Raw genomic sequence first — 56,520 nt, forward strand, 5'->3', positions numbered from 1 at the left:
CCCGCGTGGTGCTCGACCACGTCCAGGTCAGCACGTTCGGTCTCGACGCGACCGTCGAGGTACGCCTGCTCGCCGGGGACCAGAGCGCCGCCGGGTACGCCACCGGCCCGGCCGTCGACGGGTACGTGCTGCGGCTCTGCGCGGTGGCCGCCGCGGCGGCCATCGACGAGCTGCTGCGCAGTGCCGACCCCACCGCCGAGCGGGGACGCTGTTTCGTGGAGCACGCCGCGGTGGTGCCGTTCGGCAACTGCGAGGTGGCCACCGTCGTGGTGTTGCTGGTCTGCGACGGATGGGTCGAGCAGTTGGCCGGGTCGGCGCTGGTGGCCGGTGATCCCCGGCAGGCGGTGGTCCGCGCCAGCCTGGCCGCGGTCAACCGGCGGCTGGAGGCTCTGCTGGCCTGATCCGTTCGGGGCAGACTGGAGTGGTGAAGCCTGCCACCCTCTGGCCCGATCGGTTGTTGCCCGCCCCCTCCATGCCGCCGCCCTGGCCGGGACGGCAGGTACGGCTGGACGGCACGGTGACCTACGTCCGGGAGACACCGGCCACCGGCCCGGACGCGGAGCCGGCGCTGTACGTGCACGGCCTGGGCGGGTCCGCGCAGAACTGGACCGACCTGGCCGGCCTGCTCGCCGACCGCCTCGACGGCCAGGCGATCGACCTGCCGGGGTTCGGGCGCAGCGAGCCGGGTCTGCGCTACACCGTGCCCGCCTTCGCGGACCGGGTGATCCGCTGGATCGAGCACTCCGACCGGGGCCCGGTGCACCTGTTCGGCAACTCGCTGGGCGGGGCGATCTCGGTCCGGGTGGCCGCGCTGCGGCCGGATCTGGTGCGGACGCTGACCCTGGTGTCGCCGGCCCTGCCGTTCCTCGACTTCCGCCGCTCGTTGCAGGGCCGGATGCTGCCGCTGCTGGCGATCCCCCGCGCCGAGCGGCTGGCCGCCTGGCGGCTGGCCCAGTTCGCGCCGGAGGTGATGGCGCAGCAGACGATGGAGGCGTGCGTGGCCGATCTCAGCCGGATCTCCGAACAGCGCAGGCAGGAGGCGGTGGAGGAGATCCGGGTGCGGTACGAGGCGACCCACTACGCCGCCGCGTACGTGCGGACGTTCCGGGGGATCGTCTCCAGCTTCCTGCGGTCGTACCTGCCGGGGTCGGGGTCGTTGTGGGCGATGGCCCGGTCGGTGCGGGCCCGCACGCTGGTCGTGGGCGGTCGGCAGGACCGGCTGGTCGACGTACGTGTGGCACCGCAGACCGCGCGGATGATCCCGGACAGCCGGTTGCTGATGCTCGACGGTGTCGGTCACGTCGCACAGTTGGAGGTGCCGCGCGTGGTGGCGCGGGCCGTAGTCGGGCTTCTGACCGAGTCGACGGACTGCGCCCGGGAGCCCTGACCTGGCAGGATGACGCGAATGCGCAGTCCTGGTGGTCGTCGACGGTCGCGCCCCACCGGTCGGCACAGCCGGTCACCGGAGCCCGTCGCGGCCACCACGTCGATCCGCGCCGTGGTGCGCCGGTCGGCCGTGCTGGTGGTGGCGATCGGTGCCGGTGCGGCGCTGGTGAGCGGTATGAACCGGCCCTCGGCCGGCTCCGCCGAGGAGGTGGCGGCGGTGACCTCCCCGCCGGTGGTGCCGCCCTCGGTGTCGCCGTCGGCCGTTCCCTTGCCCGAGTCGGCACCGGTGTCGCCGTCGGCCGTTTCTTCGCCTGAGCCGGTGTTGCAGGAGTCCGGGCCGGTGCCGTCGGCCGGGCCGGGCCGCTTCGTCGACGACGACCGGACCGGGCCGGTGCTGGGTACCGCCGGTGCCGCCCGGCGGTACCGGGTGGCGGTGGAGTCCGGCGCGGGCGTGGACCCGGGCGAGTTCGGCCTGGCGGTCCGTGCGGCGCTGGCCGGTCCGGGGAGCTGGGTGGACAGCGGGCGGCTGCGGTTGCGGCAGGTGGCGCCCGCGTCCCGCTACGACTTCACCGTCTACCTGGCGACGGCCACCACGGCGGGACGGATGTGTGCCGCCGGTGGGGTCGACATCCGGGTCGGTGGCCGCCCGTACACCTCGTGCCGTGCCCCCGGGAAGGTGATCATCAACCTGGACCGGTGGCGGCAGTCGGTGCCGCACTACGTCGAGGCCGAGGTGCCGCTCTCGGTCTACCGCACGTACGTGCTCAACCACGAGGTCGGGCACGAGTTGGGTCATCGGCACGAGCGCTGTCCGGGGCGGGGTGAACCGGCCCCGGTGATGATGCAGCAGACGCTCTTCCTCAAGGGGTGCGTGGCCAATCCGTGGCCCTACCTGGACGGGAAGCGGTACGCCGGTCCGCCGCTGTAGAGGCGAACCAACCGTACGGTAATGCTCTGATATGCCCGATTAGGGTGCGACCATGATGTCATGCCGTCTTCGCCCCTGAACGGCCGCTCCGGCCTGCCGGACCGTCCGCCGGACCCCCGGCCGGAGGGTCCGCTGCCGGGGCACCAGCCGGCGGCACGTCGCCGTCGCCGTCGACTGGTCGTGACCCTCTCCGTGGCGCTGGCCCTGGCGGCCACCGTCGTGCTGCGGATCGCACCGGCCGAGGAGCGCTCCACCGGCGCGGCACCGGCCGGACGGGCGTACGAGGCGGCGACCTCACCGGGACCGGCGTACCCGACGGCGGGCGCGGGCAGTTTCGCGGCGGCCACCGGGGAGTCCCCGGTGCGCGGTCTGGACGGCCCGGTCGTGCACTACCGGGTGGCCGTCGAGCAGGGCACCGGCCAGGACCCGGACGCCTTCGCCGCCGAGGTCGACGCGGTGCTCGGCGATCCGCGGAGCTGGATCGGCTCGGGTGAGCTGCGGGTGCGCCGGATCGACGACCCGGAGTACACCGACTTCACCGTCTACCTGGCCACCCCGGACACCTCCGAGGCGATGTGCGCGGCCGGTGGGTTGAGCACCGAGGGCTACACCTCGTGCCGGCTGCCCGGCAAGGTGATCATCAACCTGGCACGTTGGTCCGAGGCGGTACCCGACTACGGGGCGCCGCTGGCGGTGTACCGGGCCTACGTGATCAACCACGAGGTGGGCCACGAGTTCGGGGAGGGGCACCAGACGTGCCCCGGCGCGGGCCGACCGGCACCCGTGATGCAGCAGCAGACGTACGGCCTGGACGGCTGTCTGGCGTACGCCTGGCCGTACCTGGAGGGTGTGCGGTACGTCGGCGACCCGGTGACCTGACCGCGGCCGTCACCCGAGGCGGGATATTCCCGCTCCCGCATGCCGGGCGACGTGTCGCTGCTCATGGTCGGCGGGCGGGCCGGCGAGCAACAATGGCTCGGTTGACCGCCACATCGATCCCCGGGGAGTCCACCGTGTCGTTGCCCCCGCTCGTCGAGCCTGCCGCCGAGCTGACCGTTGACGAGATCCGCCGCTACTCCCGTCACCTGATCATCCCCGACGTGGGAGTCACCGGGCAGAAGCGGCTGAAGAACGCCCGGGTGCTCTGTGTGGGCGCCGGTGGCCTGGGCTCGCCCGCGCTGATGTACCTGGCCGCCGCCGGTGTCGGCACGCTCGGCATCATCGACTTCGACACCGTCGACGAGTCGAACCTGCAACGGCAGATCATCCACGGGGTCTCCGACATCGGCCGGTCCAAGGCCGAGTCCGCCGCCGCGAGCATCCGCGAGATCAACCCGCTGGTCAACGTCGAGATCCACAACACCGCGCTGGACCGGGACAACGTCCGGGACATCTTCGCCCAGTACGACCTGATCGTGGACGGGACGGACAACTTCGCCACCCGGTACATGGTCAACGACGCGGCGGTGCTGCTCGGCAAGCCGTACGTCTGGGGGTCGATCTACCGGTTCGACGGCCAGGCGTCGGTGTTCTGGGCCGAGCACGGCCCCTGCTACCGCTGCCTCTACCCGGAGCCCCCGCCGCCCGGCATGGTCCCCTCCTGCGCCGAGGGTGGCGTGCTCGGCGTGCTCTGCGCCTCGATCGGCTCGATCCAGGTCAACGAGGCGATCAAGCTGCTCGCCGGCATCGGTGAGCCGCTGGTCGGCCGGCTGATGGTCTACGACGCCCTGGAGATGAGCTACCGCAAGATCAAGGTCCGCAAGGACCCGAACTGCGTGCTCTGCGGCGAGAACGCCACCCTGACCGACCTGATGGAGGACTACGAGGACTTCTGCGGCGCGGTCTCCGAGGAGGCGCAGGAGGCGACCGTCGACGCGACGATCACCGCCGCCGAGCTCAAGGAGTGGCAGGACGCCGGCAAGGACATCTTCCTGGTCGACGTGCGCGAGCCGGCGGAGTACGAGATCGTCCGCATCCCCGGCGCGACGCTGATCCCGAAGGGGGAGTTCCTCTCCGGCGAGGCGCTGTCCAAGCTCCCGCAGGACCGGCAGATCGTGCTGCACTGCAAGTCCGGGGTCCGCTCCGCCGAGGCGCTCGCCGCGGTGAAGGCGGCCGGCTTCCGGGACGCCGTGCACGTGCAGGGCGGCGTGCTCTCCTGGATCAAGCAGATCGATCCCTCGCTGCCCGCGTACTGATGTAAGGAGGGGTCCCCTGCTAACGCCTCAGGCATAGCAGGGGACCCCTGCTGACAACCCGGCCGGCGGCCCGTCACGCCACCCGCTGACGGCCGGTCCCACCTGCCCGTTGTACCGAGGCGGGATCATGTTTCCGCCGGTAGCGTGACCGCCGTGGTCGACATCGACGCCGCGATCGGGTTCGTGGTGGCACACGGGGACACGGTCGAACGTGCCCGCCTCTCCTGGCTGCGCACCGGCGCGCCGCCGCCACCGGAGACCCTGGACAGTGCCGAGGTCGGCCAGACCCCGGGCGGTGGTTGGCCCGCCTCCTGGGGGGACCCGGTCGCCTCGGTCGACGCGACCTGCTTCCGGCTGGCCGAACTGGACGACCTCGGTGCGCTGGGTCGTCCGGCCGCCCGTCGCGCCCTCGACTGGCTCGCCGCCGGTCAACAGCGCGACGGCTGCTGGGAGGAGGACCCGACGCTGGCCGAGACCGCCCCGGAGTGGGCCCGGCCGGGCAGCCCGGAGGCACGGCTCTACCTGACCGCCAACGCCGCCTTCTGGCTCACCGTCGCCGGCCTGGACGCGCGGGCCGCCGGGCCGCTGGACCACCGGGTCGGCGGCGCGTACGCCGGGGTGGTGCACGCCGCCGGGCAGGCGCTCGCCGCGCAGTTGCGCCCCGACGGCAGTTGGCCGTCCTTCCTGGCCGCCGGTTGGCTGAGCGCGGCGGTCCTGCACCGGCAGCAACTCTTCTACGAGTCGGCGCGGATCAAGGCGGTGCTCGCCGAGCGGATGCCGGAGGCGTCCCCGGCCGACGCCGCCTGGCTCGCCGCGACCCTGCGCCGGGTCGAGGTCGACGAACAGGAGTGGACCATGGTGGCGGCCCGTCGCCGGCTCACCGAGACGCAACGCAGCGACGGCGGCTGGAGCAGCGACGACGGGCACCAGTTCGACGTACACGCCACCCTGGCGGTGATCCGCGCCTTCCGCTGAACCGGCCGGGCGCTGGCCGTACTGGTGCCGCCGGCCGTGCCGGGCATGACCTCCGGCCGCCGTCAGCTCCGCAGGTGACCGTCCCCGGTGACCACGTACTTGGTGCTGGTCAGCTCCGGCAGACCCATCGGGCCACGGGCGTGCAGCTTCTGGGTGGAGATGCCGATCTCGGCGCCGAAGCCGAACTCGCCGCCGTCGGTGAACCGGGTCGACGCGTTGACCATCACGGCCGCCGAGTCCACCCGGGCCACGAACTCGCGGGCGGCCGACTGCGAGTCGGTGACGATCGCCTCGGTGTGGCCGCTGCCGTACCGGCGGATGTGTGCCACCGCCGCGTCGAGCGAGTCGACCACGGCCACCGCGATGTCGGCCGAGAGGTACTCGGTGGCGAAGTCCTCGTCGGTCGCGGCGATGACCGCGTCGGAGTACGCCGCCGTCCGGGCGTCGCCGTGCACCGTCACCCCGGCCTCGGCGAACGCCGCCAGCATCGGGGGCAGTACGGCGTCCGCCACGTCCCGGTGCACCAGCAGCGACTCAGCGGTGTTGCAGGTGGACAGTCGCTGCGTCTTCGCGTTCAGCGTGATCGACACGGCCTTGACGGGGTCGGCGGCGGCGTCCACGTAGACGTGGCAGTTGCCCACCCCGGTCTCGATCACCGGCACCGTCGACTCCTCGACCACGGTGCGGATCAGCGACGCGCCGCCGCGCGGGATCAGCACGTCCACCAGCCCCCGGGCCCGCATCAGCTCCTTGACCGAGTCGCGCGAGGCGGCGTCGAGCAACTGCACCGTGTCGGCGGGCAGCCCGGCACCGTCGATGGCGTCGCGCAACACCGCCACCAGCGCCGCGTTCGAGTGCGCGGCGGACGAGGAACCGCGCAGCAACGCCGCGTTGCCCGACTTCAGGCAGATGCCGGCGGCGTCCACGGTCACGTTCGGCCGGGCCTCGTAGATGATCCCGACCACGCCGAACGGCACCCGGATCTGCCGCAACTCCAACCCGTTGGGCAGGGTCGAGCCACGGACCACCTCACCCACCGGGTCGGGCAGCCCGGCCATCTGGCGCAGCGCGTCGGCGATGCCGGCCACCCGGGACTCGTCGAGGGCGAGCCGGTCCAGCACGGCCGCGCTCAGTCCGGCCTCCCGTCCGGCCGCCAGGTCCGCCTCGTTCGCGGTGAGGATCTCCGGCGTACGCGCCACCAGCGCGTCGGCCATCGCGTGCAGCGCCGCGTCCTTGGCCGTACGCGTCGCCACGGCCAGCGCCTCCGCCGCCGTACGCGCCCGTCGGGCCTGCTCGCTCACGCTCATACCCACGCTCCTTGGATGTAAGGAAGGGCCCCCTGCTAACGCCTCGTGTATAGGAGGGGTCCCCTGCTTTCGATAGCTCACAGCAGCACCAGGTCGTCGCGGTGGACGACCTCCCGTTCGTACGCCGGACCGAGCGCCGCGGCCAGGTCCGAGGTGGACCGGCCGAGCAGGCCGGGCAGTTCGACCGCGTCGTAGTTGACCAGTCCCCGGGCGACCGGTGCGCCGGAGGTGTCGACCAGGTCGACCGGGTCACCGGCGGTGAAGGCTCCGTCCACGGCGGTGATCCCGGCCGGCAGCAGCGACTTGCGGCGGCCCACCACCGCGGCGACCGCGCCCGGGTCGAGGTGCAGCCGTCCCCGGGGTGCGGTGGCGTGCGCCAGCCAGAACAGCCGCGCGGCCGGGCGGCTGACGCTGGGGTGGAAGAACGTGCCGACCGGCTCACCGGCCAGCGCCGCGACCGCCTGCGGTGCGGAGGTCAGCACCACCGGGATGCCGAATCCGGTGGCGATCCGGGCCGCCTCGACCTTGGTCACCATGCCACCGGTTCCGACACCGGCCCGCCCGGCACCGCCGATGTCGACTCCGGCGAGGTCCGACTCGTCGCGTACCTCGGCGATCCGGCGGGCGCCGGGACGCGCCGGGTTGCCGGTCCAGAGCGCGTCGACGTCGGAGAGGAGCACCAGCAGATCGGCGTCGACGAGCGCGGCCACCAGCGCGGCCAGCCGGTCGTTGTCGCCGAAACGGATCTCCTCGGTGGCGACCGTGTCGTTCTCGTTGACGATCGGCACCGCCCGCAGGTCCAACAGCTTGCGCAGGGTGCGGTACGCGTTGCGGTAGTGCGCCCGGCGGGTCACGTCGTCGACGGTGAGCAGCACCTGCCCGACGGTCCGGCCGTGCCGGGCGAAGGCGGCGGCGTACCGCCCGATCAGCAGGCCCTGGCCGACGCTCGCGGCGGCCTGCTGGGTGGCCAGGTCACGTGGTCGCCGGGAGAGCCCGAGCGGGGCCAGGCCGGCGGCGATCGCGCCGGAGGAGACCAGCACGACCTCACGTCCGTCGGCCGTCCGGGATCCGAGGGCGTCGACCAACGCGTCCACCCGCCCGTCGTCCAGACCGCCCGTGGCGGTGGTCAACGAGGAGGAACCGATCTTGACCACGACCCGCCGGGCCGCCCTCACCGTGTCACGCACCCGCCTATTCTGCGTGGTCGGCGCGGTGTGGCCCGGCGGCCTTCCCATAGTCTGGCCGCTTGTGACACCAGACGAGTACGTCGAGGCGGTGCTGGAGCTCGTCGACCGGATACCGCCGGGCCGGGTGATGTCGTACGGCGGGGTGGCCGACGCGCTCGCCGAGCGCTCCGGACGGGCCTCCGCCCGGCTGGTCGGATCGATCATGGCTCGGCACGGTGGGGCCGTCGGATGGCACCGCGTGGTCAACGCCACCGGCACGATGCCGCCCCGACTCGTCGCCGAGGCGCGGGCGCGGTGGCGCAGCGAGGGTACGCCGCTGCGCGCGGGCCGGGTCGACATGCGGGTGGCGCAGTGGCAGCCCGGAGAGGGGATGTGACCCGCGCCATAACGTGAGTAACATTCGGCGCCATGAACGCGTCGCCGGGTGGAACAGGGGCGGGCGGCCTGCCGCGCAAGGTGCACGCCGGGTACGCGCTCGGATCGCTGGCCACGGGAGCCTTCGGCACCGTGCCGGGGCTGCTGCTGTTGCCGTACCTCACCGACACGCTCGGCGTGGCCGCCGGGATGGCTGCCCTGCTGGTGCTGCTGCCGAAGGCATGGGACGTACTGGTCAACCCGGTGGCCGGGCGGATCTCCGACCGGACCCGGTCGCGGTGGGGCGCCCGTCGGCCGTACCTGCTCGTCGGCGGGTTGGCGCTGGCCGTGCTGTTCGGGTCGATCTTCGCTGCGCCGTTCGGCGCCGGACCGGCCGCCGGGGCGTACGTGGCGATCGCCTTCCTGGCCACGGCCACCGCGTTCGCCTTCTTCCAGGTGCCGTACGTGGCGATGCCGGCCGAGTTGACCGACGACTACGCCGAACGTACCCGGATGATGACCTGGCGGATCGCGGTGCTGGCGCTGGCCATCCTGGTCGCCGGTGCGGTGGCCCCGCTGGTCCGCGACGCCGCCGGTGGTGGCGTGCCGGGGCACCGCTGGATGGGCGTGTTCGTGGCCGCGCTGATCGCGGTGGGTGCCGTCGGCGCGTTCCTCGGCACCCGACCGGCCCCGCAGGGCTCGGTCGGGGAGAGCGAGCCGAGCCTGCGGGCCCAGCTCTCCGTCGCCGGTCGCAACCGACCGTTCCGGGCGTTGCTGCTCTGCTTCGTGGTGCAGTCCGCCGGGGTGGCCACGATCCTCGCCGGGGTGCAGTACTTCGCCGACCAGATTCTGCGCGACCCGACGACCGGCCCGACGCTGCTGTTCCTCTGCTTCGTCGGCCCGGCGCTGGTGGTGATGCCGCTGTGGTCGCGGGTGGGCGCCCGGCTGGGCAAGCTGGCCGCGCTGGTGGCCGCGTCGCTGATCCTGTCCGCCGGTGGACTGGCGCTGGTCGCCGCGCCGGTGCTGCCCGCCGTCGTGGTCTATCTGCTGGTCGCGGCGCTCGGCGTCGGGTACGCCGGTCAGCAGGTGTTCGCGCTGGCCATGCTTCCGGACTGCATCGCGTACGACACCGCGCGCACCGGCCGGCGGCAGGCGGGCGTCTTCACCGGCCTGTGGACGGCGGGCGAGACCTTCGGCCTGGCGCTCGGCCCGGGCATCTTCGGTCTGGTGCTCGCGCTCACCGGCTACGTCTCCTCCACCACCGGCACCGCAGCGGTCCAGTCGGACACCGCGCGCCTGGGCGTCCTGCTCGGCTTCACCGTCCTCCCGGCCCTGCTGATCGGCCTGGCCACCCTCCTGCTCCGCCCCTACGACCTGACCCCCACCCTCCTGTCCACCCTCCACCCCTCCCACGCCCCCACCACCCCCGACGTCCCCGGCACCCCCGACGCTCCCCGCGTCTCCGTCGTCGATCATGGAGTTGTGGTGAGGGCGAATGCCATCGAAAGCCACGGAAAGGGCACCACTACTCCATGATCGACGAGAGAGGGTCGGCGCTGCCGGCGCACGGGGTCCCGGCGGAACAGGTGCTGGCAGAGGTTCGCGTCCTGCGGGAGTCGGACCGGCCGACGCACGGCGGGCGGCTGTTCGCGTACGTGTACGACGCGGCCGTCGCCGGGCTGGACGAGTTGGCCGCCTCGGCGTACGCCGAGAGCGCGCACGTCAACGGGCTCGACCCGACCGCCTTCCCGTCGCTGCTGGCGATGGAGAACGCGCTGGTCGGCGCGGCGGCACAGGTGCTCGGCGGCGGACCCGGCACCAGCGCGCCGGAGGTGGTCGGCAGTGTCACCAGCGGCGGCACCGAGTCGCTGATCCTGGCCGTCAAGGCGGCCCGCGACGCCCGCCCCGAGATCACCGCACCACGGATCGTGGTGCCGACCAGCGCGCACGCCGCGTTCGCCAAGGCCGCCCACTACCTGCGGGTGGCGCTCGACACCGTACCGGTTGACCCGGCCACGCTCCGGCCCTCGGTCGCCGACGTGGCCGCCGCGATCGGGCCGGAGACCGTGCTGGTGGCGTGCTCCGCCCCCTCGTACGCGCACGGCGTGATCGACCCGGTGGCGCAGATCGCCGGTACGGCCGCCGCGGCCGGGGTGCGCTGCCACGTGGACGCCTGCTTCGGCGGCTGGACCCTGCCGTACCTGCGCCGTCTCGGCGTCGACGTGCCCGCGTTCGACTTCGCCGTCGCCGGGGTCACCTCGATCTCGGTGGACCTGCACAAGTACGCGTACGCGCCGAAGGGCGTCTCGGTGCTGCTGCACCGTGATGCCGGGCTGCGCGCGCCGCAGTACTTCGCGTACGCCGACTGGCCCGGGTACACGATGGTCAACCCGGTGATCTCCTCCACCCGGTCCGGTGGCCCGATCGCCGCCGCGTACGCCACCCTGCGGCACCTCGGCGACGACGGCTACCTGGAACTGGCCCGCCGCACCCGGGAGGCGGTCCGGGTGCTGGCCGACGCGGTACGCGGCGTCGACGGGCTGCGGCTGGTCGCCGAGCCGGAGTCGACCGTGGTCTGCTTCACCGCCACCGAGTCCGGCCCCGACCTGTTCGTCCTGGTCGACGAGTTGGCCGCGCGAGGGTGGCACACCCAGCCCCAGCTCACGTACGCCGGTCTGCCGCGCAGCGTGCACCTGACGGTGACCGCGGCGGTCGCGCCCACGGCGGCGGAGTTCGGTGCCGACCTGGCCGAGGCGGTGGCGGCGGCCGGCGCGACCGGGCCGGTCGTGTTGCCGCCGGAACTGCTCGCCCTCGCCGGGGCGCTCACCCCGGAGGCGCTCACCCCTGACCTGGTCGCCGGGCTCGCCGCCGGGCTGGGCCTCGGGGGTGGTGGTGGGCTGCCGGACCGGATGGCAGCGGTGAACACCCTGCTGGACGCCGCGCCACCCGCGCTGCGGGAGCGGCTCCTGGTGGAGTTCGTGAGCCTGCTGCAACGCCCGTCGTTCTGAGCGCCTTCTTGTAAGGAGGGGACCCTTGCTATGCACGAGGCGTTAGCAGGGCGCCCTTCCTTACAACCAGGGCGAGTGAGCGCTGTGGTTGACTGTCGGAGACGGGAAGGGGGCGGACGTGCAGCTACCGGCGGTGCTCGGCGAGCCGATCCGGTTCGTGCTCAACTGGGGCCGGCGGTATTCGCTCTGGGTCTTCAACTTCGGGCTGGCCTGCTGCGCCATCGAGTTCATCGCGACCAGCATGTCCCGGCACGACTTCATGCGCCTTGGCGTGATCCCGTTCGCACACGGTCCCCGACAGGCCGACCTGATGGTGGTCTCCGGCACGGTCACCGACAAGATGGCCCCGGCGATCAAGCGGCTCTACGACCAGATGCCCGAGCCGAAGTATGTCATCTCGTTCGGTGCCTGCTCCAACTGTGGCGGCCCGTACTGGGACTCGTACTCGGTGACCAAGGGCGTCGACCAGCTCATCCCGGTCGACGTCTACGTGCCCGGCTGCCCGCCCCGGCCGGAGGCGCTGCTGCACGGCATCCTCCGCCTACAGGAGAAGATCGCCGCCGAGCAGTCCGGCATCGGCGGCGTACCCCGCCCCGACGCGCTCGCCCCGCCCACCGACGCGCTGGCCACCGACGCGGCATCGACCGGCGGGCCGCAGGCCGACGCCCCGTCCGCCGACCAGGCCCGAGCGGCCGACGCACCGGCGGGCCGGAGCACCCCGCCCCGCGACGCGGCCTCCCTCACCGCCCCGCCGGTACGCCCTCCGACCTCCTGAGACTCGCAGCGACGACCGATCCCCGGCGGGCGGGACACCCCGCTCGGCGCGGTCACCGTCACGGTGGCGGGCGGACGCTAGCGTGCGGTCATGACCGACTCAGCGGAGCCGCGCTCCGCCTTCATCGTCAAGGTGCTGACCGAGGAGTTCGGCACCCTGATGGCGCTCGACCCGGCCGCCTTCCGGCGCAAGTTCCGCAAGATGGCCGCGTCGCCGTTCGCGTTCTACCGGGGCAGTGCCAGCCTCTTCTACGCCGACCAGCGCGGCGACTTCGCCGACGAGCGTTTCCTCGACGAGCAGACCAGCCGGGTGTGGATCCACGGCGACCTGCACGCGGAGAACTTCGGCACCTACATGAACGGCTCCGGCCAGCTCGTCTTCAACGTCAACGACTTCGACGAGGCGTACGTCGGGCCGTTCACCTGGGACCTGCGGCGCTTCGTCGCCAGCGTGGCCCTGATCGGCTACACCAAGGCGCTCTCCGACCGGGTGATCAGCGACCTGGTCACCACGTTCGCCGAGCACTACCTGACCGAGCTGCGGGCCATCGCCGCCGGTGGTGACGACGCGATCGGGTCGATCACGCTGGACAACGCCGACGGGGTACTGCGCCGGGTGCTCCAGCAGGCCCGCCTCAACACCCGGGTCGACCTGCTGCGTGAGCAGACCACCGTCGACCAGTACGAGCGGCGGTTCTCGCTGCGCGACGGCGTGTACGAGGTGGACGACGACGTCCGGGCGCGGGTCTGTGCCGCCTTCCAGGACTACCTGGACACGCTGCCCGCCGGCACGCGGACCCGTCCGGTGGCGGCGCAGATCAAGGACGTGGTGCTGCGTAAGGGCGTGGGGATCGGGTCGGCCGGGCTGCCGTCGTACAACCTCCTGCTGGAGGGGCACACCCAGGCGCTGGAGAACGACGTCCTGATCTACATGAAGCAGGCGCAGGTCCCGGCGGTCGCCCGCTATGTCGACGACGAACGCGTCCGTGGCTACTTCCGCCACCAGGGCCACCGTACGGCCGAGTCGCAGCGCGCCCTCCAGGCGCACGCCGACCCGTGGGTGGGCTTCACCGAGCTGGACGGGGTGGGCCAACTCGTCGCCGAGGTCTCCCCGTACGCCGCCGATCTGGACTGGGCGGACGTCAACGAGCCCGAGGAACTGGCCGGGGTGCTGGCCGACCTCGGTCGGGCGGTCGCCCGAATGCACTCGGTCGCCGACGACGAGTCCAGCCACGACCTGGTCGACTACTCCACCGAGGAGGCGATCGTCGCGGCGGTCGACACGGATCCCGCCGGCTTCGTCGCGCACCTGGTCGACTTCGCCCACGCGTACGGGGTGCGGGCCCGGCAGGACCACCAGCTCTTCGTGGACCTGTTCCGCAACGGCGAACTGCCGGGCGTGTAGCGACCGGCGTCCGAGGTCAGACGGTGAAGTCGATGACGACTTTGATGTCCTCGGGCCCGGGGGAGTAGGCCGAGGCGTACTGCGACAGCGGCACCCGGCGGGTGACCAGTGCGCCGAGCCAGTCCCGGTCGGCGCGGGCCAGCGCCTCGGCGGCGGCGTCCCAGTGTCGTCGGTTGGCGTTCACCGAGCCGAAGACGACGTTGTTCTCCAGCACCAGGGTGCGGTTGAGCGCACCGGCGTCGAAGTCGATGATCCGGCCGCCGCTGGAGACCCCGGCCAGGCAGACGATCCCGGTCGGTGCGACCTTGCACATCGTCTCCAGGACGACCACCGGCGCGCCGGTGCACTCGACGATCACGTCCGGCTCGAAGTCGAGTTCCTCGACCGGCCCGGAGTGGTACGTGGCCCCGAGCGCACCGGCCAGCGCCGGCTTCGGCCCGTCGGTGGCCAGGTCGAGCACGTGCACCGACAGCCCCCGCTGGCTGGCCAGCAGCGCGGCCAGCAGGCCGATCGGCCCGGCACCGGTGATCAGGGCGGTACGCGGCTGCCACTCCGCCCGCCGGCCGATCCGGTCGATGTGGTCCCACGCCTTGACCACCACGCTCGTCGGTTCCAGCAGGACGCCCACCTCGCCCAGCGCCGGGTCGAGGCCGACGGCGAACCGGGGTTGCAGGCGCCAGCGTTCCCGGGCGAACCCGGGCAGTCCCTTGATGCCGTGCTCGGTGAACATGCCGTTGCGGCACATGTCCCACTCGTCCACGGCGCAGTTCGGACAGGGCAGCGGGTCCGGGTGCCGGACGATCCCGGCGACCAGGTCACCGGTCTGGAGGGTGCCGGTCGGGTCCTCCAGCACCCGGCCCAGCGACTCGTGCCCGAGCACCAGGTGTTCGGCACCGGGCGGCGCCTCGCCGTACTGCCCGTCGATGATCTCGATGTCGGTGCCGCAGACTCCGACCGCGACGGCCTCGACCAGGATCGCCCCCTCCTCGGTGGCCGGTTCCGGGTAGTCGTCGAGCAGTCGCAGCGAGCCGGGCACTCCCGGGGTCACGGTCACAGCGCGCACGGACCCATCCTGTCCGGCACCGGGGCCCACCGTCGGCAAAGCCGAGATCTCCACCCGGCCGCGCACCACCTGCCGGGCCGTGGGCCGGATCACCGACCGCAGGACCGGGCTCGCAGCCGGGCGCGGGCGGCCGGACACGCCCTAGGATCAGCGGCATGACACCGGAAGAGGTCGGCCGGCGGCTCGTCACGCTGCTCGCCCCCGTCGAGGCCACCGCGACGGTCTCCGGGGGTCAGGCATACTCCCGGGCCACCGTCGACGTACCCCCGCAGCAGTGGCGGGCGGCGTTGCTCGCTGTCCGCGACGACCCGGAGCTGGCCTGCGACTACTTCGACTGGCTCTCGGCGGTCGACGAGCTGGCCGACGGCTTCGACGTGGTCGCCCACCTGTGGTCCACCACGCACCGGCACGGGGTGCTGCTGCGCACCCGGGCGCCCCGGGCGACGCCGACGGTCGACTCGGTGGTGTCGGTCTACCCGGGTGCCGCCTGGCACGAGCGGGAGACCCACGAGATGTTCGGCATCGACTTCGCCGGGCACGCCGACCTGCGGCCGTTGTTGCTGCCGCCGGAGTTCGAGGGCCATCCGCTGCGCAAGGAGTTCGTGCTCGCCTCCCGGGTCGCGAAGCCCTGGCCGGGGGCAAAGGAACCGGGCGAGTCCGAGGCCGGTGGCGGTCGGCGGCCGATCCGGCCGCCGGGCGTACCCGCACCCGGTGAGTGGGGTGTGGTGCCGACCCCGGCCGGGGCCGGGGGTGTCGGGGAGGGGCCGCGCGGCGGTACCCCGGCACGGCCAGCCCGGGAGCGTCCGGCCCGACCGGCACCGGGTACGCGCCCACCGCGTACCCCCCGATCGGCCGGTCCCGCCACGGACCCGGCGGCGGACGGCGAGGAGGGTACGCCCTGATGCCGCTCTGGCTGGAACTGGTGATCCGCATCGGCGGGGTGGTGGCCGCCTTCCTGATCCTGCCGCTGCTGGTGGGTCAGGCCGAGCACAAGGTGATGGCGCACATGCAGGGCCGGCTCGGCCCGATGTACGCGGGCGCGTTCCACGGTTGGGCACAGCTCGTCGCCGACGGCGTGAAGTTCGTCCAGAAGGAGGACGTCACCCCGCGCGCGGCGGACCGACCGGTGTTCCGGCTGGCTCCGGCGGTGGCCCTGGTGCCGTACCTGCTCGCCCTGCTGGTGATCCCGCTCGGGCCGAACGATCTGGTCGGGCAGCCGTTGGACGTGGGCCTGTTCTTCGTGCTGGCGGTGGTCGGCGTGGGTGTGCTGGCCGTGCTGATGTCGGCCTGGGCCTCGGCCAACAAGTTCAGCCTGCTGGGTGGGCTGCGCGGTGCGGCCCAGTTGCTCGGCTACGAGCTGCCGCTGGTGCTGGCCGCCGCGTCGGTGGCGATGGCCGCCGGCACGCTGAGTCTGTCCGGCATCGTCGAGGCGTGGCAGCCGTGGTGGCTGATCTGGCAGGCCCCGGCGATGGTGGTGTTCTTCGTGGCCGGCCTGGCCGAGATCCGTCGGCCGCCGTTCGACATGCCGGTGGCCGACTCCGAGCTGGTGTTCGGGTACATGACCGAGTACACCGGCCTGCGGTTCGCGTTCCTGCTGCTGGCCGAGTACGTCGGGATCGTGGTGATCGCCGCGCTGACCACGGTGCTGTTCCTCGGCGGGTGGCAGGGGCCGTTCGCCGACGACCAGCTCGGCTGGCTCTGGACCCTGCTCAAGGTGGCCGCCGTCAGCTTCGTGATCATCTGGTTGCGGGTCTCCTACCCGCGCCTGCGCGAGGACCAGTTGCAGCGGCTCTGCTGGTTGGTGCTGGTGCCGACTGCGCTGGCCCAGCTCGTGCTGACCGCCGCCGTACGGGTGGCGCAGATGTAAGGAAGGGACCCCTACTACCGTCTCCGGTATAGCAGGGGTCCCTTCCTTACATCTCTTCCCGCCGCCCGACGGCCCGCCGCCGCTGCACTGGAGCGCGACGGCGGGGCGGGCGGTCAGCGCAGGGGAGTGTGTGCGGGGTCGACCCGCTCGGTGGGCGGCGGGGGCGGCGGGGGCGTGCCGTCGCCGAACGGGCGACCGCCCAGCGCCTCCCGGTCGTGCGGGGTGAGCCAGTTCGACAGGTCGGGGCCGAGCGGCACCACCCCGGTCGGGTTGATGTCCCGGTGCACCTCGTAGTAGTGCCGCTTGATGTGGTCGAAGTCGATGGTGTCGCCGAAGCCGGGCGTGGTGAACAGGTCCCGCGCGTACGCCCACAGCACCGGCATCTCGCTCAGCTTCTGCCGGTTGCACTTGAAGTGCCCGTGGTACACCGGGTCGAAGCGGACCAGCGTGGTGAACAGCCGTACGTCGGCCTCGGTGATGGTGTCGCCGACCAGGTACCGCTGCCCGGCCAGGCGCTCGCTGAGCCAGTCGAGCCGGTCGAACAGCCGGTGGTACGCCTTCTCGTACCCCTTCTGGCTACCGGCGAAGCCGCACCGGTACACCCCGTTGTTGACGTCGCTGAAGACCAGCGCGTTGACCTCGTCGATCTCGTCGCGCAGGTGCTCGGGGTAGAGCTGCGGCGCACCCGGGCGGTGGTGCTCGGTCCACTCGGTGGAGAGGTCCAGGCTCATCCGGCTGTAGTCGTTGGTCACCACCTGACCGGTCGGCACGTCGACGATCGCCGGCACGGTGATGCCGCGCGGGTAGTCCGGGTACCGGGCGAAGTACGCCTGCTGGAGCCGCTCGATGCCGAGCACCGGGTCACGCCCCTCGGGGTCGAGGTCGAAGGTCCAGCTCCGCGCGTCGTGGGTCGGCCCGGCGACGGCCATCGAGATGGCGTCCTCCAGTCCCAACAGCCGCCGGACGATGATCAAGCGGTTCGCCCAGGGGCAGGCCCGGCTGACCGCCAGCCGGTACCGGCCCGCCTCGACCGGGTAGCCGTCCCGGCCGTCGACCGTGATCCGGGTGGTGATGTAGTTCTGGTCCCGGTTGAACTCGCCCTGCTCGACGTACTTCCCGCCCTCGCCCATCCCGCCCCCAAGGTGTCGCCACGTCCTCCTGCGTCCCATCATGGCCGATCATGCGCGGGCCGGCGCGGGGAGCCCGTCGGAAGCCACGGTCCGGGCCGGACGGTGGAGATCCTTCGGGTGGTGGTCGCGCGCGCCGTGGCCACAGGGCAGGATGTTGCGCATGAGCGAGCGAAGCGAGTCGGCCGGCGTACCCGGCAGCGGCCTGGTGAAGGGGCTGGCGGTCACGCTCAAGACGATGACGAAGCGCTCCACCACCCAGCAGTACCCGGACGTCGCGCCGGACCTGCCGCCCCGCTCGCGCGGGGTGATCGCGCTGATGGAGGAGAACTGCACGGTCTGCATGCTCTGCGCCCGCGAGTGTCCGGACTGGTGCATCTACATCGACTCGCACAAGGAGGAGGTGGCGGTGCCCGGCGCGGCCCGGCCCCGCCAGCGCAACGTCCTCGACCGGTTCGACATCGACTTCTCGCTCTGCATGTACTGCGGCATCTGCATCGAGGTCTGCCCCTTCGACGCGCTCTACTGGTCGCCCGAGTTCGAGTACTCCGAGTACGACATCAAGGACCTGCTGCACGACAAGGAGCACCTGGGCGAGTGGATGGCGACCGTGCCGCCGCCGCCTGCGCACGATCCGCAGGGTGAGCCGGCCAAGGAGGAGACCGCCGCCGCGCGCAAGGCCGCGGTCCCCGCCGCGTCCGCCGCCCGGCCGACCGCCCCGGCGGTACGCCCCGAGCGCCGCCCCGCCGCCCGCCCACCCGCCGCCGAGCCCGGTGCCGCAGGTGCGGGTACGCCCGAACCCGATGCCGGGGAAGGCACTCCCGCGTGACCGGGGTGGACGCCCTGCTGTTGGCTCTCGGCGCGGTGGCGGTCGGGTCAGGGGTGCTGGTGGTGGCGACCCGCCACCTGGTCCGGGCCGGGCTCTACCTGGTGGTCTGCCTCGGCGCGCTGGCCGGGATGTACCTGGTGCTCTCCGCCGAGATGGTGGCCTGGGTGCAGGTGCTGATCTACGTCGGCGCGGTGGTGGTGCTGCTGCTGTTCGCGGTGATGTTGACCCGGGCGCCGATCGGTGCCTCCGACGACCTGGACCGCCCCGGCTGGCCCGCCGCGTTGATCGGCGGCGGCGTCGGGCTGGGGCTGTCGGCCCTGCTCGTCGACGCGTACCGCTGGACCGCCGTGGAACTGCCCGAGCCGGGCAACGCCGAGCGCATCGGTGAGCAGGTCTTCGGAAGCTGGGTGCTGCCGTTCGAGGTGCTCTCCGTACTGCTGCTCTCCGCGCTGGTCGGCGCGATCGTGCTGTCCCGGCCGGACATCGGCCGGGCGTCGCGCGACCGGGCGGAGGCGTCCGACGGCGCGTCGCAGGGTGGCGCGGCCCAGGGGCGGTCGCGGTGAGACCGGTCATCCCGTACGTCACCGCCGCCCTGCTGTTCGGCCTCGGCGTCTACGGCGTCCTGCGGCGGCGTAACGCGGTGCTGGTGCTGATGGCCGTGGAGTTGATGCTCAACGCGGTGAACCTGATCCTGGTCACCGCCGACACCACGGCCAAGGCGTTGCTGCCGCACGGCGGGCAGGTCTTCGCCCTCTTCGTCATCGTGCTGGCCGCCGCCGAGATCGGGGTGGGGCTGGCGATCGTGCTCCAGCTCTATCGGATGCGGGCCAGCGTCGCGGTGGACGAGATCCCGCTGGCCGAGCGCCCGGCCGACGAGCCGACGCGGGTGACCGCCGGTCCGGCCGTGGTCGCGGAGGGGGAGCGGTGAGCGCCACGACGCTGCTGGGTGTGCTGCTGCCGGTCGTCCCGCTGGTCGCCGGACTGACCGGCCTGCTGCTGCCGCCCTCGCCGCGTGGCTCCGCCCTCGGTGCGGATCCGGCCCGCCGGGCGGCCGTCGCGCTCGGCGTGACCGGTGCGGCCGGTGCCCTCGCCCTGGCCGTGGCCCTGCTGGTCACGCTGGACGGCCCGGTGGAGGCGTCGACCACCTGGATCGACCTCGGCGGTCTCACCGTCACCCTCGGCGTACGCCTCGACGGGGCCGCCGCGCTGGTCGCGGTCGCGGTCACCGCCGTGGCCCTGGCCGTGCAGGTCTACTCGACCGGTTACCTGACCGGCGGTCCCCGCGAGGACGGGGACGTGGACCATCGCTACCCGCCGTACGCGGCCCAGATCAGCCTCTTCACCGCCGCGATGCTGCTGGTGGTGGTCTCCGGGGACCTGATCCTGCTGCTGGTCGGCTGGGAGGTGATGGGCCTCTGCTCGTACCTGCTCATCGCCCACGACCGGCGGCTGCCGGAGGCACCGGCCGCCGCGATGAAGGCGTTCCTGGTGACCCGGGTCGGCGACGTCGGCTTCCTGCTCGGCATCGCACTGCTCGGCGTCTCGGCGGGCAGCTTCCGGATCCACGAGGTGCTCGTCCACTCGCACGACACCACCACGCTCACCGCCGCCTGCCTGCTGTTGCTCGCCGGGGTGGCCGGCAAGAGCGCCCAGTTCCCGTTGCACACCTGGCTGCCCGACGCGATGGCCGGCCCGACCCCGATCTCCGCGTTGATCCACGCCGCGACCATGGTCGCCGCCGGGGTGTACGCGGTCACCCGACTGTGGCCGCTGTTCGAGGCGACGCCGGTCGCGCTGGCCGTGCTCGGCGTGATGGCGTCGGTGACGCTGCTGCTCGGCGCGCTGGCCGCCACCGCACAGGACGACATCAAGCGGGTACTGGCCTGGTCCACCGTCTCCCAGCTCGGCTACATGACCGGAGCGCTGGCCGTCGGCTCGCCGCCCGCCGCCCTGTTCCACCTGCTCACCCACGCCGCGTTCAAGGCGCTGCTGTTCCTCGCCGCCGGTGCGGTGATCCACAGCGTCGGCACCGCGCTGATGTCCCGGATGGGCGGGCTGCGGCACACCATGCCGGTCACCTTCTGGTGCATGCTGATCGGGCTCGGCGCGCTGGCCGGCGTACCACCGCTCTCCGGATTCTGGAGCAAGGAGGGCGTACTGGCCGCCGCCGCCGACGCCGTGCACGGCGACGGCCCGGCCCCGGCCTGGGTGGGCTGGCTGGTGCTGGTCTCCGGGCTGGTCGGGGTGGCGATCACCGCCTGGTACGCCACCCGCCTGCTGCTGCGGGCCTTCTTCGGCACTCTGCGCACGCCGCAGCTCCAGCCGCACGACCCGCCCGCCGCCCTGCGCTGGCCGCTGCTGGTGCTCGCGGTGCCGGCGGTCCTGCTCGGCCTGGCCGGTTTCTCCACCTGGTTCACCGACCGGCTGCGGTCCGGCGTGTCGTCCGGTCAGGCAGAGGTGTCCGAGCTGGTGCACATCGGGCCGCTGATGATGTTGCCGCTGGCGCTGCTGCTGGCCGGGGCGGCCCTGGCCGGGCGGCGTGACCCGGCGGTCGACCCGGCCACCACGCTGGGTCCGCTGCGGCCGGTCCTCGTCCGCGCGTTCCGGCTCGACGACGTCCAGCACGCCCTGGTGGTACGCCCGACGACCGCGCTCGGTCGGCTGGCCCGTACCGCCGACGAGCGGGTGGTGGACGGCGCGGTCACCGGCACCGGCCGGGCCGCCCGCGCGCTCGGCGGCGGGCTGGGCACCCTGCACCGGGCGGCGCTGCCCCGGGCGGTCGTCGCGGTGCTGGCCGGTGCGCTGCTGCTCGGCCTGGCCGCCGTCCTGATCGGAGGAGCGGCATGACGTCCGGGGAAGTCCTGCTGGTGGCGGTCCTCGCGCTGCCGGCCCTCGGCGCTCTCGCGGTGGCGGCCACGCCACACGACCGGGGCGCGCGGGTTCTCGGCACCGTCGTCGCCGCGCTGACCCTGGTCGCGGCCGTCGCCCTGGTCGTCGGCCGGGACGCCGGCTGGTCGGCGTACCGGCCGGACGACACAGCCGGGGCGGTGCTGCCCTGGCACACGGTCGACCTGCCCTGGGTGCCCGGCCTGGACCTGCGCTTCCACCTCGGGGTGGACGGCATCTCCTGGCCGCTGGTGGTGCTCACCGCCCTGCTCACGCTGCTCTGTTGCGGCTACAGCCTCTGGCGGGTGCCGACCGGCGGCAGCGGGAAGGCACTGGTGGCGCTGCTGCTGGTGGTCGAGGTCGGCATCCTCGGCACCTTCCTCGCCCTCGACCTCGTGCTGTTCTTCCTCTTCTTCGAGGTCGTCCTGCTGCCGATGTACGCGATCATCGTCGGCTGGGGCGGCGACAGCACCGACCTGGCGGCGGTCGACGCGCGGCGGCGGGCGGCCCGGAAGTTCGCCCTCTACACGCTGTTCGGCTCGGTGCTGCTGCTGGTCGGCGTGTACGTCGTGGTGGCCGCCGCCGGCACCGCCGACATCGTGGCGCTGACCGGCGGCACGGAACTGTCCAGGACCACCCAGCTCACCGCGTTCACCCTGCTCGCGGTCGCCTTCGCGGTGAAGAGCCCGCTCTGGCCGCTGCACTCCTGGCTGCCCGACGCGCACACCCAGGCGCCGACGGTCGGCAGCGTGCTGCTCGCCGGTGTGCTGCTCAAGATGGGCACGTACGGCCTGATCCGGGTCGCCGTCGGGGTGGCACCGGAGGGTGCCCGCTGGGCGGCACCGGTGCTCGGTGTGCTCGCCGTCGCCGCCATCCTGGTCGGCTCGCTGGTCTGCCTGGCACAGAGCGAGCTGAAACGGCTGATCGCGTACTCCAGCGTGGGGCACATGGGCTTCGTGCTGCTCGGGATCGCCACCCTCACCGCCACCGGCATCCAGGCGGCGCTGATCGGCAACGTGGCGCACGGCATCATCACGGGCCTGCTGTTCTTCCTGGCCGGCGCGATCAAGGACCGTGCCCACACCGGGGCGCTGAGTGAACTGTCCGGGCTGCGGGAGACCGCACCCCGGCTCTCCGGGCTGCTCGCCTTCGCGGCGGTCGCCTCGCTCGGGCTGCCCGGCCTGGCCGGCTTCTGGGGCGAGGCGTTCGCCGTGGTCGCCGCGATCCAGGTGGGCGGCGCACTCTGGACCACGCTGGCCGTGCTGGCCGCGATCGGCGGGGCGTTGACCGCCGCGTACCTGCTGCGACTGTTGCGTCGGGTCACCCACGGGCGACCCACACCCACGGTCAACGCCCTCGGCCCGGGGATCGCCGGGGCCGAGTTGGCCGCCTGGGCACCGCTGGTGCTGCTGACCCTCGCCGTCGGACTGGCTCCGACCCTGGTGCTGGGCGTCGCCGAGGCACCGGTGGCCGCCCTGGTGGGAGTGCTGCCATGAGCGAGCGTCAGCGAGTGAATCGTCATTGCAGGGCGTTGGTGTCTCGTGGCGGCACGCAGCGGAGCGGAGTGCCGGCATGAGCGAGCGTCAGCGAGTGAATCGTCGGTACAGCGCGGTGGTGTCTCGTGGCGGCACGCAGCGGAGCGGAGTGCCGGCATGAGCATGGTGCAGAGTGTCGATCACGTCGCGTTGCTCCCGGCGTACCTGGCCGCCGGGACGGCCGTCCTGGTGCTCGTGGTGGACCTGCTGCTGGCCCGTCCGGCGGCGACGGTGGCCACGGCGGTCACCGGTGCGGTCGCCACCGCCGTGGGGGCGGCGGCGGTCGGGGTGCTGCCGGATCGGCGGACGTTCTGCGTCGGCGCCGACTGCTCGTACGTCTTCGGTGGCCGGGCCGCACTGGTCGCGGCGCTGGTGGCGTTGCTGATGGTCGGGGTGCTGGCGCTGTCCGGGTCGGTGCTGCGCGACGGGCGTACGCCGGTGGGGGAGTACTGCTTCCTGCTCGCCTGCTCGATGACCGGTGGCGTGGTGCTCGGCGCGGCCGGTGACCTGATCACCCTGATCGTCGCGGTGGAGGTGCTCACCCTGCCGCTGTACGTGCTGGTGGGGCTGCGCCGGGGCAGCCTGGCCAGTGCCGAGGCGGCGGTGACCTTCTTCGTGGTGAGCGTGGTGGCCACCACGCTGACGCTGCTCGGTGCCGCGCTGCTCTACGCGGTCACCGGCGCGCTGCACCTGGAGCGGCTGGGCGGGCTGCTCGCCGACGGGGCACTGCTCGACGTGCCGCTCACCACGGTGGCGGTGACGCTCGTGGTGGCGGGACTGGCGTTCAAGGTGGCGGCGGTGCCGTTCCACGTCTGGGCCCCGGCCACCTACGACGGCGCGCCGCTGCCGGTGGCCGCGTACCTGTCGACGGCCTCGAAACTCGGCGGGGCGGTCGCCCTGCTGGCCGTGGTGCAGCACGCGTTGCCGGCCGAGGTGACCGGCCCGGTGCTGGCCACGGTCGCGGTGCTGACCATGACGGTGGGCAACCTGGTGGCGCTGCGCCAGCGGCGTACGGTGCGGTTGCTGGCCTGGTCCTCGGTGGCGCAGGCCGGGTACATCCTCGCTCCGCTCGGCGCGCTGGCCCTGGCCGATTCCGACGCGCGCACCGGTGCGTACGCGGCTGCTCTGGCGTATGCGGTCTTCTTCGTGGTGTTGGAGCTGGCGGCCTTCGCCGGGGTGGTGGCGCTGCGCCCGGCCGGCGCGGACGGCGGCACCCTGGACGACCTGCGGGGTGCGGCCCGACGGCATCCGTGGATCGGTGGGGGCCTGGCGTTCGCGCTGGTCGGGTTGGCGGGTCTGCCACCGGCGCTGGCCGGGCTGTTCGCCAAGGTGACGGTGGTCCGTTCGCTGCTCGGCGGCGAGGCGAACTGGCTAGCCCTGGTGGTGGCGCTGAACGCGGTCATCGGCCTGGCCTACTACCTGCGCGTCGCCGCGTCGCTCTACGGGCCGCCCGGAGATACCGCCGCGCCCGCCGTCCGGCCGGGACGGGCGGTGCTCGCCGCGCTGGCGGTGGCGACACTCCTCGCCGTGGTGGTCGGGTTCGCGCCGCAGGTCGTGCTGGATCTCGCCGGGGGCTGACCGCTACCGCACTCCTTGGTCATGACTGTCGTTCAGGTAACTCTCAGTCATGAAGCGGATGGTTAACGGGTACCGGGTTGTTGTACCGGTCAGCGGATCCCGTCATCCGTGCACCGAAGGAGTGATCGTGCACCACAACCGTCTGAAGACCGCCGCGTTGCTCGGCCTGCTCACCTCGCTGATCCTGGCGGTGGGTTACTGGTTCGGCGGCAGTGGCGGACTGGTCGTCGCCGTCCTCGTCTCGCTGGCGATGAACGGTTTCACCTACTTCTACTCGGACAAGCTGGCGTTGCGCTCGATGCGGGCGCAGCCGGTCACCGAGGCGCAGTTCCCGGAGCTGTACCACATGGTGCGGGAACTGGCCGCCGAGGCGCGGCAGCCGATGCCCCGTCTCTACGTGAGCCCGACCGCCCAGCCGAACGCGTTCGCCACCGGGCGCAACCCGCAGAACGCGGCGGTCTGCGTGACGCAGGGGATCGTCGAGATCCTCGACTACCGCGAACTGCGCGGCGTGATCGGCCACGAACTGTCCCACGTCTACAACCGGGACATCCTGATCTCCAGCGTGGCGGCCGGTCTGGCCGGCATCATCACCATGCTGGCCAACCTCGCCCTGTTCATCCCGCTCGGCGGCAACAGCGACGAGGACGGCCCGAACCCGGTCGTGTTGCTGCTCACCATCATCCTGGGCCCGCTCGCCGCGACCGTCATCCAGCTCGCGATCAGCCGCAGCCGGGAGTTCCAGGCGGACGCCTCCGGTGCCGAGCTGACCCGCGACCCGCTGGCCCTGGCCAGCGCGCTCCGGAAGATCCACATGGGCACCCAGCGTCGGCCGTTGCCGGCCGAGGGCCAGCTCACCAGCACCGCCCACCTGATGATCGACAACCCGTTCAAGGGCGGTGGCATCTCCGCCCTGTTCGCCACGCACCCCCGCATGGAGGAGCGTGTGGCCCGGCTGGAGCAGATGGCCGCCCAGAGCGGCCCGGTCCGCTACCAGCGCTGACGCACCACCCAACCCCTTCGCCGCCCGCGCCGGGTCACCCGGCGCGGGCGGCGCTTCGGTGCGGCCTGTGAGCGCGATAACCATGTTGACCGACGCCACCGGGGCGTTAGGGTCTAAACGAATCTGGCTCATTACATCAGCGGTGGGGGTAAACGGTGGTCGGGCTGCGCCGGTATCTGAGCGTCTGGCAGATCCCAGGGGCACCGACCCTGCTGGTCACCGGCATCCTCGGGCGACTCGGGATCGGCATGACGCCGCTGGCGCTGCTGCTCGTCGTGGAGCAGGTCACCGGCCGGTACTCGCTGGCCGCCCTGGCCGGCGGCTGCTACGCCCTCACCGGTGCCGCGCTCAGTCCGGTCGCCGGACGGATCGCCGACCGGATCGGCCCCACTCCGGTCCTGGTCGGCACCGCGATCGCCCATCCGCTGGCGCTGATCGGGCTGCTCCTGTCGGCCCGCTCCGACACCGTGCCCTTCGCGTGGGTGCTGGTGGCCTCGGCGCTGGCCGGTGGGTCGTACCCGCCGTTGACCGCCGCCATCCGGGGCGCCTGGAACGACCTGACCAGTGTCTCCTCGGGCCGCTACCACCTGCGTAACACGGCTCTCGCCGCAGAGACGACGCTGTTCGAGATCGTCTTCGTGCTCGGCCCGCTGCTCGTCGCCGGCTTCATCCTGTTCGCCGACGCCGGAGCGGCCCTGATCGGCGCGGCCGTCGTCACCCTCGTCGGCACCGTGGCGGTGGCGCTCGGCAGCACCATGCGGGGCTGGCAGCCGCACTCCCGTGAGCACCGCACCCGAGGGCTCGGCCCGCTACGGGTCCCCGGCTTCCCGGCGCTGCTGCTCTGCGTGGCCAGCCTCGGCATCGCGTTCGGTGCGACCGGTGTGACCGTGCCGGCGTTCGCCACCCGCTACGCCGCCGGCGACCCGGACAGCCTCGCCGGTGTGCTGCTGGCCGTCTGGGGGATCGGCAGTGCGATCGGCGGGTTCTGGTTCGGCCTGCGTCGTCCGGCCCGGAACATGACCCGCCAGTTCGCCTGGCTGCTGGGCGGGGTGGCGAGCAGCTTCGTGGTGTTCGCCGCGATGCCCACGGCGGGCGCGCTGGGCGTCGCCCTGGTGATCGGTGGTGCCACCATCGCGCCCGCACTGACCCTGGAGAACACTCTGGTCGGGCGGATCTCCCCGCTGGGCATGCTGAACGAGGCGTACACCTGGGTGGTGACCATGTCGGTCGGCGCGAGCGCGGCCGGCGGTGCCGTCGCCGGCCTGATCGTCGACCAGGCCGGCGGGGTGCCCTGGGCCTTCCTGTTCGCCGGTGCGGCGGTCGCCGTCGGGGCCGGGGTGGCGGCCCTGCCCGGCGGCCCCATCGCCCGCGCCGAGGCCGAGGCGGTACGCCTCGAAGCGCCGGTCACCGTCTGACCGTGCCCCGAACGCCCGTCCACGTCAGGGGCGCAACGCGCGGAGCACGTGCGCGACGAGTGCGTCGGCATACTCGTCGGTGAGTGGCCCCAGGCGGAGCAGCCACCGCTGGTACAGCGGCGCGTAGAGCAGTTCGAGCGCCAGGTCCAGGTCGGCGTCGGCGCGGATCTGCCCGGCCCGCTGCGCGCTGCGCAGCCGCTCCCGCTTGGCCTCGTCCACCGGAGCCGCCAGCCGTTCCCGGTACTGCGCGGCCAGCTCCGGATCGGCGGCGATCTCCAGGTTGAGCGCCCGGATCGGTGCCTCGAACGCCGGGTCGGCGAACTCCGCGACGGTGGCCCGCAGCACCGCCCTCAGGTCGGCCTCGATGTCCCCGGTGTCCGGCAGCACCACACCGTCGGCCTCCTCGCTCAACGCCAGGAACGCGTCGAAGACCACCGCCCCCTTGGACCGCCACCACCGGTAGATCGTCTGCTTGCCGACGCCCGCCCGTGCCGCGATGGCCTCGATGGAGAGCTTCGCGTACCCGACCTCGGAGACCAGCTCCCGCGTGGCCGCCAGCACGGCCTGCCGGGATCGTTCGCTGCGGCGCGCCGGGTCCGGACGCTTCGGTGCCGGTGCGTGGGTTGCGGCCTGGGTCGGGTCGGTGTTTCTCGGGGGCGGGGACATGGGCTTGAGCATATCGAGAGTGAGACGAGACGGTCCGTCTTGACGGATCGGTGTCGGCGGAGCAGACTCGATCCGTCAAGCGAGACGGGACGTCTCGTCTCATGCGATCAGGGGAGGTGCGGGGTGACAGATCCTCGCGTGTGGTTCGTCACCGGAGCCAGCCGTGGCCTGGGCCGGGCGGTCACCGAGGCCGCTCTGGCTGCGGGGGACCGGGTCGTCGGGGCGGCCCGGGACGTCGGCCCGCTGGCCGAATTGGTCGCGCGCCACCCCGACCGGCTGATCGCGCTGCCCCTGGACGTCGCCGACCGGTCCGCCGTCACGGGGGCGGTGGACCGTGCGGCCGAGGCGTACGGCCGGCTCGACGTCGTCCTCAACAACGCCGGCGGGATGCTGCTCGGCATGTTGGAGGAAGCCACCGAGGAACAGATCCGGCAGCACTTCGACGTCAACTTCTTCGGCGCCGTCTGGGTCACCCAGGCCGCCATCCCGCACCTGCGTGCCCAGGGCGGCGGTCGCCTGCTCCAGGTCACCTCGATGGGCAGCGGAGGCGGCGTGGCCTCCGTCGGCTTCTACGCGGCCGGCAAGGCCGCACTCGACGCGCTCAGCCAGTCCGTGGCGATGGAACTCGCGCCCTTCGGCATCAGGGTCAGCATCGTGCAGCCCGGCGGCTACGACACCGGCCTCTACACCTCGGGCACCACCACGACCGAACCCCAACCGGCGTACGCGCCGTTGCGCGCGAAACTCGCCGAACTCTGGGGCGACGACGCGGGCCCACCGCCCGAGACCGCCGTACCGGTCATCATGCAACTGGTCGACCTGCCCGAGCCGCCGCTACGCCTCATCGTCGGCAGCGACTCCTACGACATCGTGCAGCAGATGGAGCAGGCCAGAGTCGACGAGTACCGAGCCTGGGAGACTCTCAGCCGCCAGGCACCCGGCTGAGCCGCGCGTACCACCACCGCACCGCGACGCCTCGCGCCCGGCCCGGATCGGCGGTGCGGTTCGAGGCAGGGCAGCCGAAGCCGATCTGGCCAGCCCGACCGGCTGGGGCGGCAGCGCCGTCGGCAGTGTGGACGCGGCACGGGGCGGCCGGCGGAACACCGCCCGCCGGCCGCCCCCGGGTGCTCCTCGGGGGCGGCCGACAGCGTGGGCCACTGCCTCAGCGGTAGTTGTTGAACTGCAGGGCGACGCCGAAGTCCTCGCCCTTGAGCAGCGTGATGACGGCCTGCAGGTCGTCCTTCTTCTTGCCGGTGACCCGAAGCTGGTCACCCTGGATCTGCGCCTGGACCCCCTTGGGACCCTCGTCGCGGATCTTCTTGCTGATCGCCTTGGCCTTCTCCTGGTCGATGCCCTGGATCACCTTGGCATCGATCTTGAAGATCTTGCCCGACGGGCGCGGGTCGCCCGCGTCCAACGACTTCATCGAGATGTTGCGCTTGACCAGCTTCTCCTTGAAGACGTCCAGCGCGGCCCGCACCCGCTCCTCGGTCTCCGCCTGGAGGCTGATCGCCTCCTCGCCCGACCAGGAGATCTCCGCGCCGGTCCCCCGAAAGTCGAACCGCGTCGCGAGCTCCTTCTCCGCCTGGCGAAGGGCGTTGTCGACCTCCTGGCGGTCGACCTTGCTCACGATGTCGAACGACGGGTTCGCTGCCATGCTCATGCTCCTGCTGTCTGGCTGGTTTGTGATCCTTTGCCCCCGATGCCCAGGGGTACGACTCCCTGACGGTACCCGGTTGCGGCCGAGCCGGGAGTAGCCGCTATCCTTGCTTCCGCTGCTGCGCCACGGCGCGGTGGCACGCCCTGGCGGGTTGCCCGAGCGGCCAATGGGAGCGGACTGTAAATCCGTCGCGAAAGCTACAGAGGTTCGAATCCTCTACCCGCCACCAGGTGCGAGAGCGGCCCCTGACCAGCAGAGATGCTGATCAGGGGCCGTTCTCGTTGATCTAGCTCCGTCCGGCTGAGTCCAGCCCGTTGCGACTCGTCGTGGGCATATCGTGGGCGGGTTGATCAAGCCGTCGTGTGGTTCGGCGCTGCAGTTGCGGACGGCGCTGTGTAGACGGCTGAGGCGGTCTGTGGCTGCGGGAGACGGGCCGGTGGCAAGCCAGTCCGGGTTTTGGACTGGCGCGGCAGACGGAAGCCCTGAGCCGGCTGCTGGGCCAAGTTGGTCGGCTTCCGCACCGCCTGGAGCTGATGCGGCCGTCGGGATCTCCATATGGGGGCGGCTGCCCGGCGGCCTTCGGTGGCTGACCGCCCCGGCGCCGTAGGCGGCCGGGGCGGCTTGCCGCCGGCCGGGCTCACCGCCCCGCACCGCGCGAAGCGCGGTGCCTTGATCCAGAAGAGAGCAAATCGGCAGTGGGGACTCTCGCTTAAGAGTTGACGATTGCGGGGAGCCGTTGGCGAAATTCCAAATCTATCCCAAGATCCGAAATGCATTTCACCTTAGCTCTGTCCCTCTACCGCCGAACCGAAGTCGAGTTGGCCTTGGCCTGCGGACTCGTCCGAGTATCCGGAAGCGGAGATTCCCAAGGTGGTTGCGTCTGATCCAACTTTTATCGCGGCCACCTTAGCCAAAAAGTCCTTGTGGGCGCGCTTCGTTAGATCGAGTAGGCCATGCCAGGTTTGATGGGCAACCCGGGAGTCTGACTTCAGTGAGGAGAGCGCCACTGCACCGAGGCGGTCAATATGGTCGACTACAAATGTAAGTCGCCGGATGGGAAAATGTCTGCCGAGTTCGGGATTGGCATCCAAGAAGCTGGTCAGCGCTTGGAGGTAGTCGATTCCACGACCGTACTCGTAGTCAGTGAGTTGATATCGAAGCCTTTTAATTTCCACGATCCAGAGTTGCCCGGCGTCATTGAGCATGACGAAGTCAGGCTCCCTCTTAGGATTCTCGATTGCCGATGTTACGATCATTTCGCCGTAGTTCTTGGCGTACCAAGCCTCAAAGCTTCCTCGCACTCGCTTCAAGGACTCGTTCATTCCCAGCGGAGTCCATTCTGGGGAAAGTAGCCACGGTGCCTGCTCAATCAGTTCTTGAAGAGGGCGCTCAAGCGTTGTGCCATCCGAGATAAGTTCCTCAAGTTTCGAGATTACTTCAAGTCTCTCCTCAGCAACCTGACCCAGCGAATACATCTCCGCCAAGCGTGCTCGGTGGAAGAGAGCCATTACAGCGTCGATCGTGGTAGCAGTTGTTTCAGCCACCTCCCGAAGCGTCCCTAGGAGGGTGCGGTGGGGGCCAATCGATATTGCAAGGTTCGCGATCTGGTCGACATGGTCCTGGTTGTTTAGCGCCTCCGGGTCTAGATCTTTCACCAGAAGCTTCGCCGCTTCCGTGACCGACTCTCTCAACTCGGGTTCGCTCGGTGCCGCTTGGTCTAGACGCTTCTTGAGGTCGGACTTTCTTTCGAAGTCCTTCCACGTTTGGTTGCGAACCGCCTTCTCGGCTCGTTTGCCGAGTTCTCTGATGAGTTTCTGGCCCCAATTCTTGAGCGCCTCGCCTTGATCCGATGACCACAGAATGTCTTGCCGGTCAGAGCGGACTAAGTCGTCTTCTTCATCGAGCCACTCTGCATGAAGTTCGCCTACAAGGTAAGACCGCATCTTGTATTCGCCCGTGAAGCCCGCACCAATGTCGAAGTCACGGGTTTGCGCGACAATCTTCCCACGGGCGTAAACCCGAACTCCCGCCATCGCCGGATCCTTGTACGGTTTCCGGGAGAAAGCAACGAATCCCGTAACCGGAAGGAAGCTATCTCCGAAGGGTACGGGTCGATCGGCAAGATCGATGCAGGTATCCTCAAGGTAGTCTATTTTTAGGCTTCCGAGCTGGAATGGATCCCCGCTATTCAAAGAGTCCTGGATGGTCACCACCCAGTCGTCCCGGGAAATGCCAAACCGTGCGGACAATTGTCGATCGAGTTCATCGCGGCTCGGCACCTTTTTGCGGAAGAAGTCGCGTAGCTTAATGACCGTTCCCGATGAATCCGAGAAGCTTCCATCAAGTGGGCCTGGCGCCGGGTTGTACTCTTCGTCAGTGTCGGCAATTATGTCTGTCAGTCGTAGCACAATGTGAGACACCCGCCAGCCGTTGGGTGTCTTCTCGCCGCCGGCCGTTATGACCTCAACGGTTTGACAGATTCCAAAAGGTGCGAGCTTGCCGATGCCTTTACGTCCCATGACGGGGCGCAGCTTCGAACGCGATTTATCGCTGCCTGTGCGCTTGCGGCGATCTGCCCCAACCGACAGGTAATGGCGGTTCAGCTCTTCATCCGTCATCCCATGGCCGTTATCTGAGATCACAATTTCGTACCGTTGAGACACGGCCTGAATTTGCTCAAACGGGACTAGAGGCATTTGGTCCGGGTGGACGCGGTCCTCCAGTCCTACGTTCTCCGCCGAGGTTGTTGTGTCGAGGACCGGTCTAACTTCGGCGGGTCCTGACCCGGCGGCAGCAGAGCTAAGGAAGGCGTTCCACGGCAGAGTGATGTCTACCGCCTCCGCGTCCGCGTCGTAGGAGTTGGCGATCAACTCGGCTAGGACGGCTGTGACTCTGTCGTAGAGCTTGATGCCCAACTTGTCGATCGTCAGGCGGCTGATCCTCATGGTGTACTTCGGACCTGCGGGTGCGTCATCGCCTGGAGTCCGGGCATCTGGCACTCGGACAGGGGCGGGGCCACTCGATTGTGACGAAGGCTCCGCAGGGTCTGGAGCTGGTTGCTGCATGTCTTGCACGAGCCCTCCCGTGTGGACGTAGGTGAGCATCGTCACGCACGGAGAGGTCAGCGCGCCACCCCTTCGTAGATCCGGTGGTTACGGAACGTTGCCGTCGTGCGTGGGCGGAGATCATGTACCATGCCTCCGTGGACCGCCTGACATGCATCGACCTGTTTGCCGGTGCTGGTGGTGCTACTGAGGGCTTGCGAGCTGCTGGCTACGATGTGGTCGGTGCAGTAGAGGTTGATCCGGACGCTGCGGCCTCGTATCAGTTGAATCATCCTGAAACAAGTCTCTGGCAGCGTGATATTCGGTCTCTGCCGGCCCGAAAACTCCGACAGGAGAGCGGGCTTGCCGTCGGGGAACTGACTTTGCTGAAAGCCTGCCCCCCATGTCAAGGCTTTTCGACTTTAGCTCGCGGTGATGACAATAGCAGTGCTAACGACCGGAACGATCTAGTTCTAGATGTCGTGCGCTTCGTCCGCGCTTTTCGGCCTGCTGTCATTATCCTAGAGAATGTTCCAGGGCTTGAGCGAGATGCTAGGTTCAGCCGGATCAAACGATCAATAGCGGAACTGGGCTACGCTCTGAATTCATTCAAGCTCGACGCCGCCTCGGTGGGAGTGCCGCAGCGGCGACGTCGACTAATCATGATTGCGGTTCGAGGGCGAAAAGTTCAGATTCCGATGGTGCCGCGAGATCTTCTTGGTGAGTGGTTTGTAGACCAGCCGCGAACGGTTCGAGAGGCGCTGGTTGAACTGGCGTCAGCAATTACCTCTACCGACTCTCTCAATATGCATCGTGTGCACTCGCCGAAGGTCATGGCTCGAATTTCCGCTGTGCCTATCGGCGGCAATAGATTCGACCTTCCTCCGGAACATCAGTTGACGTGTCACGTCAACCTTGGCCGCAGAAGTGCCACCGCCTCATACGGTCGAGTGCGCCTGGACGAGCCGGCGCCAACTATGACTACCCGGTGCGCCACGCCAGCCTGCGGCTCTTTCATTCACCCTACCGAACACCGCGGCCTGACGCTCCGGGAAGCGGCGACGTTCCAGACTTTCCCGTCCTCCTATCAATTTTCGGGAGGGTTCGGATCGATTGAACGCCAGATCGGTAATGCTGTGCCAGTTCGGATGGCGCAGGCCCTAGGCGAAGCTGTGAAGGCGCTGCTCCCCATTTCTGCTATCCCGGCAAGCCTGCCGTCCTGAGCATCCTGCTCTCGGGGGAGTTCTGAAGTACATTATCTCCGGTGATAAGCGTTAGGCGGAGGTAGGCGCGGCAGGCTTCGAGTGCTGAAGCCTCGTTCATTTTGGTAAATATCGTTACGTGAGAGTTCGTTTGATTAACAGGGGCGGTGTCGCCTTCACGACTTGCCCAGCCCTCATTCCCTGAAAGTCTTCCACCACTTAGCTGGGCTGGAATGTCTATAGACTGGCCTGGTGTAGTCGATACACCCTCATGACCGTCTCAACCCTGCCTTCTGTTCGCGTAATGCTCTCACGCTCGATGAGCGACGTTCCGACCTCGACGTCGAACAGGGCTGCTAGCTGCGGATCGGCAGCAACTTCACGTTGCCTCGGCTCTGCGTTACCGGCCGGGCCAGAGTGGGAATTTGCGTAAGTTCCCCTGCCGTGCTCGGTGGTAGCTAACCCGTCCTCTCTCAGGGCGGCGATGGCCTGCCGGATTGTGCCCCGACTTGCCCGGAACTCTGCCGTGAGGGCGCTTTCGGCTGGCAAGAGGGTGCCAGCGGGGATGGCCCCGCTCTCGATGCGCCCGCCGCAGCTCGGCGGCGATGATGCGATAGCGGGGCTGTCCGTAGTGCGGGGTGGGCACCTTCTCACCGTACCTGGCACTTGTCTTACCAAGTGCCAACCAACGTTGTCGTTTTGATGTGTAGACAACTCGTCCACTTGTAGGTACGTTTCCGTGTGTGCGGCTGGGTAGATGACGTGTATCTGGGGTGGTGCTCGGCCCGGTCGCGCGTGAGGCGTGGCGTCCTAAGGGGCCCGTAGCGGTGGCCGCGCGTACAAGGTGGCTCGGCGATACCCGAACCGTCCGGCGTCGGACGGTCGCCGTGCCCTCTGTCGGGCCGGCGGCCGGCTAGTCCCCCTGGTCGGCCGCCGGCTCTCCAACATCTGGAGGTACGATGCCTGGCTCCCATCGTCGATGTTTCTGGTTCTCGTTTTGGCGTCGACAATCGAAGCGGGCCGAATCCCTAGCACATAGCCAGTACGGGAATTCCGCCCCTGCTCGCAACGCCGATCCGCTGCGCTCGACGATTGAGCAGACCCGTGAGTTGCCGGCGCTGCGTCATGCGCCGTTGCTGGCCAGGGATCAGATCTCTCGGGGTAACGGTGGGCGGTGGCTGCGTTGAGTCAGACGGGTCGGCGGCCTGCCGTAGCGAGCCACCCTGCGTGGTGTTCGCCGGATCGATGCGGACACCTGGTGCCGCCTGTGCTGGCGCATATGGCGCGACGTCACCGGGGCGTGCTGCTGCGAGTCGGTGAGGTTCGGGCGTCCGGGCTAGTCGTGTCGTACTTGATCGGCTCCGATGATGAACCGCCGACGGTCGTGGTGCACGCCTCCTGCAGGTCCGGCGCTGGCTGGGCTGAACTCACCCTCTCGCAAGCGCGACAACTGGTCGATCAGATTGGCTCGCTCCTGACGCGAGCCACCGGTCCAATTGAGGGACAGCATGGGCGGCAGTGACGAGCCGACCGACACCCCGACGGCCAACACTGCCGACGAGGCGTCGTGTCCTGACTGGTGCCGGGGCTGCGGGCCGAACGATCCGATGCATCGGGGGCTGCTGGCCACGATCGGTAGTGAGGGTGGCGGCTGGGTGAGTCTGCAACTGCTCCTGGACCGGTTCCGGCGTCGTGAACCGGCCGTCAAGGTCAGCGCGACCCGCTCCGGCGGCACGGAATCGGTGCTGTTGTCGCGGGTGCAGCTCGATCGGCTGATCTACGAACTGACCTACGCCCGGTGGAGGGTCATGACCAAGGGACAACCGTTGGAGGGACACTATGACCGCCACTGACCGTAGCTCCCGCCGTACTCCGGTGCCTGCGCGTCGACCGCGACGGCCGGTGGTGGCCGTGGAACCGGTCCCGGAGCGGCCGGCAGGTGGGACCACCTGGCAGTCGTTGGAACGTCTAGGGGGTACGGTGACCGGTGTGCATGGCCGGGACTGGCGCCCTCGTTACCTGCAACTCGCCGAAGAGTTGCGGGCCAAGATCACGAGCGGGGAACTCGCCCCCGGCACGCTGATGCCGTCCGAGACGGAGTTGGCCGACACGTCGGGCCTGTCACGGACGAGTGTCCGCAACGCCATCCGCCAGCTCCGGGAGTGGGGCTTGGTCCGCGCGGAGCAGGGGCGCGGTACCTACGTGCGAGCACCCCGCCAGCGGGTACGGCGTCGTAACGCGGAGCGGTACCAGTGGGAGAAGGACCGGGTCCTGCTCGACCAGGACGAGCGACTCAAGACTGGCGCGACCGAGCATGACACCGGCCTGACCGTCGATGACCTCAAGTTCCACGCCGAGTACACCCGCGTGGAAGCCGATGCGGAGATGGCGGCGGCCCTGCACGTTGAGCCGGGCGCGACGCTGCTGCGCCGGGTCTACTGGACCTCGTCGCGGCACGAGAACGCGCCACTGACCATGTCGTACTCGTACCTGCCCTATGACCTGGTGGCCGCGAACCCAGACCTGCTCGACGCCAGCAACGAGCCCTGGCCCGGCGGCTCACAGCACCAGCTCTACACGCTAGGCGTCGAGCTGGACCGCATCGAGGACGAGGTTCGGGCCCGTCCGCCGTCGCCGGATGAGGCCGAACTCCTCGACATCGACCCCGGCGTCTCCGTGCTGACCGTGCGAAAGACGTCCATCGACACCACCGGCCGTGTCGTTGAGGTGGCCGACGTGGTGATGCCGGGGGACCGGACCGAGCTTGTGTACTCCCACAAACTGCAACGGTGGAAAACTTGACGCACCTCGTCTCGGTCATCACCCCGGTCCACGCGCCCAGCGTCGAGTACCTGGCCGGCGCGTACGACTCGTTGGTCAAGCAGGACATGCCCGACGGGTGGGACTGGCAATGGCTCGTCCAGGAGGACGGGCAGACCGGCGCGTTGAACGGGGTTCTGCCGGACGACCCTCGCATCAGCTTCGGCGGTGGTCGTTCCGGCGGCCCCGGCGTCGCACGAACCCTCGCTCTATCCCGCGTCACCGGCCACCTGGTCAAGGTGCTCGACGCGGACGATCAACTCACTAACGGCGCACTCGCACGCGACATCGCAGCATTCGAGACACATCCGCAGATCAGCTGGACGACTTCCCGCGTCCTGGACCTGATGCCCGACGGCTCAACCGTCGGTTGGGACAAAGACCCGGACGGCGGACCGGTCGGCCGTGGTGCCATCCTGGCCTTCTGGCAAGCCAACGGCTACCGCGCCCAGGTGCACCCCGCCACCCTCTGCATCCGCCGGGATCTGCTCCTGGCCCTCGGCGGCTGGATGGCACTCCCGGCCTCCGAGGACACCGGCCTACTCCTCGCGGCGAGCGCGGTCAGCGAGGGCTACTTCACTCGCGAACACGGTCTGCTGTACCGCAAGTGGCCCGGACAGGTCACCAGCCAAGCCGCGCACCGCGAACCCGTCGAGTACGAAGGCCGCATGAAGATCATTGAGGCCAGAGCCGTAGCCTTGGCCTCCATGCTCCCGGACGGGTTGCCGATCAGTCCTGCGGCGTAGCTTCATGCCCCCGCATACCATGGGTACGCCGACGCTCTTTCATCTCCGCCTCGAAGATGTGCCGCCGGCCGCCGGCAAGCGTCTCGCGGGCGTATCGCTCGACCTCCTGGAACATGGCGTAGTACCCATCGTCGAACTCCTCCATGATCTGGAAAGTCCAGCGACCGGGTAGGACGTTCCTGCCCAGCAACTCGCGCTCTACCCGCTCGGCTACCTCGTCGTGGCCCGCCTGCCGTAGCAGCTCGACGACGCGGTCAAGGGTGAGGTCCGCACCACCGACGAGCTGGTGAGCGGCGTACAGGTGCCCACGCACGCGATGGATGGTCTCGAGCGCCTTACTGAGTTCCCCCAAAGCCTCGACGGTCGTGCCATCGACGCTGGCAGGTCGTGCGTGAGCGCCAACTTTGGTCTCCTGGTGATCATCCGTCATATCACCTTCATACCCATCGGTCGCTATTGGACGCTGCTTGTTGGTAAGCGGTTTGACAATTGCCTCTGGCAGGGAAGCGCCCTCGGACTGTCTGCCCTTGACTTGGTCCCGCCGAAGGCCCAAACCTCGAACCTGCCGTTATGGAACCGGCGGAGTGTTGCTTCCCGGCATGGCTCGACTAAAGTCTAGTATCTCCGCAGGGTCAACTCGACCTACCGCGCGATGCACAGCAGAGAGTGCCGCCGAAGGCTAAGGCTGAGCGGCGATTATTTTTCGCATCGCTAGGAGGTGGAGTATGACAAGGTCCCGCCGAAGGCCCAAACCTCGAACCTGTGGTTTGGACTGGAAGGACGGTCCTCGGTATTGCTGCTGCATGCGGGCTGTGCTGAGCTGGCTTGCCCGGCTTGCGTCGGCCGTCGCTGCGGCGTTCTTCGGGGGATTGTTCAAGGATTGGGCCTTGGGTCGGCTCACCTTTAGGTGAGCCGACCCTCCGGCGGGCACCCGTTTTACGCTTCGCAGGCGGCGGGTGCCCGCTTTCTGTTCGGTACCTTGCCCTGAATGTGAGCACTGATCGCGTAGTTCCCACGTCTCCGCTAACCGGTTAACGCAGCCAACTGCGATAACCCCCCTTAACGCAGCCGACTGCGATAGACCCTCTTTATCGAAGTTAGGGCCACAGCTTACGTCGGCGGCTTCGATGCTGGCCAGGACTCGCCCTATCCCGTCATCGTTTTCTCTACAAAGGTGGGGCATGGAGTCAGGGTTGCTGGATGGGCAGTCGGCTGTTGGCGTACGGCGGGACCTGGGGCCGGCTCCGCCGTAGCGCCGAAGTGAGCTGACCCAGCGCCACAGAACCTAGAGGCATATTTGTTGACTTGTCTGCCAAGTGCCGTCTACCTTGGACCTCGCAACTTGGCAGACAAGCCAACAAGTTGGAGGTTGAGCGATGGCTCTGCGTGGCGGTACGAGGTTCGCCGTGCGGTTCGAGGACGTGTTCCCGGCGGGGTGCGCGTTGGTGCCCGAGTCGTTGGGTGAGGTCGAGGACTACGACGAGAAGACGGGCCGGCGGTCCCCGACGAAGGACAAGCTGACCGGCCAGCGGGTGTGGCAGGTCCGGGTGATGGACCTTGACCCTGAGCTGGGCAAGCGGTCGCGGGAGACGACGGTGAAGATCTCGGCTGATTACCAGCCGGTGCCGCCGTCGGGTGCGCCGTTCGAGGCAGTGGAGTTCGACGGCATGACGGTAACGCCGTACGTGGCGAACAACGGTCGGATGGCGTATTCGCTGCGGGCGACCGGGCTGCGGGCTCCGGTGGTCGGCGGCAAGAAGGCGGCGGCTTAGCCGCATCTGGTTGGGGGCGGGGCTGTCTGGTCTTGGCGGACGGCAGCCCCGCCCCCTGGTGTCTCTTCCCCTGCTCTGTCGAGAGAGGTCGTGACGTGTCCAAGGGTAGGCGTCGGGCTGGCCGTGGCTGGCCTCGGTGTGTCGCGTGTCAGGTCCGGTTCGCACCATCCACCGGTGTTGACGGTCGGTGTGGCTGCTGCGCCGGGCAGCTCGTTCTTCCGTTCCCGCCGGTGCGTGACGCGGCGGGCCTGTTCGTGTCGCTGCGGGGTGCCTGATGTTCGGGCGGCCTCGCGGTGACGTGGTGATGACTTCGGCCGGGGATCTGGTGGTGTTCCGACCGAAGCGGTTCGCACTGCCGATGTGGGCGGTGCTGCTCGGGCTGGTACTGCGCTGGTCCGGCCGGGCTGTCTGGTGGTGCCTGCGGCATCCGGTGGCCACCGGTACGGCGGTGCTGGCGCTGTGGCTGTTCGTCGAGTTCGGCTGGTCCGGGCTGGTGGTGCCGCTCGTGCTGGGCTCGGCGGCCTCGGCGGTGTGGCGGTGGCGGGACGAGTCGTCCTGGTGGACCTGGATGGCCGGTCCGCTGCTCGGCTCGTTCCGGCGGGTGTTCGTCTACCAGCGGGTGTGGCGAGAGGCCATGACGCTGTGCGGCCTCGCCGACACCTACGACCTTCGGCCGGTCCTGCCGCAACTGCTGCGGGTGCGCTCGGATCAGGCGCTCGACGTGCTGACCGTCCGCATGGTCCGGGGCCAGACGCCGGAACAGTTCCAAGCGGTCAGCGCCAACCTGGCGTACGCGTTCGGCCGGCGACACGTCCGGGTCTACTCGGAACGTCCCGGCGACCCACCGACCCGCACCGGACATGCGGCATGGCTGCTGCGGCTGGTGGACCGGGTGCGGTTCCGGGATCGGCCGACGCTGGTCTACCTGGCGGTGGTGCGTACCGACGCGCTGCGCACCGTGGTGCCGCCGTTCGACGTGCCGGCGGTGCCTAACTTCACCGCGCTGCCTTTGGCCCGGCGGGAGGACCTGCGTCCCTGGTCGCTGCACCTGCTCGCGACGCATGTCCTCGTGGGTGGGGCGACCCGCTCCGGTAAGGGGTCGGTGTTGTGGTCGCTGGTGTGGGTCCTCGGCGGCGGGATCGCCTCCGGTCTCGTCCGGCTCTGGGTGATCGACCCGAAGGGCGGGATGGAGTTCGCGCTCGGCCGTCCGATGTTCGCCCGGTTCGCCTGCAAGTCCTTCGAGGCAATGGCCGACCTCCTCGACGAGGCCGTGACGGTGATGCGCGAGAGGCAGGCCCGATTGGCGGGCACGGTGCGGGTGCACACGCCGACCGAGGCTGACCCCCTGGTCGTGGTCGTCGTCGACGAGATGGCCGCGCTCACCGCGTACCTGCAAGATGTCGAGCTACGTAAACGCATCGCCTCATCCCTGGGGCTGCTGCTGTCCCAGGGGGCCGGGGTCGGGGTCCTGGTGGTGGCGGCGTTGCAGGACCCGCGTAAGGACGTGCTGCCGTTCCGGGACCTGTTCCCGACCCGCATCGCGCTCGGCCTCACCGAGGCGTCCCAGGTCGACATGGTCCTTGGCGACGGTGCCCGCACCCGGGGCGCCCTGGCGGACCAGATGCCCCGGTGGGCGAAGGGCGTCGGGTACGTGATCCTCGACGGCACCCCCGACCCAATGCGGGTCCGCTTCTCCTACATCTCCGACGACGACATCCGCGCCATGGCCCGCCAGTACCCGGCACCCGCCGACGCGGCAGACATCCTCGCCCAAGTCGGCCGGGAAACCACCCCCGAACCGACCCGACCACCGCTACCGCGTACGCCGTCCGGACCGCTGCTGCCCGAATCGCTGCGCAACCTCCTCGACCGTGACACCAGGGGTGAGGGCCGATGACCGCGCCTGCTCGCCGCTTCTACCGGCTGCGTACCCCCGAACCGGTCACCGCCGTGTCCGTGCGCGTCGACCCCGATCGACCGGACCCGTACCCGGTGTATCTCGCGGTCGGTGCGGGCCGACGCCGCATGTCCCTGACCCCCGACGAGGCGTGGGCGCTGTGGCGCTGCCTCTCCGAAGCGGTCGCCTCGCTCGGCACCCCACCCGACTACATCCGCACCGACATCCGACCCGCCCGGAGGTAACCGCCGTGAACACCCTCACCCGCGTCTTCAACCGGCTCCGGCGTCCGCTGCACATCCGGCTCGTCGGCCCCGCCCACCAGACCGCCGCCGCCCTGCACGGCGTCGCGCAGATGGTCGACCGCCGCCCCGACATGAACGGCCGACGCATCCGCATCGACCTCACCATCCGCGAGACGCCGCTGGAGGAATGGCGATGACCACGCGCACCGAATCCGCGGTACGCCTGGTGATCCTGCTCGCCATCGGCACCATGGCCGGCGCCGCCGCCTTCACCCACGTCCACGACCTGTCCGTTGCCCACGGCCAGCCGCACTGGATCGGCTGGGCCAACGCCGTAGCCGTCGAACTGATGGCCATCTACCTCGGCCTAGAGATCCGCGCCCGACGGCGTAACGGCCGCCCGGTCGGCTTGGTCGGCTCGCTCCTGGTGGCGTTCGCGCTGCTCTCCCTCGCCGCCCAAGTGGCGGGCGCTGAACCGTCCGTGTGGGGATGGATCGTCGCGGCGGTACCGTCGCTGGCCTTCCTCGCCCTGGTCAAGGTCGTCCTCTCCAACGCCCCGATCACCCCACCGACCGTCGAGCAGCACCAGCCGACCCCGTACCGGTCCGACGAAACTGAGCTGGCCACCGAAGTCGAGCCGGTCCGCCCGGCTGAGCCGACGCCGTCCGTCGTCCCGGCAGCACTGCCGCCCCGTGCCGTCCAGCCAAACCGGCCGCACGTCGTCGGGATCATCCGATGACCGCTGCGACCCTGCCCGGCCTCGAACCCGCCCCGACCCCGGCTGCCACTCCTCGGCCGGGGTCGCGGGCGGCCCGCATGGCACTACCCCGCTCCGTCGACGTACTCAAAGAGATCGCCGCCGAGTACGGCGTCTGCGTCCGCCCCCTCGCGATGCGGCGCACCGACCTGAACACCGGCCTGACCGAAGTCATCGACCTGCCCTGCGGCGCAACCCGGGAAGACAAGTGCGGCCCGTGCGCCAAGAAGAACCGCCGACTGCGACAGGCCCAGATCCGGGAAGGCTGGCACCGCGACGACGAACCACTACCCCCACCGGAACCAGCGACCGAGGAACAGAAGGCGCTCATCCTGCTACGCGGTCACCTGGAGTTCTCCCGCGACGAGGCATCCCGAGCCAGCCAATGGGACCAGGTCGAAGACCTCGACGACGCAATCCGCGAAGTCGAAGAAGCGATCACAGCCGAAGGACTCCGAGGCCGAGTCGCCCCGCCACACACGACCGGCGACGACGACCAGGCCGACGAGGACAACGGCCGCCGCCGCAAGCGTTCCACCCGCCGTCGACAGGACGCCCCCGAGCTACCTCGGCGCAAGGTCGAGCGGCGCACCGTCGGCCGCACCTACACCGCCCCGGACGGCACCGCCTACCGGCCCTCGATGTGGCTCACGCTCACCCTCGACTCCTACGGCCCGGTCCGCCCCGACGGCACCCCGCTCAACCCCGACCGGTACGACTACCGCCGCGCCGCCTGGGACGCCGTCCACTTCCCCCGACTGCTCGACCGGTTCTGGCAGAACCTGCGCCGCTGCGAAGGCTGGAACGTCCAGTACGCCGGCTGCGTCGAGCCCCAACGCCGACTCGCCCCACACGCACACTTCGCCATCCGAGGCACCATCCCCCGCGACGTGCTCCGCACCGTGGCGGCGGCCACCTACCACCAGGTGTGGTGGCCCTCGGTCGACGCCCAGCGGTACACCCTCGACCGGCTACCGGCCTGGGACGAACAGGCTTCGGCGTGGGTCGACCCCGACACCCACGCGCCGCTGACCACCTGGACGGAAGCACTCGACGCCATCGACGCCGACCCCGACGCCGAACCGGTACACGTCGTGCGCTTCGGCTCCCAGGTCGACGCACGCGGCGTCATGCCCGGCACCGACGACGCCGAACGCACCATCCGCTACGTCACGAAGTACATCACCAAACACACCGGCGACGTTCACAAGATCACCAGCAGCAGGCAGCGCGCACACCTGGACCGGCTGTGGCAGGAACTCCAGCTCACCCCGTGCACCGAACGCTGCGCGAACTGGCTGCTCTACGGCATCCAGCCACGCAAGACGAACGCGAAGCTCAAGCCGGGCCGGTGCAAGGGCAAGGTTCACCAGCGGGACACCCTCGGCATCGGCGGCCGGCGCATCCTCATCTCCCGCGACTGGTCCGGCAAAACCCTGAGCGACCACAAACACGACGTACGCGCCTGGGTACGCGCCCTGCTCGGCGTCAGCATCGGCCTCGATGGCGTCGACGACCAGGGCGCCACCGTCGAACCCGTGCGCCACGCCTGGGAACTCGCCCGACCCGACGATCCCGACGTTGGTCCGCTGGCACACCGGCTGCTTCGGGCGATCGGCGAACGTGCCCGCTGGCGCTCCGAACTCCTCGCCGCCAAGGACCGGGCCGCCCAGGGGCCGCCAGACCTTTCGGCAACTCAGCAGGACGCGCAGCACACGGGGGAGGAGTCGCGATGAACGAGGAACTGTTGACCGTGCCGGAAGTGCTCGCCGAACTGCGTGTGTCGCGCTCCACCTGGTTCTACTGGCGGCAGACCGGCAAGGGGCCACGGGTGATCAAGCTCCCGAACGGTCAGCTTCGGGTCCGCCGGTCGGCGCTCGGTCGGTGGCTCGGTGACCTTGAGCAGGACGCCGCGTGAAGAGTTACGAGGTCCAGATCTGGGAGATCACCAAACGCGCCGACCGGAAGTCCCGACCCTGGCGGGTGCGCTGGGCAGTGAGCGGCCAGCGCTTCGAGGACATGTTCCGTACCAAGGCGCTGGCGCACTCGTTCCGCGCCGAGCTGGTCCAGGCGGCCAACGCGGGGGAGCCCTTCGACCCGGCCACCGGCCGCCCGGTCTCCGAGGCCAGAACCAAGAACCCCACCACCTGGTACGCGCACAGCCGCGCGTACGTCGAGATGAAGTGGCCTCGGGCTGCGGCCAAGACGCGGCGGTCGATCGTCGAAGCGCTCACCTCGATCACGGTCACGCTCACCCGGCCAGCCAAGCGGGGCCGACCCGATGACGCGCTGCTCCGCGAAGCGCTGTACCTCTACGGCCTCAACCCGCGCCGCTGGTCCGACGAGATCCCGGCCGACCACGCGGCGGCGCTCGCCTGGCTCGAAACAGTCTCCCTCCCGGTCGTCGAGCTGGACTCGCCCGCGATGGTCCGCCGCGTCCTCGACAGCCTCTGCGTACGCCTCGATGGCAAGCCCGCTGCTGCCTCCACCGTCCAGCGCAAGCGCGCGACCTTTTACAACGCCCTCGGGTACGCCGTCGAGCTGGAGCTGATCGACTCCAACCCCGTCGACCGCGTCCAGTGGACCGCCCCCGAGGTCGCGCAGTCCATCGACCGCCGGGTGGTGGCAAGCCCCGCCCAAGTCGCCGCGCTGCTGGAGGCGGTCAAATCTCTCGGCAAACGCGCCGACAAGGTCACCGCCTTCTTCGGCTGCCTCTACTACGCGGGCATGCGCCCCTCCGAAGCCGCCGACCTCCGGCGCGACGACTGCGACCTCTCCGGCCGCTGCGCCGACTGCGGCACCGACTTCGACGACCTGGCGGCCGTCAAGCCCTCCCGATCCTGCGATCACCAGAAGATCGAATACCGCTGGGGCCGCCTGGTCCTCGCCGGTACCTCCCCGCGCGCCGGCTCCCACTGGACCGATGACGGCGGCTCCCACGAGCGGCGCGGACTCAAGCACCGGGGGAGGGCCGAGACTCGTACGGTCCCGATCCCGCCTCGCCTCGTCGAGCTGCTCTGCGCTCACGTCGAGAATCACGGCGTTGGTCCGGATGGTCGCTTCTTCCGAGGTCTGCACGGCGGTCCGCTCTCCGAGTCGGTCTATGACCGCTGGTGGAAGCTCGCCCGAGACAAGGCCCTAACCGAAGCCCAGACTGCCTCGCCGCTGGCCCGCCGCCCGTACGACCTCCGCCACGCGGCAGCCTCGCTCTGGCTCAATGCCGGTGTCCCACCCACCGAGGTCGCCCGCCGCCTGGGCCACGGCGTAGCCGTCCTGCTCCGTGTCTACGCCAACTGCATCGACGGCGGCGACGACACCATGAACGACAAGATCGGCGGTGCGCTTGGCTGATCATTTGCGGCTCAGTCGCCTCGGCGCGGAAATGATCTCGGGAGTCGTCGCTCGAAGCCGGATGGGAGATCAGATTGCGCGTGGGCTACCGGCGTGCTTGTTGCCAAAAATAACCTCCGTGGGATGCCCGAATTTTGCCCAGTTGCATCCAAGGTGGGAATTGCCTGATAGGCGGTGAAATTTGCCGAGCCCTCGGTTGATCAACCGACTCAAGTTCGACCCACCGCAACGGACATGGCTAAGCTGCGAGCAATCCTCGCGTGAGTCTCCAGGGCATCAGGATTGCGCCGCTCCTGCAAGATCGTTGCACGGCCGATGCAAGCTGGCTACTGGTCGCACGCGCCCGGCGTGTAGATAATGGAGTTGGCGTGTCAACAACTTTGACAAGCATGGCCATCTTGAAGGTCAACTTTGACCGGCAGCAGAAAGATGTCCTCGACAACTTTATTCCTTTTATAGCCGATCGCGCGTATCACTCTCGCCAGGCGGCCTTCTCCATCCCTGAGCTTCAAGAGGACATCCATAAAGAATATGGTATCAACATCCCCGGCGGCGTCTTGAAGATTCTTGCAAAGCGTTGCAAGAAGAGGGGGATGTTCAGGCAGGAAGCGGGAGTCCTTTATCCAGAACGTGAAGTACTAGCAGAGTTTGACTTGTCGGCCAGCCGGGCAGAAGTTCGAAGGAAACACGCCGCGCTCGTGAGGCAGGGCGTCCTCTATGCCAAAGAAGAATTCGATGAGGATCTGACGGAGGATGCGTTTGATGGTGGGTTGAATGCCTTCATCAAGGAAAACGCGGCTCCCCTGCTGGCAACGGTTGTCAACGGAAGTCCGTTGGTGGACCTGGGTGATGTGCAACTCGGTAGTATGCGATACATAATAGGCGGATTCGTCAATTATCTACACCTGAAGAATCCCGAGGGGTTCGAATACTTCTCCGCAGTGGTAAAGGGGGCGCTTCTCGCGACTTCTCTCTACTTCCCCGAGGACACTTCTTTCGGTGCGAGGCTTGATCGCCTCCGAATTTATGCTGACACAACTATGCTGCTTCGTGCGGTGGGGGCATCCGGCCCGGACTTGCAGCTCCTCGCGCGCGAATCTATAGAACTTGCGATCAAATTGGGGGCTAGGGTCTACTGCTTCCAGCATACTCTTGGGGAGATCGTAGGCGTTCTGGATGCATGTCAAAAAGCTGTCTCTTCGGGAGGTCGCTACTCCTATGGTGAGACAACCGAATTCATGCTGTCGGCTGGCTGGGGGGCCAGCGATGTCTTAGAGCTCAAGGAGAGCTTTGAGGCAAGGCTTGAGGCGATCGGCGTTCGAGTGCGTGAAAAGCCGGAGCACGACCGTCCGCTGACGCTCGATGAGCCACGGCTTGAGGAAGTCCTTCAGCAGGAGATCAGGCATCGGAACCCGGCGGCCTTGCTGCGAGACATCGACTCGCTTACGGCTATCTACCGCCTTCGCGGTGGCCGCCAGTTTCGCCACTTGGACGATGCGCGAGCGGTGTTCGTATCGCACAATACCGCACTGGCCAGGGCCTCTAGGCGGTATATGAGATTAGAGGACTCTGAGCGTGAAACCATACCGCTCTGTATTGCCGACTTCGTGCTTACTACTCTGCTCTGGCTAAAGCAGCCTCTAGTGGCACCTGAGCTCCCAGAGCATGTAATTATTGCGGACTGCTTCGCGGCCATGCGGCCATCGGATCATCTCTGGAAGCGCTACGTGGAGAAGATTGAATCGCTGCGAGAGCGGGAGCGAATAACTGACGATGAGTATGTGCTTCTTCGTCAGTCGATCGGGGTTCGTTCCTTGGTTATGTATCAGACCGGGGAAGACCCAGATGCCTTCACGGAGGGCACCGTGGATCGCGTTCTTGCTAAGGCGCATGAAAACATTGCGGGTGCCGCAATGGCTGAAGCAGACGATGAGAGGCAGCGGAAGTCTCAAGCTTTGGCCGAGCTTGAGCGAGCGCGCGCTGACGCCGACCAACAGAAAGCCGAAAAGCTAGCAGATGCGCAAAGTAGTGAGCGTAATCTGCGCGCTGTAGCTAGACGCCTAGGGCGTATGGCTACGATGTCTGCGATCACGCTAGTCGGTGTTGCGGCTGCAGTCGGCGCATTTCTTGCCACACCTTGGCCTGGGGTCAGTCCCGTGACCTTGGAGGGAGGTGTTGCGGCAGCGGCCTTCGCCGCCATCCTTATTGCTGCTTCTCTTTCTCTATACGGGGCACTGTTTGGTGGAAACTTGAAGTCTATATCTGCGACAGCGGAGCAATGGGCATCGGGAAAGATCTATGAGTGGATGAGTGCCGGCGCGGCGGGTGGCGATGAGGATTTCGAGCGCGGAGGCGATTCACCAAGCAAATAGCCTGGGATGGTTGCATCAGGATCAATCTAGATCTTGAAGTCGCGAAGTCGAGCCGCGAGGCGGCGCCTACGCCATGTGGTCCGTGACAGTGAATGGACGTCCCGGTTCGCTGTGGGCGGATCGTGGGCGGCAGCCCTGTCGGTGCTCCCGACTAGGTAACGGTTACCAGGTCAACCGCTACGCGGGTCGCAGGTTCGAAGCATCCTGTAAATCCGTCGCGAAAGCTACAGAGGTTCGAATCCTCTACCCGCCACCAGGTGCGAGAACGGCCCCCGACCAGCAGAGATGCTGGTCGGGGGCCGTTCTCGTCGAGCTAGCTCCGTCCGGCTGAGTCCAGCCCGTTGCGCCCTGAGCGACTTCCTGGGCCGAGTCCTTGCCGTCGGGAATTGATGCGGGCTGTCAGGATCCTCGTCGTGAGGCAACTCCCCGCCTGTCGTCGGTAGCTGTGTGCCCGGCGCCGTAGCAGGCAGGGCGGCCCGCCGCCGGCTGGCGCACCGTGAGGTCGAGGAGGTTGCGTGGGCACTCGGTTCGTCCGAGCGGGGACGGCGGGCATCCTTGTTCTGGCACTCGCCGCCACCGGCTGCGGTTCGCCGTTCCGGGCCAGTGGCCAGCTTGGCGATGACGTGTTTGTCCAGACGGGCAGCTACGGCTGGGGAGGATCCTTCGCTGTCGGTCATCGACTCACGGACGGCGTCACAATCGTTCGGATCGACAAGGGGCCGGTGACGATCAAGAGCATCGAGCCGGTCATGCACGGTGGCTCGGCTCGTCTGCTCGGTGCCCAGGTGCGGTTGCTGACTGCGTCCCGAGGATCACCCGTGGTGGACTCCGAGGGCTGGCCGCCGGCTCACCCTGACCTTGACGGTGCGGAGGATCCGGCCGGGTTCGTCATTCCCGGTCCGGCTGCCGCTGATCCGGTCGACCATCCCCACGGCACCGTGCACATCGAGATCCTGCTCGGTTACGAGTTCGTCGGGGAGGGCCGGACGGTCCGACGCGGACTGAACGTGACGTACGAGACCGGTGGCCGGCAGCGGAAGGTCTTCCTGGGGAGCTACATGGCGGTGTGCGCGCCTGCGGCAGTGCCATGCCAGCACGAGGACGAGAACGGGCCGGTGCCACTCGCGGCTCATGTCACCCCGACCGGCGGCCTCCTCGACCTTCGGGGGCGTTCTCCGCGACTCCACACCTTTATCGAAGTACGGAATCGGGTTTGATAATGCGGAAGCCGTCGGTACCTCCGGCCGGTCGAGGTCGGGTAGCGGTGAACCGGGAAGGTCGTATTTTTCGTCCGGCCGCTGGTCAGCGAGGACGCCGAATGTCTCCGACGGTGGGAGCGGGTACCCGACAGATCACCTGGCGGCACCGATGAGCAGCACCTTCGCGCAGGTTGGCACGATTCGGCCATCCATGGGGGTGACTGCGATGGTGTGTTCGGCCTACTCTGGGTTCGTGCAGCTCCACAGCGTGCCGTTCGCCCCTGCGGCGTGGGTGTCGGGGTGGCGGGGCTCTGCCTGGTGATCCGGCTGGCTGGTTCGGCACGCGATGGAGGACGCGGACCGACGCGGGGCGGAAGAGCGGTCGCAAACGCGGGGTGACTGATCGCTCACGGTGGTGCGATTGGAGGTCTTCCGCCATTCCGCAATATCCGGTCAAAAGTATTCTTCGCCATTGTCCGCTAGATCCGCTACGCCACCTAAGTAGGGAATGGGTAGTTGGTGTCTTCTTCTTCGGTGACAACGGCGCTGCCAGCGCTGACCTGCCCGGACGTTGTAGGGCACGGGTACGTAAGTGCGGTGCCGGACGACATCCGGACCAACATCAGGTCTGTGAACTTTCCACCGGCCGACTCGCTGTGGCACCATCGTGGGACCTCCATCGCGTTCCCATCACCCCACTCAGGAGCACAGATGTCTGCTCGACGTTTGGGCCGGCTACTCGGCTCCCTCTTGCTCGTTACCGGCCTGGTTCTCGCGACGAGCACGGTCGCGGAGTTCGATGTCAGGGCGAATGGTCTCGAGTGGAACATGCCGACGCTAGGGTCGCTGATCCCCTGACGGGACTTTCCGCCGGCCCCGTTGCTGCCCGGCCCGCAGCACCCGGTGCTGGGTCCGGGCATCTCCGGGATCCGCTGAGTTCAGGTCGCTAGGGGAGCCATGACGCCTCGCCCCCGCCCCATCCGACGGCGGACGGAGTACGCCTGGCTGGTCACCGGGCCGTTGGCGCTCGGTGCTGTCGTCTTCTCGCTGATCCTCGGGCTGACGACGTCCCCCGCCCTGGGGGACTGGCCGATGACGTTGCTGCTCACGGCGGCGATGGTGGCCGCCGCTTTGCCGACCATCAACGTCGTGGTGCGGCGTCAGGCGCTCGCCGCCACGCCGACCGAGATCCCGCTGGTCGTCGCCCTCTATCTGCTGCCGCCGCTGTCGGTGGTGCTGGCGTACACGGCCGCCGCCATCGTGGTGCAGATCCGACGCAAGCTGCTGCCGGCGAAGTTCTGGTTCAACGTCGCACTCGCGGCGATCGCGACCTCGCTGGCGACCGTGGTCTACCACGTCCTGCCGCAGCCGGGTGGCGTCGGCCCGGGCACCTGGGCGGTGTTGACCGCCGCCGTGGGTACGCACACCCTCGTCGCGCTGGCCGCCGTGGTCGCGGTGGTCTCCGTGGTGCAGGGCTGGCAGGCCGGGCGGGAGATGCTGCGGGCCGCCCCGCCGATGCTGCTCGCGGTCACGATCAACCTCGCGATCGGCCTGGTGATCATCATCGCGCTTGAGGGCACGCCCTGGGCGGTCTTCCTCTTCGCCGGTCTGGGTATCGCCTTCGCCCTGGTCTACGGCTCGTACGCGCAGTTCTTCCGGCAGCACCGCACGGTCGCCGAGATGTACGAGTTCACCAAGGGGATCACCGAGAGCGGCCCGGACGGCAACCTCATCGACGCGTTGCTGGTCCGGATCCGCAGCCTGATGCAGGCGGAGTCCGCCACCCTCTGGCTGCCGGCCCAGGGGCGCCACCCGGAGGTGCTGCTGACCGCTCAGGAGGGTAAGCCCGGTCTGCTGGACTCCACGCTCAGCCCGGCCGCGTTGCGGGACGTCGCGGTGGCCCGGCAGGAGACCGTGGCGGTCAGCGCTCGGCTGGGCGGCGACGACCCGGAGTTGCGCGACGCGCTGGGGTCGACCTCGGTCAAGGACGTGATCGTGGTGCCGCTGCGGTCCGGCAAGGCGATCATCGGCACGCTTGAGGTGACCAACCGGCTCGGCGACACCAACTCGTTCCGGGCCGCGGACGTGACGGTCTTCGAGACGGTGGCGGCACACGCGGCGGTCGCGCTGGAGAACTCGCGTCTGGTCGACCGGTTGCGGCACGACGCGTACCACGACGGGCTCACCAAGCTGCCCAACCGCCGCCGGATCCTCGGCGCACTGACCGAGGCGGTCCGGATCCGGGCCCCCGGCGAGGTGGTGGCGCTGCTGCTCTTCGACGTCGACCGGCTGCGCCAGGTCAACGAGTCCCTCGGGCACGCCGCCGGGGACAAGGTGCTGGTCGAGGTCGCCGATCGGCTGCGCGGATGCGTACCGTCGGCGGCCCTGGTGGGTCGGGCCGGCGGCGACGAGTTCCTGGTGACGCTGCGCCTGGAGAGCGCCGAGGCGGCGGTGGAGCTCGCCGGTCAGCTTCGCGAGCAGATCCGGGACGAGATGGTCTTCGACGCCCTCACGCTGGACGTGGACACCGCCGTCGGCGTGGTGGTGCATCCGGATCACGGCAGCGACCCGGCGACGCTGCTGCAACGGGTGGACGTGGCGGCGTCGGCGGCGAAGTCGGTCCCGGGCAGCGTGCAGCTCTACACGCCGGCCCTGGAGTCGCGGGCGCTGCACCGGCTGGGTCTCGCCGGTGACCTGCGCAGCGCTCTGGACAACGGCGAGCTGGAGATCTACTACCAGCCGAAGGTGACGTTGCGCGACCGGCGTCTGGTGGGGGTGGAGTGCCTGGCCCGGTGGGACCACCCGACCCACGGCACGGTCGCGCCGCAGGACTTCGTCGCGGTGGCCGAACACACCGGCCAGCTCGGTCGGCTCACCGAGTTCGTGCTGCGGGAGGGGCTGCGCCACAGCCGCGACTGGGCGCACGGCGGCCAGTCGCTCGCCGTCGCGGTCAACATCTCCGCGCGTACGCTGAACGACCAGCACTTCCCGGAGCGGGTACGTGAGTTGCTGGCCGAGTACGACGTACCGGCGCAGTTGTTGACCCTGGAGATCGAGGAGGCCGGTGTGCTGGACGGCACCGACCGGCCCATCCCGACCCTGCGCCGCCTGCGGGACCTCGGCGTACGGCTCTCGGTGGACGACTTCGGCACCGGCAGTTCGTCGCTGGCCCACCTGCGCCGGTTGCCGGTGCACGAGGTCAAGGTGGACCACTCCTTCGTCCAGGGCATGGCGACCGATCCCGGTGACCTGGCGATCGTCAACGCCGTGGTGACTCTCTCCCAACAGTTCGGCCTGACCGTGGTGGCCGAGGGGGTGGAGAGCGAGCTGACCCTGGAACTGCTCCAGGACATCGGCTGTGAGATCGGCCAGGGATTCCTGTTCAGCCGCCCGTTGCCGTACGAGCGTCTGGAGGCCTGGTTCGGCGCCCAGGTCGACCCGGAGTCGATCACCGACCACGAGCTGCCGCGCCTGCGAGTGGTGCCCTGAGCTGTACGTACGGCGTGCCTGGGGATCCGATTTCACCAGCGAGGTGGGGCCGTGTACTCTTACCTCTGCGCGGCCACCGAGTGATCGCGCAGGCCCCCTTAGCTCAGTCGGCAGAGCGTCTCCATGGTAAGGAGAAGGTCTACGGTTCGATTCCGTAAGGGGGCTCAGAGGGCCCGGCTGGGCCCACCACGGCGGTGTAGCTCAGATGGCAGAGCAAGCGGCTCATAATCGCTGTGTCGCCGGTTCAAGTCCGGCCACCGCTACTCTCGTCCGTCCGGAGCATTCCGGCGGTCGGTAGGACGGGCGCCCTGGGCGCCCGCTTTGCGTGTCCGCCCTGGTGGGGCGTACGCTGTAGCGCTGTAGTTGTATCCGTTAGCGAGGAAGGCACTCCGCCGTGGCGAAGGCGACCGATGTCCGGCCGAAGATCACTTTGGCGTGTGTGGAGTGCAAGGAGCGCAACTACATCACGCGCAAGAACCGCCGTAACGACCCGGACCGCATCGAGCTGAAGAAGTTCTGCCCCCGGGACGGACGGCACACCGTTCACCGCGAGACCCGCTGACCCGGCCGGGCCGATTCGGCCCGGGTCGACGCATTCCACGATCGCCGGTTCGTGCGGCGGCGCGGCCTTCGGGCCGACGTCGACCGCTCGGACCGGCGATCATGCGTTGCGTGTAGGTTCGCGGCATGTCCCTGGACCACTCCTTCGTCGGCCGCAGTTTCCCGCCGACCGCCCCCTACCAGGTGGGCCGCGAGAAGATCCGTGAGTTCGCTGCGGCGATCGGGGCGACCGATCCCGCCTACCACGACCCGGAGGCGGCCCGAGCCCTCGGCCATCCCGACGTGGTCGCGCCGCCGACCTTCCCCGTGGTGATCACCATGGCCGCCAGCCGCCAGATCGTCGAGGACCCGGCCCTCGGCGTCGACTACAGCCGGGTCGTCCACGGCGACCAGCGGTTCGCGTACACCCGCCCGGTGGCGGCCGGCGACGAACTGGTCTGCGTCAACTTCGTGGAGGACATCACCAGCCGGGGTGGTCACGAGTTCCTGACCACCCGGACCGAGGTCAGTACGACCGCCGGCGAGCCGGTGGTCACGGTCTGGTCCAAGCTCGTCGTACGCGGGGAGGCCTGACATGGAGCTGACCACCCAGACGTTCCGAGTGACCCGGGCGGACCTGGTCCGCTACGCCGGCGCCTCGGGCGACTTCAACCCGATCCACTGGAACGACCGGTTCGCGACCAAGGTGGGTCTGCCGGGGGTGATCGCGCACGGCATGTTCACCATGGCGCTGGTCGGCCGGGCCGTCACCGCCTGGGCCGGTGGCCCCGACGCGGTGGTCGACTACAACGTCCGGTTCACCCGCCCGGTGGTCGTGCCGGACGACGACCAGGGCACCGAGATCGTGGTGACCGCCGTGGTCCGCGAGGTCACCGAGGAGGGCCTGACCAGGCTCGACATCACCGCCACCTGTCAGGGCGAGAAGGTGTTGTCGCAGGCGCGGGCCATCGTGCGGACCTCCGCCTGAGCGGCCCCGTCCGGCACGATCGGTGGACCGGTTGGGAAAGTCGGGTCCGTACCCGTACACTGGTCCGCCGTGGGGCAAGTGACTCCTGCCTGGTCGTGTGACCTGGTGGGACGAGCGTTGCCGCACAGGGGTGTAGCTCAATTGGCAGAGCAGCGGTCTCCAAAACCGCAGGCTGCAGGTTCAAGTCCTGTCACCCCTGCGCCTCAGGCCTGACCGTTCCGTGGGTCGCGTCACCGCTCGGTGGCGTGCGGCCCGTGGTGGTGGCATCGGCGGAGAGGTTCCGAGGCATCGGGGCCCCTCCGGTTGATCCGCCGGCCGCGGCCCGTCCCGGGACGGTTGGTCCGGCCGGCGTGACCAGCGCCGCGTACGCGTGTACCGCGTACGACCCCGACATCCCGCGACGGAGGGCGAAGTGGCCGACAACAAGCGGCGCGGCGAGGACGCCGACGACGACCGCCTGAACGACGAGGTGGTCAACGACGGCGACGGTGCCGACGACGACGCCACCGACGCGGACGAGCTGGTATCACGGGGCGGCACCGCCACCCGTGAGCGGGCCAAGGCGGATTCCGCCGACAGCCGGTCGAAGACGCGCGCCGATGCCGAGAAGGTTGGCCTGTTCGGCCGCGTCGCGCGTTTCATCCGCGAGGTCGTGGCCGAACTGCGTAAGGTCATCTGGCCGACGCGCAAGGAGCTGCTGACCTACACGGCCGTGGTGGTCGCATTCGTCGCGATGATGCTGACGATCGTGGCCGGCCTTGACTACGCCTTCGCGAAGGGCGTGTTGTGGGTCTTCGGCAACCCCAGCTGACCGGCTGACTGTGCCGATAGTGACGGAAGTGAGCAAGCGTGCCTGAGTACGACGAGACCGCCGAGACCCCGGACGAGCAGTCCACGGTGGCGACGGCGGCGAACGACGAGTCGGTCGAGGCCGCCAGCGAGCCGGAGTTCGCGACCACGGAGCCCGCACCCGACGAGGACTACGACCCGGTGGCGGAGCTGCGGCAGAAGCTGCGCTACGCGCCGGGCGACTGGTACGTGGTGCACTCGTACGCCGGCTATGAGAACAAGGTCAAGACCAACCTCGAGACCCGGATCACGTCCCTCGACATGGAGGACTACATCTACCAGGTCGAGGTGCCGACCCGGGAAGAGGTCGAGGTCAAGAACGGCAAGCGGTCCCAGGTTCAGGCGAAGGTCTTCCCGGGCTACATCCTGGTCCGGATGGAGCTGACCGCCGAGTCCTACTCCTGCGTGCGCAACACGCCCGGGGTGACCGGATTCGTGGGCGCCACGGACCGGGCCGACCGTCCGGCCCCGCTGAGCCTCGACGAGGTGCTGAAGTGGCTGGCGCCGGCCGTCGAGACCGAGCAGAAGAAGGCCAAGCCGGAGATCAAGGTCCTCGACTTCGAGGTCGGCGACTCGGTCACGGTCACCGACGGCGCCTTCGCGTCGCTGCCGGCCACGATCAGCGAGATCAACGCCGACCAGCAGAAGCTCAAGGTGCTGGTGTCGATCTTCGGCCGGGAGACGCCGGTGGAGCTGAACTTCAACCAGGTCGCCAAGATCTGACCGCGTCGACCGGCGGCGACGACCCGGGTGGTCGTCGCGGCCGGTCGACGACGTTCGTCTGGTCCGGTTCGCCCCGTCGGGGGGCACCTCTGTGGGCGGGTGGATTCCGGCCTGCGCTACCCTAGAACGTCGCCGCCGTCCACACGCGCTGACCGTGCGCGCCCGACGGCGACGTCGGTGCGAACAATTCCCAGTTCCAAGCCCCAGGAAGAGACATGCCTCCGAAGAAGAAGCTCGTCAAGACGTTCACGCTTCAGCTGCCGGCGGGCCAGGCCACCCCGGCGCCGCCGGTGGGCCCCGCGCTCGGTCAGCACGGCGTGAACATCATGGAGTTCTGCAAGTCCTACAACGCGCAGACCGAGTCGCAGCGGGGCGACATCGTCCCCGCCGAGATCAGCGTGTACGAGGACCGGTCCTTCACCTTCGTGCTGAAGACCCCGCCCGCCGCCCGGCTGCTGATCAAGGCCGCCGGTGTGCCGAAGGGCTCGGGCGTCCCGCACACCCAGAAGGTCGGCTCGGTGACCCGCGCCCAGCTGCGCGAGATCGCCGAGAAGAAGATGGCCGACCTCAACGCCAACGACCTCGACCAGGCCGAGAAGATCATTGCCGGTACCGCCCGGTCGATGGGCCTGAACGTCACCGACTGATCTCGGCCACAGCGAACCCGTACGGATCGTGGGAGGGCGCGCGAGCACCGCGGGCCCGCCAGAAACCACAGGAGTAGACAGAAATGCAGCGCAGCAAGAGCTACCGCAAGGCCGCCGAGGTCATCGACCGGTCCAAGCTCTACACCCCCGCCGAGGCCGTCAAGCTGGCCAAGGAGACGACCAACGTCAAGTTCGACGCCACGGTCGAGGTCGCCATGCGCCTCGGCGTCGACCCCCGCAAGGCGGACCAGATGGTCCGCGGCACGGTCAACCTGCCGCACGGCACCGGTAAGACCGCCCGCGTGATCGTCTTCGCCGCCGGTGCGAAGGCCGAGGAGGCCGTCGCCGCCGGTGCCGACGAGGTGGGTACCGACGAGCTGGTCGCCCGGATCCAGGGCGGTTGGTTGGACTTCGACGCGGCGATCGCCACGCCGGACCAGATGGCCAAGATCGGTCGGATCGCGCGGATCCTGGGCCCGCGCGGTCTGATGCCGAACCCGAAGACCGGCACGGTGACCATGGACGTCACCAAGGCGGTCGCGGACATCAAGGGCGGCAAGATCACCTTCCGGGTTGACAAGCACTCCAACCTGCACCTGATCATCGGCAAGGCCTCGTTCTCCGAGAACCAGCTGGTGGACAACTACGCGGCGGTCCTCGACGAGGTGCTGCGGGCCAAGCCGTCCGCGGCGAAGGGCAAGTACCTCAAGAAGGTCACCCTCACCACGACG

Annotated in this window: 53 protein-coding genes and 4 tRNA genes (2 of these 57 running past the window's edge); 48 read left to right on the forward strand and 9 right to left on the reverse strand. The window is 69.3% G+C overall.

The window, feature by feature from the left end; translation table 11 throughout:
- The 6 genes from ACIBMZ_RS01865 to ACIBMZ_RS01890 all read left to right on the forward strand — a co-directional run.
- A protein-coding gene (locus tag ACIBMZ_RS01865; protein WP_396690154.1) for a hypothetical protein crosses the window boundary here: on the forward strand, window positions 1-401 show its 3' portion. The gene continues 2,476 nt to the left of window position 1, outside the view; only the last 401 of its 2,877 coding nucleotides appear in the window; the start codon falls outside the window, past its left edge; its stop codon occupies window positions 399-401.
- A 23-nt stretch (window positions 402-424) separates the two neighbouring features.
- Complete coding sequence (locus tag ACIBMZ_RS01870; RefSeq protein ID WP_396690156.1) at window positions 425-1,387, forward strand: alpha/beta fold hydrolase; 963 nt, start codon at window positions 425-427, stop codon at window positions 1,385-1,387.
- Between the two features lie 18 nt (window positions 1,388-1,405).
- Window positions 1,406-2,314 carry a DUF3152 domain-containing protein gene (locus tag ACIBMZ_RS01875; protein ID WP_396690157.1) on the forward strand — a complete coding sequence of 303 codons (909 nt, stop codon included), beginning with the start codon at window positions 1,406-1,408 and terminating at the stop codon, window positions 2,312-2,314.
- A 60-nt stretch (window positions 2,315-2,374) separates the two neighbouring features.
- Entirely contained in the window at window positions 2,375-3,193 is an 819-nt protein-coding gene (locus tag ACIBMZ_RS01880; protein WP_396690158.1) for a DUF3152 domain-containing protein, read from the forward strand.
- Window positions 3,194-3,285: 92 nt separating this feature from the next.
- Window positions 3,286-4,509 carry an adenylyltransferase/sulfurtransferase MoeZ gene (gene moeZ / locus ACIBMZ_RS01885; RefSeq protein ID WP_396690159.1) on the forward strand — a complete coding sequence of 408 codons (1,224 nt, stop codon included), beginning with the start codon at window positions 3,286-3,288 and terminating at the stop codon, window positions 4,507-4,509.
- 102 nt (window positions 4,510-4,611) lie between these two features.
- Complete coding sequence (locus ACIBMZ_RS01890; RefSeq protein ID WP_396690960.1) at window positions 4,612-5,484, forward strand: prenyltransferase/squalene oxidase repeat-containing protein; 873 nt, start codon at window positions 4,612-4,614, stop codon at window positions 5,482-5,484.
- A 62-nt stretch (window positions 5,485-5,546) separates the two neighbouring features.
- Here the strand turns inward: ACIBMZ_RS01890 and ACIBMZ_RS01895 are convergent, their stop codons facing one another.
- Together ACIBMZ_RS01895 and proB are read right to left on the reverse strand one after the other, a co-directional pair.
- A complete protein-coding gene (locus tag ACIBMZ_RS01895; RefSeq protein ID WP_396690161.1) occupies window positions 5,547-6,791 on the reverse strand; it encodes a glutamate-5-semialdehyde dehydrogenase in 1,245 nt (414 codons plus the stop codon).
- A gap of 77 nt (window positions 6,792-6,868) precedes the next feature.
- Window positions 6,869-8,026 (reverse strand): glutamate 5-kinase, encoded by a 1,158-nt coding sequence (proB, locus tag ACIBMZ_RS01900; RefSeq protein ID WP_396690163.1) that lies wholly within the window; start codon window positions 8,024-8,026, stop codon window positions 6,869-6,871.
- A 13-nt stretch (window positions 8,027-8,039) separates the two neighbouring features.
- On the opposite strand from proB, the gene ACIBMZ_RS01905 reads away from it, so the two are divergent.
- From ACIBMZ_RS01905 to ACIBMZ_RS01925, 5 genes are all read left to right on the forward strand, one after another.
- On the forward strand, window positions 8,040-8,354 hold the full coding sequence (locus ACIBMZ_RS01905; protein WP_396690165.1) for an MGMT family protein: 315 nt from the start codon (window positions 8,040-8,042) through the stop codon (window positions 8,352-8,354).
- A 32-nt stretch (window positions 8,355-8,386) separates the two neighbouring features.
- Window positions 8,387-9,868, forward strand: coding sequence for an MFS transporter (locus ACIBMZ_RS01910; RefSeq protein WP_396690167.1), 1,482 nt, complete (start codon window positions 8,387-8,389; stop codon window positions 9,866-9,868).
- The gene (locus tag ACIBMZ_RS01915) at window positions 9,865-11,340 is read left to right on the forward strand and encodes a pyridoxal phosphate-dependent decarboxylase family protein (RefSeq protein ID WP_396690169.1); all 1,476 of its coding nucleotides are present in this window, start codon (window positions 9,865-9,867) and stop codon (window positions 11,338-11,340) included. The genes ACIBMZ_RS01910 and ACIBMZ_RS01915 overlap by 4 nt, the downstream gene beginning before the upstream one ends.
- Window positions 11,341-11,458: 118 nt before the next feature.
- The gene (locus tag ACIBMZ_RS01920) at window positions 11,459-12,115 is read left to right on the forward strand and encodes an NADH-quinone oxidoreductase subunit B (protein ID WP_396690171.1); all 657 of its coding nucleotides are present in this window, start codon (window positions 11,459-11,461) and stop codon (window positions 12,113-12,115) included.
- Window positions 12,116-12,205: 90 nt separating this feature from the next.
- Window positions 12,206-13,519: a DUF2252 domain-containing protein gene (locus ACIBMZ_RS01925; RefSeq protein ID WP_396690173.1), complete on the forward strand. Its 1,314-nt coding sequence runs from the start codon at window positions 12,206-12,208 to the stop codon at window positions 13,517-13,519.
- 16 nt (window positions 13,520-13,535) lie between these two features.
- On the opposite strand, the gene ACIBMZ_RS01930 is transcribed toward ACIBMZ_RS01925, so the two are convergent.
- Complete coding sequence (locus ACIBMZ_RS01930; RefSeq protein WP_396690175.1) at window positions 13,536-14,582, reverse strand: glucose 1-dehydrogenase; 1,047 nt, start codon at window positions 14,580-14,582, stop codon at window positions 13,536-13,538.
- A gap of 155 nt (window positions 14,583-14,737) precedes the next feature.
- Between ACIBMZ_RS01930 and ACIBMZ_RS01935 the strand changes: the two genes are divergently transcribed.
- Both ACIBMZ_RS01935 and ACIBMZ_RS01940 read left to right on the forward strand, forming a co-directional pair.
- Entirely contained in the window at window positions 14,738-15,484 is a 747-nt protein-coding gene (locus ACIBMZ_RS01935) for an NADH-quinone oxidoreductase subunit C (RefSeq protein WP_396690177.1), read from the forward strand.
- Window positions 15,484-16,449, forward strand: coding sequence for an NADH-quinone oxidoreductase subunit H (locus tag ACIBMZ_RS01940; RefSeq protein ID WP_396690178.1), 966 nt, complete (start codon window positions 15,484-15,486; stop codon window positions 16,447-16,449). The genes ACIBMZ_RS01935 and ACIBMZ_RS01940 overlap by 1 nt, the downstream gene beginning before the upstream one ends.
- Before the next feature lie 113 nt (window positions 16,450-16,562).
- On the opposite strand, the gene ACIBMZ_RS01945 is transcribed toward ACIBMZ_RS01940, so the two are convergent.
- A complete protein-coding gene (locus ACIBMZ_RS01945) occupies window positions 16,563-17,579 on the reverse strand; it encodes a glutathione S-transferase family protein (protein ID WP_396690180.1) in 1,017 nt (338 codons plus the stop codon).
- 160 nt (window positions 17,580-17,739) lie between these two features.
- On the opposite strand from ACIBMZ_RS01945, the gene ACIBMZ_RS01950 reads away from it, so the two are divergent.
- The 8 genes from ACIBMZ_RS01950 to ACIBMZ_RS01985 all read left to right on the forward strand — a co-directional run bounded on the left by ACIBMZ_RS01950 (window position 17,740) and on the right by ACIBMZ_RS01985 (window position 26,822).
- A complete protein-coding gene (locus ACIBMZ_RS01950) occupies window positions 17,740-18,405 on the forward strand; it encodes a NuoI/complex I 23 kDa subunit family protein (RefSeq protein ID WP_396690181.1) in 666 nt (221 codons plus the stop codon).
- Entirely contained in the window at window positions 18,402-18,968 is a 567-nt protein-coding gene (locus ACIBMZ_RS01955) for an NADH-quinone oxidoreductase subunit J (protein WP_396690183.1), read from the forward strand. The genes ACIBMZ_RS01950 and ACIBMZ_RS01955 overlap by 4 nt, the downstream gene beginning before the upstream one ends.
- Window positions 18,965-19,333 (forward strand): NADH-quinone oxidoreductase subunit NuoK, encoded by a 369-nt coding sequence (gene nuoK, locus ACIBMZ_RS01960; RefSeq protein WP_396690184.1) that lies wholly within the window; start codon window positions 18,965-18,967, stop codon window positions 19,331-19,333. The genes ACIBMZ_RS01955 and nuoK overlap by 4 nt, the downstream gene beginning before the upstream one ends.
- A complete protein-coding gene (locus ACIBMZ_RS01965; RefSeq protein ID WP_396690186.1) occupies window positions 19,330-21,252 on the forward strand; it encodes an NADH-quinone oxidoreductase subunit L in 1,923 nt (640 codons plus the stop codon). Before nuoK ends, ACIBMZ_RS01965 begins: the two co-directional genes overlap by 4 nt.
- The gene (locus tag ACIBMZ_RS01970; protein ID WP_396690188.1) at window positions 21,249-22,787 is read left to right on the forward strand and encodes a NuoM family protein; all 1,539 of its coding nucleotides are present in this window, start codon (window positions 21,249-21,251) and stop codon (window positions 22,785-22,787) included. The genes ACIBMZ_RS01965 and ACIBMZ_RS01970 overlap by 4 nt, the downstream gene beginning before the upstream one ends.
- A 156-nt stretch (window positions 22,788-22,943) precedes the next feature.
- On the forward strand, window positions 22,944-24,404 hold the full coding sequence (locus ACIBMZ_RS01975) for an NADH-quinone oxidoreductase subunit N (RefSeq protein ID WP_396690190.1): 1,461 nt from the start codon (window positions 22,944-22,946) through the stop codon (window positions 24,402-24,404).
- Window positions 24,405-24,531: 127 nt separating this feature from the next.
- Window positions 24,532-25,407: a zinc metalloprotease HtpX gene (htpX, locus tag ACIBMZ_RS01980; RefSeq protein WP_396690191.1), complete on the forward strand. Its 876-nt coding sequence runs from the start codon at window positions 24,532-24,534 to the stop codon at window positions 25,405-25,407.
- Window positions 25,408-25,562: 155 nt separating this feature from the next.
- Entirely contained in the window at window positions 25,563-26,822 is a 1,260-nt protein-coding gene (locus ACIBMZ_RS01985) for an MFS transporter (protein WP_396690193.1), read from the forward strand.
- A gap of 24 nt (window positions 26,823-26,846) precedes the next feature.
- On the opposite strand, the gene ACIBMZ_RS01990 is transcribed toward ACIBMZ_RS01985, so the two are convergent.
- On the reverse strand, window positions 26,847-27,488 hold the full coding sequence (locus tag ACIBMZ_RS01990; protein WP_396690195.1) for a TetR/AcrR family transcriptional regulator: 642 nt from the start codon (window positions 27,486-27,488) through the stop codon (window positions 26,847-26,849).
- Window positions 27,489-27,611: 123 nt separating this feature from the next.
- Here ACIBMZ_RS01990 and ACIBMZ_RS01995 point away from each other — a divergent pair, with 123 nt between their 5' ends.
- A complete protein-coding gene (locus ACIBMZ_RS01995; RefSeq protein ID WP_396690197.1) occupies window positions 27,612-28,433 on the forward strand; it encodes an SDR family NAD(P)-dependent oxidoreductase in 822 nt (273 codons plus the stop codon).
- A 217-nt stretch (window positions 28,434-28,650) separates the two neighbouring features.
- On the opposite strand, the gene ACIBMZ_RS02000 is transcribed toward ACIBMZ_RS01995, so the two are convergent.
- Window positions 28,651-29,145, reverse strand: a complete 495-nt coding sequence (locus tag ACIBMZ_RS02000) for a YajQ family cyclic di-GMP-binding protein (RefSeq protein WP_350692913.1) — start codon at window positions 29,143-29,145, stop codon at window positions 28,651-28,653.
- A 148-nt stretch (window positions 29,146-29,293) separates the two neighbouring features.
- On the opposite strand from ACIBMZ_RS02000, the gene ACIBMZ_RS02005 reads away from it, so the two are divergent.
- A tRNA-Tyr gene (locus ACIBMZ_RS02005) sits at window positions 29,294-29,377 on the forward strand.
- 553 nt (window positions 29,378-29,930) lie between these two features.
- On the opposite strand, the gene ACIBMZ_RS02010 is transcribed toward ACIBMZ_RS02005, so the two are convergent.
- Entirely contained in the window at window positions 29,931-32,093 is a 2,163-nt protein-coding gene (locus ACIBMZ_RS02010) for an ATP-binding protein (RefSeq protein ID WP_396690199.1), read from the reverse strand.
- Between the two features lie 257 nt (window positions 32,094-32,350).
- Between ACIBMZ_RS02010 and ACIBMZ_RS02015 the strand changes: the two genes are divergently transcribed.
- Complete coding sequence (locus ACIBMZ_RS02015; protein WP_396690201.1) at window positions 32,351-33,415, forward strand: DNA cytosine methyltransferase; 1,065 nt, start codon at window positions 32,351-32,353, stop codon at window positions 33,413-33,415.
- Between the two features lie 216 nt (window positions 33,416-33,631).
- Here ACIBMZ_RS02015 and ACIBMZ_RS02020 read toward each other — a convergent pair whose 3' ends face one another.
- Window positions 33,632-34,117, reverse strand: coding sequence for a GntR family transcriptional regulator (locus ACIBMZ_RS02020; protein ID WP_396690203.1), 486 nt, complete (start codon window positions 34,115-34,117; stop codon window positions 33,632-33,634).
- A gap of 785 nt (window positions 34,118-34,902) precedes the next feature.
- Between ACIBMZ_RS02020 and ACIBMZ_RS02025 the strand changes: the two genes are divergently transcribed.
- From ACIBMZ_RS02025 to ACIBMZ_RS02035, 3 genes are all read left to right on the forward strand, one after another.
- Window positions 34,903-35,247 carry a hypothetical protein gene (locus ACIBMZ_RS02025; RefSeq protein ID WP_396690205.1) on the forward strand — a complete coding sequence of 115 codons (345 nt, stop codon included), beginning with the start codon at window positions 34,903-34,905 and terminating at the stop codon, window positions 35,245-35,247.
- A gap of 127 nt (window positions 35,248-35,374) precedes the next feature.
- Window positions 35,375-36,196, forward strand: a complete 822-nt coding sequence (locus ACIBMZ_RS02030; RefSeq protein ID WP_396690207.1) for a GntR family transcriptional regulator — start codon at window positions 35,375-35,377, stop codon at window positions 36,194-36,196.
- The gene (locus ACIBMZ_RS02035; protein WP_396690209.1) at window positions 36,184-36,960 is read left to right on the forward strand and encodes a glycosyltransferase; all 777 of its coding nucleotides are present in this window, start codon (window positions 36,184-36,186) and stop codon (window positions 36,958-36,960) included. The genes ACIBMZ_RS02030 and ACIBMZ_RS02035 overlap by 13 nt, the downstream gene beginning before the upstream one ends.
- Here the strand turns inward: ACIBMZ_RS02035 and ACIBMZ_RS02040 are convergent.
- Entirely contained in the window at window positions 36,944-37,390 is a 447-nt protein-coding gene (locus ACIBMZ_RS02040) for a hypothetical protein (RefSeq protein ID WP_396690211.1), read from the reverse strand. The genes ACIBMZ_RS02035 and ACIBMZ_RS02040 overlap by 17 nt on opposite strands.
- 946 nt (window positions 37,391-38,336) lie before the next feature.
- Here ACIBMZ_RS02040 and ACIBMZ_RS02045 point away from each other — a divergent pair.
- From ACIBMZ_RS02045 to rplA, 21 genes are all read left to right on the forward strand, one after another.
- Window positions 38,337-38,732: a transcriptional regulator gene (locus ACIBMZ_RS02045; RefSeq protein WP_169596189.1), complete on the forward strand. Its 396-nt coding sequence runs from the start codon at window positions 38,337-38,339 to the stop codon at window positions 38,730-38,732.
- Window positions 38,733-39,036: 304 nt separating this feature from the next.
- On the forward strand, window positions 39,037-40,629 hold the full coding sequence (locus tag ACIBMZ_RS02050) for an FtsK/SpoIIIE domain-containing protein (protein WP_396690213.1): 1,593 nt from the start codon (window positions 39,037-39,039) through the stop codon (window positions 40,627-40,629).
- Window positions 40,626-40,874 (forward strand): hypothetical protein, encoded by a 249-nt coding sequence (locus ACIBMZ_RS02055; protein WP_357216361.1) that lies wholly within the window; start codon window positions 40,626-40,628, stop codon window positions 40,872-40,874. Before ACIBMZ_RS02050 ends, ACIBMZ_RS02055 begins: the two co-directional genes overlap by 4 nt.
- A 5-nt stretch (window positions 40,875-40,879) precedes the next feature.
- Window positions 40,880-41,071 carry a hypothetical protein gene (locus ACIBMZ_RS02060; protein ID WP_169596192.1) on the forward strand — a complete coding sequence of 64 codons (192 nt, stop codon included), beginning with the start codon at window positions 40,880-40,882 and terminating at the stop codon, window positions 41,069-41,071.
- A complete protein-coding gene (locus tag ACIBMZ_RS02065; RefSeq protein WP_396690216.1) occupies window positions 41,068-41,613 on the forward strand; it encodes a DUF2637 domain-containing protein in 546 nt (181 codons plus the stop codon). The genes ACIBMZ_RS02060 and ACIBMZ_RS02065 overlap by 4 nt, the downstream gene beginning before the upstream one ends.
- The gene (locus ACIBMZ_RS02070; RefSeq protein ID WP_396690218.1) at window positions 41,610-43,367 is read left to right on the forward strand and encodes a replication initiator; all 1,758 of its coding nucleotides are present in this window, start codon (window positions 41,610-41,612) and stop codon (window positions 43,365-43,367) included. Before ACIBMZ_RS02065 ends, ACIBMZ_RS02070 begins: the two co-directional genes overlap by 4 nt.
- Entirely contained in the window at window positions 43,364-43,549 is a 186-nt protein-coding gene (locus ACIBMZ_RS02075; RefSeq protein WP_126711246.1) for an AlpA family transcriptional regulator, read from the forward strand. Before ACIBMZ_RS02070 ends, ACIBMZ_RS02075 begins: the two co-directional genes overlap by 4 nt.
- Window positions 43,546-44,982: a tyrosine-type recombinase/integrase gene (locus ACIBMZ_RS02080; RefSeq protein ID WP_396690220.1), complete on the forward strand. Its 1,437-nt coding sequence runs from the start codon at window positions 43,546-43,548 to the stop codon at window positions 44,980-44,982. Before ACIBMZ_RS02075 ends, ACIBMZ_RS02080 begins: the two co-directional genes overlap by 4 nt.
- A gap of 389 nt (window positions 44,983-45,371) precedes the next feature.
- Window positions 45,372-47,354, forward strand: coding sequence for a hypothetical protein (locus tag ACIBMZ_RS02085; RefSeq protein ID WP_396690222.1), 1,983 nt, complete (start codon window positions 45,372-45,374; stop codon window positions 47,352-47,354).
- 515 nt (window positions 47,355-47,869) lie between these two features.
- Window positions 47,870-48,571, forward strand: a complete 702-nt coding sequence (locus ACIBMZ_RS02090; protein ID WP_396690224.1) for a hypothetical protein — start codon at window positions 47,870-47,872, stop codon at window positions 48,569-48,571.
- Between the two features lie 939 nt (window positions 48,572-49,510).
- Complete coding sequence (locus ACIBMZ_RS02095) at window positions 49,511-52,042, forward strand: putative bifunctional diguanylate cyclase/phosphodiesterase (protein WP_396690226.1); 2,532 nt, start codon at window positions 49,511-49,513, stop codon at window positions 52,040-52,042.
- Between the two features lie 92 nt (window positions 52,043-52,134).
- A tRNA-Thr gene (locus tag ACIBMZ_RS02100) sits at window positions 52,135-52,207 on the forward strand.
- A gap of 25 nt (window positions 52,208-52,232) precedes the next feature.
- Window positions 52,233-52,305: transfer RNA gene (locus ACIBMZ_RS02105), tRNA-Met, on the forward strand.
- Between the two features lie 131 nt (window positions 52,306-52,436).
- A complete protein-coding gene (rpmG, locus tag ACIBMZ_RS02110; RefSeq protein WP_007073056.1) occupies window positions 52,437-52,604 on the forward strand; it encodes a 50S ribosomal protein L33 in 168 nt (55 codons plus the stop codon).
- 125 nt (window positions 52,605-52,729) lie between these two features.
- Complete coding sequence (locus ACIBMZ_RS02115) at window positions 52,730-53,176, forward strand: MaoC family dehydratase N-terminal domain-containing protein (protein WP_396690228.1); 447 nt, start codon at window positions 52,730-52,732, stop codon at window positions 53,174-53,176.
- Window position 53,177: 1 nt separating this feature from the next.
- Window positions 53,178-53,570 carry a MaoC family dehydratase gene (locus ACIBMZ_RS02120; protein ID WP_396690230.1) on the forward strand — a complete coding sequence of 131 codons (393 nt, stop codon included), beginning with the start codon at window positions 53,178-53,180 and terminating at the stop codon, window positions 53,568-53,570.
- A gap of 126 nt (window positions 53,571-53,696) precedes the next feature.
- Window positions 53,697-53,769 (forward strand) — tRNA-Trp (locus tag ACIBMZ_RS02125).
- Window positions 53,770-53,982: 213 nt separating this feature from the next.
- Window positions 53,983-54,381 carry a preprotein translocase subunit SecE gene (gene secE, locus ACIBMZ_RS02130; protein ID WP_396690232.1) on the forward strand — a complete coding sequence of 133 codons (399 nt, stop codon included), beginning with the start codon at window positions 53,983-53,985 and terminating at the stop codon, window positions 54,379-54,381.
- A gap of 38 nt (window positions 54,382-54,419) precedes the next feature.
- The gene (gene nusG, locus ACIBMZ_RS02135; RefSeq protein WP_396690234.1) at window positions 54,420-55,142 is read left to right on the forward strand and encodes a transcription termination/antitermination protein NusG; all 723 of its coding nucleotides are present in this window, start codon (window positions 54,420-54,422) and stop codon (window positions 55,140-55,142) included.
- A gap of 215 nt (window positions 55,143-55,357) precedes the next feature.
- Window positions 55,358-55,789: a 50S ribosomal protein L11 gene (gene rplK / locus ACIBMZ_RS02140; RefSeq protein WP_396690236.1), complete on the forward strand. Its 432-nt coding sequence runs from the start codon at window positions 55,358-55,360 to the stop codon at window positions 55,787-55,789.
- 83 nt (window positions 55,790-55,872) lie between these two features.
- On the forward strand, window positions 55,873-56,520 hold the 5' portion of the coding sequence (gene rplA / locus ACIBMZ_RS02145; RefSeq protein WP_396690238.1) for a 50S ribosomal protein L1. The gene runs 69 nt beyond the window's last position; the window shows 648 of its 717 coding nt (coding positions 1-648); the start codon lies at window positions 55,873-55,875; the stop codon falls past the right edge of the window.

Source organism: Micromonospora sp. NPDC049900, from assembly GCF_044461025.1.
In the GTDB taxonomy this organism is placed as follows: Bacteria; Actinomycetota; Actinomycetes; order Mycobacteriales; family Micromonosporaceae; genus Micromonospora.

Bases quoted from the DNA above. Each gene is read 5' to 3' on its own strand.
- ACIBMZ_RS01875 (WP_396690157.1), top strand. From the start codon at position 1,406: ATGCGCAGTCCTGGTGGTCGTCGACGGTCGCGCCCCACCGGTCGGCAC.
- ACIBMZ_RS01880 (WP_396690158.1), top strand. From the start codon at position 2,375: ATGCCGTCTTCGCCCCTGAACGGCCGCTCCGGCCTGCCGGACCGTCCG.
- moeZ (WP_396690159.1), top strand. From the start codon at position 3,286: ATGGCTCGGTTGACCGCCACATCGATCCCCGGGGAGTCCACCGTGTCG.
- ACIBMZ_RS01895 (WP_396690161.1), bottom strand. From the start codon at position 6,791: ATGAGCGTGAGCGAGCAGGCCCGACGGGCGCGTACGGCGGCGGAGGCG.
- proB (WP_396690163.1), bottom strand. From the start codon at position 8,026: ATGGGAAGGCCGCCGGGCCACACCGCGCCGACCACGCAGAATAGGCGG.
- ACIBMZ_RS01910 (WP_396690167.1), top strand. From the start codon at position 8,387: ATGAACGCGTCGCCGGGTGGAACAGGGGCGGGCGGCCTGCCGCGCAAG.
- ACIBMZ_RS01915 (WP_396690169.1), top strand. From the start codon at position 9,865: ATGATCGACGAGAGAGGGTCGGCGCTGCCGGCGCACGGGGTCCCGGCG.
- ACIBMZ_RS01925 (WP_396690173.1), top strand. From the start codon at position 12,206: ATGACCGACTCAGCGGAGCCGCGCTCCGCCTTCATCGTCAAGGTGCTG.
- ACIBMZ_RS01935 (WP_396690177.1), top strand. From the start codon at position 14,738: ATGACACCGGAAGAGGTCGGCCGGCGGCTCGTCACGCTGCTCGCCCCC.
- ACIBMZ_RS01940 (WP_396690178.1), top strand. From the start codon at position 15,484: ATGCCGCTCTGGCTGGAACTGGTGATCCGCATCGGCGGGGTGGTGGCC.
- ACIBMZ_RS01945 (WP_396690180.1), bottom strand. From the start codon at position 17,579: ATGGGCGAGGGCGGGAAGTACGTCGAGCAGGGCGAGTTCAACCGGGAC.
- ACIBMZ_RS01950 (WP_396690181.1), top strand. From the start codon at position 17,740: ATGAGCGAGCGAAGCGAGTCGGCCGGCGTACCCGGCAGCGGCCTGGTG.
- ACIBMZ_RS01970 (WP_396690188.1), top strand. From the start codon at position 21,249: ATGACGTCCGGGGAAGTCCTGCTGGTGGCGGTCCTCGCGCTGCCGGCC.
- ACIBMZ_RS01975 (WP_396690190.1), top strand. From the start codon at position 22,944: ATGAGCATGGTGCAGAGTGTCGATCACGTCGCGTTGCTCCCGGCGTAC.
- ACIBMZ_RS01990 (WP_396690195.1), bottom strand. From the start codon at position 27,488: ATGTCCCCGCCCCCGAGAAACACCGACCCGACCCAGGCCGCAACCCAC.
- ACIBMZ_RS02000 (WP_350692913.1), bottom strand. From the start codon at position 29,145: ATGGCAGCGAACCCGTCGTTCGACATCGTGAGCAAGGTCGACCGCCAG.
- ACIBMZ_RS02010 (WP_396690199.1), bottom strand. From the start codon at position 32,093: ATGAGGATCAGCCGCCTGACGATCGACAAGTTGGGCATCAAGCTCTAC.
- ACIBMZ_RS02025 (WP_396690205.1), top strand. From the start codon at position 34,903: ATGGGCGGCAGTGACGAGCCGACCGACACCCCGACGGCCAACACTGCC.
- ACIBMZ_RS02040 (WP_396690211.1), bottom strand. From the start codon at position 37,390: ATGACGGATGATCACCAGGAGACCAAAGTTGGCGCTCACGCACGACCT.
- ACIBMZ_RS02045 (WP_169596189.1), top strand. From the start codon at position 38,337: ATGGCTCTGCGTGGCGGTACGAGGTTCGCCGTGCGGTTCGAGGACGTG.
- ACIBMZ_RS02050 (WP_396690213.1), top strand. From the start codon at position 39,037: ATGACTTCGGCCGGGGATCTGGTGGTGTTCCGACCGAAGCGGTTCGCA.
- ACIBMZ_RS02055 (WP_357216361.1), top strand. From the start codon at position 40,626: ATGACCGCGCCTGCTCGCCGCTTCTACCGGCTGCGTACCCCCGAACCG.
- ACIBMZ_RS02065 (WP_396690216.1), top strand. From the start codon at position 41,068: ATGACCACGCGCACCGAATCCGCGGTACGCCTGGTGATCCTGCTCGCC.
- ACIBMZ_RS02070 (WP_396690218.1), top strand. From the start codon at position 41,610: ATGACCGCTGCGACCCTGCCCGGCCTCGAACCCGCCCCGACCCCGGCT.
- ACIBMZ_RS02075 (WP_126711246.1), top strand. From the start codon at position 43,364: ATGAACGAGGAACTGTTGACCGTGCCGGAAGTGCTCGCCGAACTGCGT.
- ACIBMZ_RS02085 (WP_396690222.1), top strand. From the start codon at position 45,372: ATGGCCATCTTGAAGGTCAACTTTGACCGGCAGCAGAAAGATGTCCTC.
- ACIBMZ_RS02095 (WP_396690226.1), top strand. From the start codon at position 49,511: ATGACGCCTCGCCCCCGCCCCATCCGACGGCGGACGGAGTACGCCTGG.
- ACIBMZ_RS02115 (WP_396690228.1), top strand. From the start codon at position 52,730: ATGTCCCTGGACCACTCCTTCGTCGGCCGCAGTTTCCCGCCGACCGCC.
- ACIBMZ_RS02120 (WP_396690230.1), top strand. From the start codon at position 53,178: ATGGAGCTGACCACCCAGACGTTCCGAGTGACCCGGGCGGACCTGGTC.
- rplK (WP_396690236.1), top strand. From the start codon at position 55,358: ATGCCTCCGAAGAAGAAGCTCGTCAAGACGTTCACGCTTCAGCTGCCG.